The 55,397-nt window shown below is 72.8% G+C and carries 57 protein-coding genes and 1 other RNA gene; 20 read left to right on the plus strand and 38 right to left on the minus strand.

Annotated elements, in window-relative coordinates; all coding sequences use genetic code 11:
- On the plus strand, positions 1 to 1,013 hold a 1,013-nt coding region (locus MF605_RS06720), incomplete at its 5' end, for a DUF3418 domain-containing protein (protein ID WP_242821254.1).
- A gap of 24 nt (positions 1,014 to 1,037) precedes the next feature.
- On the opposite strand, the gene MF605_RS06725 is transcribed toward MF605_RS06720, so the two are convergent.
- Both MF605_RS06725 and MF605_RS06730 read right to left on the minus strand, forming a co-directional pair.
- Positions 1,038 to 1,466: an HIT family protein gene (locus MF605_RS06725; protein WP_036316605.1), complete on the minus strand. Its 429-nt coding sequence runs from the start codon at positions 1,464 to 1,466 to the stop codon at positions 1,038 to 1,040.
- A 44-nt stretch (positions 1,467 to 1,510) separates the two neighbouring features.
- Complete coding sequence (locus MF605_RS06730) at positions 1,511 to 2,638, minus strand: sulfurtransferase (RefSeq protein ID WP_036381724.1); 1,128 nt, start codon at positions 2,636 to 2,638, stop codon at positions 1,511 to 1,513.
- Between the two features lie 111 nt (positions 2,639 to 2,749).
- Here MF605_RS06730 and MF605_RS06735 point away from each other — a divergent pair, with 111 nt between their 5' ends.
- Complete coding sequence (locus MF605_RS06735; RefSeq protein WP_036381728.1) at positions 2,750 to 3,196, plus strand: Fur family transcriptional regulator; 447 nt, start codon at positions 2,750 to 2,752, stop codon at positions 3,194 to 3,196.
- 18 nt (positions 3,197 to 3,214) lie between these two features.
- On the opposite strand, the gene MF605_RS06740 is transcribed toward MF605_RS06735, so the two are convergent.
- From MF605_RS06740 to guaB1, 6 genes are all read right to left on the minus strand, one after another.
- The gene (locus MF605_RS06740) at positions 3,215 to 4,033 is read right to left on the minus strand and encodes a metal ABC transporter ATP-binding protein (protein ID WP_049147192.1); all 819 of its coding nucleotides are present in this window, start codon (positions 4,031 to 4,033) and stop codon (positions 3,215 to 3,217) included.
- Positions 4,030 to 4,929 (minus strand): metal ABC transporter permease, encoded by a 900-nt coding sequence (locus MF605_RS06745; protein ID WP_041104321.1) that lies wholly within the window; start codon positions 4,927 to 4,929, stop codon positions 4,030 to 4,032. Before MF605_RS06745 ends, MF605_RS06740 begins: the two co-directional genes overlap by 4 nt.
- A 2-nt stretch (positions 4,930 to 4,931) precedes the next feature.
- The gene (locus tag MF605_RS06750) at positions 4,932 to 5,939 is read right to left on the minus strand and encodes a metal ABC transporter substrate-binding protein (RefSeq protein ID WP_134416566.1); all 1,008 of its coding nucleotides are present in this window, start codon (positions 5,937 to 5,939) and stop codon (positions 4,932 to 4,934) included.
- Between the two features lie 75 nt (positions 5,940 to 6,014).
- Positions 6,015 to 7,073, minus strand: coding sequence for a hemolysin family protein (locus MF605_RS06755; protein ID WP_041104317.1), 1,059 nt, complete (start codon positions 7,071 to 7,073; stop codon positions 6,015 to 6,017).
- Positions 7,070 to 8,386, minus strand: a complete 1,317-nt coding sequence (locus MF605_RS06760) for a hemolysin family protein (RefSeq protein WP_134416564.1) — start codon at positions 8,384 to 8,386, stop codon at positions 7,070 to 7,072. The genes MF605_RS06755 and MF605_RS06760 overlap by 4 nt, the downstream gene beginning before the upstream one ends.
- Before the next feature lie 184 nt (positions 8,387 to 8,570).
- Positions 8,571 to 10,052, minus strand: a complete 1,482-nt coding sequence (guaB1, locus tag MF605_RS06765) for a GMP reductase (protein ID WP_078026006.1) — start codon at positions 10,050 to 10,052, stop codon at positions 8,571 to 8,573.
- A gap of 200 nt (positions 10,053 to 10,252) precedes the next feature.
- Between guaB1 and MF605_RS06770 the strand changes: the two genes are divergently transcribed.
- The 3 genes from MF605_RS06770 (at position 10,253) to MF605_RS12120 (ending at position 14,785) form a co-directional block, all read left to right on the plus strand.
- Positions 10,253 to 13,984 (plus strand): multifunctional oxoglutarate decarboxylase/oxoglutarate dehydrogenase thiamine pyrophosphate-binding subunit/dihydrolipoyllysine-residue succinyltransferase subunit, encoded by a 3,732-nt coding sequence (locus MF605_RS06770; RefSeq protein WP_078026005.1) that lies wholly within the window; start codon positions 10,253 to 10,255, stop codon positions 13,982 to 13,984.
- A gap of 76 nt (positions 13,985 to 14,060) precedes the next feature.
- The gene (locus MF605_RS06775; protein WP_004167659.1) at positions 14,061 to 14,666 is read left to right on the plus strand and encodes a GDSL-type esterase/lipase family protein; all 606 of its coding nucleotides are present in this window, start codon (positions 14,061 to 14,063) and stop codon (positions 14,664 to 14,666) included.
- Positions 14,667 to 14,710: 44 nt separating this feature from the next.
- Positions 14,711 to 14,785, plus strand: coding sequence for a 50S ribosomal protein bL37 (locus tag MF605_RS12120; protein ID WP_095346645.1), 75 nt, complete (start codon positions 14,711 to 14,713; stop codon positions 14,783 to 14,785).
- A gap of 138 nt (positions 14,786 to 14,923) precedes the next feature.
- On the opposite strand, the gene rsrA is transcribed toward MF605_RS12120, so the two are convergent.
- A complete protein-coding gene (gene rsrA, locus MF605_RS06780) occupies positions 14,924 to 15,202 on the minus strand; it encodes a mycothiol system anti-sigma-R factor (protein WP_060974333.1) in 279 nt (92 codons plus the stop codon).
- Positions 15,199 to 15,915, minus strand: coding sequence for a sigma-70 family RNA polymerase sigma factor (locus MF605_RS06785; RefSeq protein WP_036314006.1), 717 nt, complete (start codon positions 15,913 to 15,915; stop codon positions 15,199 to 15,201). The genes rsrA and MF605_RS06785 overlap by 4 nt, the downstream gene beginning before the upstream one ends.
- A gap of 200 nt (positions 15,916 to 16,115) precedes the next feature.
- Here MF605_RS06785 and aroA point away from each other — a divergent pair, with 200 nt between their 5' ends.
- The 5 genes from aroA (at position 16,116) to MF605_RS06810 (ending at position 20,521) form a co-directional block, all read left to right on the plus strand.
- Positions 16,116 to 17,546, plus strand: a complete 1,431-nt coding sequence (gene aroA / locus MF605_RS06790; protein WP_134416562.1) for a 3-phosphoshikimate 1-carboxyvinyltransferase — start codon at positions 16,116 to 16,118, stop codon at positions 17,544 to 17,546.
- Entirely contained in the window at positions 17,546 to 18,646 is a 1,101-nt protein-coding gene (rsgA, locus tag MF605_RS06795; protein WP_036313964.1) for a ribosome small subunit-dependent GTPase A, read from the plus strand. The genes aroA and rsgA overlap by 1 nt, the downstream gene beginning before the upstream one ends.
- A 29-nt stretch (positions 18,647 to 18,675) precedes the next feature.
- Positions 18,676 to 19,515, plus strand: a complete 840-nt coding sequence (hisN, locus tag MF605_RS06800; protein ID WP_101962825.1) for a histidinol-phosphatase — start codon at positions 18,676 to 18,678, stop codon at positions 19,513 to 19,515.
- Between the two features lie 77 nt (positions 19,516 to 19,592).
- Positions 19,593 to 20,078 carry a FluC/FEX family fluoride channel gene (locus MF605_RS06805; protein ID WP_061867906.1) on the plus strand — a complete coding sequence of 162 codons (486 nt, stop codon included), beginning with the start codon at positions 19,593 to 19,595 and terminating at the stop codon, positions 20,076 to 20,078.
- On the plus strand, positions 20,075 to 20,521 hold the full coding sequence (locus MF605_RS06810) for a CrcB family protein (protein ID WP_036381759.1): 447 nt from the start codon (positions 20,075 to 20,077) through the stop codon (positions 20,519 to 20,521). Before MF605_RS06805 ends, MF605_RS06810 begins: the two co-directional genes overlap by 4 nt.
- Before the next feature lie 80 nt (positions 20,522 to 20,601).
- Here MF605_RS06810 and ssrA read toward each other — a convergent pair.
- The 15 genes from ssrA to MF605_RS06885 form a co-directional block, all read right to left on the minus strand.
- Positions 20,602 to 20,973, minus strand: a transfer-messenger RNA (tmRNA) gene (gene ssrA / locus MF605_RS06815).
- A gap of 135 nt (positions 20,974 to 21,108) precedes the next feature.
- A complete protein-coding gene (gene smpB, locus MF605_RS06820) occupies positions 21,109 to 21,624 on the minus strand; it encodes an SsrA-binding protein SmpB (protein ID WP_044659238.1) in 516 nt (171 codons plus the stop codon).
- 129 nt (positions 21,625 to 21,753) lie between these two features.
- A complete protein-coding gene (locus MF605_RS06825; protein WP_036381762.1) occupies positions 21,754 to 22,419 on the minus strand; it encodes a CoA transferase subunit B in 666 nt (221 codons plus the stop codon).
- Positions 22,416 to 23,225: a CoA transferase subunit A gene (locus MF605_RS06830; protein ID WP_041104295.1), complete on the minus strand. Its 810-nt coding sequence runs from the start codon at positions 23,223 to 23,225 to the stop codon at positions 22,416 to 22,418. Before MF605_RS06830 ends, MF605_RS06825 begins: the two co-directional genes overlap by 4 nt.
- 31 nt (positions 23,226 to 23,256) lie before the next feature.
- Entirely contained in the window at positions 23,257 to 24,465 is a 1,209-nt protein-coding gene (locus MF605_RS06835) for an acetyl-CoA C-acetyltransferase (RefSeq protein WP_041104293.1), read from the minus strand.
- A 190-nt stretch (positions 24,466 to 24,655) separates the two neighbouring features.
- Complete coding sequence (locus MF605_RS06840) at positions 24,656 to 25,723, minus strand: 2,3-butanediol dehydrogenase (protein WP_041104337.1); 1,068 nt, start codon at positions 25,721 to 25,723, stop codon at positions 24,656 to 24,658.
- A 217-nt stretch (positions 25,724 to 25,940) separates the two neighbouring features.
- Entirely contained in the window at positions 25,941 to 27,062 is a 1,122-nt protein-coding gene (gene prfB / locus MF605_RS06845) for a peptide chain release factor 2 (protein ID WP_012750800.1), read from the minus strand.
- Positions 27,063 to 27,074: 12 nt separating this feature from the next.
- Positions 27,075 to 27,809 (minus strand): alpha/beta fold hydrolase, encoded by a 735-nt coding sequence (locus MF605_RS06850; RefSeq protein WP_049147203.1) that lies wholly within the window; start codon positions 27,807 to 27,809, stop codon positions 27,075 to 27,077.
- Positions 27,806 to 28,264 (minus strand): pilus assembly protein TadG-related protein, encoded by a 459-nt coding sequence (locus MF605_RS06855; protein ID WP_134416560.1) that lies wholly within the window; start codon positions 28,262 to 28,264, stop codon positions 27,806 to 27,808. Before MF605_RS06855 ends, MF605_RS06850 begins: the two co-directional genes overlap by 4 nt.
- Positions 28,264 to 28,692, minus strand: coding sequence for a hypothetical protein (locus MF605_RS06860; protein ID WP_036313982.1), 429 nt, complete (start codon positions 28,690 to 28,692; stop codon positions 28,264 to 28,266). The genes MF605_RS06855 and MF605_RS06860 overlap by 1 nt, the downstream gene beginning before the upstream one ends.
- The gene (locus tag MF605_RS06865) at positions 28,676 to 29,104 is read right to left on the minus strand and encodes a TadE/TadG family type IV pilus assembly protein (RefSeq protein ID WP_036381779.1); all 429 of its coding nucleotides are present in this window, start codon (positions 29,102 to 29,104) and stop codon (positions 28,676 to 28,678) included. Before MF605_RS06865 ends, MF605_RS06860 begins: the two co-directional genes overlap by 17 nt.
- Before the next feature lie 2 nt (positions 29,105 to 29,106).
- Entirely contained in the window at positions 29,107 to 29,313 is a 207-nt protein-coding gene (locus MF605_RS06870; RefSeq protein ID WP_010079078.1) for a hypothetical protein, read from the minus strand.
- Between the two features lie 87 nt (positions 29,314 to 29,400).
- Positions 29,401 to 30,342 (minus strand): type II secretion system F family protein, encoded by a 942-nt coding sequence (locus tag MF605_RS06875; RefSeq protein WP_041104286.1) that lies wholly within the window; start codon positions 30,340 to 30,342, stop codon positions 29,401 to 29,403.
- Positions 30,339 to 31,196 carry a type II secretion system F family protein gene (locus MF605_RS06880; RefSeq protein ID WP_010079080.1) on the minus strand — a complete coding sequence of 286 codons (858 nt, stop codon included), beginning with the start codon at positions 31,194 to 31,196 and terminating at the stop codon, positions 30,339 to 30,341. The genes MF605_RS06875 and MF605_RS06880 overlap by 4 nt, the downstream gene beginning before the upstream one ends.
- A complete protein-coding gene (locus MF605_RS06885) occupies positions 31,196 to 32,422 on the minus strand; it encodes a TadA family conjugal transfer-associated ATPase (RefSeq protein ID WP_010079081.1) in 1,227 nt (408 codons plus the stop codon). Before MF605_RS06885 ends, MF605_RS06880 begins: the two co-directional genes overlap by 1 nt.
- 237 nt (positions 32,423 to 32,659) lie before the next feature.
- On the opposite strand from MF605_RS06885, the gene MF605_RS06890 reads away from it, so the two are divergent.
- A complete protein-coding gene (locus MF605_RS06890) occupies positions 32,660 to 35,659 on the plus strand; it encodes an FtsK/SpoIIIE domain-containing protein (protein ID WP_134416558.1) in 3,000 nt (999 codons plus the stop codon).
- Between the two features lie 586 nt (positions 35,660 to 36,245).
- Complete coding sequence (locus MF605_RS06895) at positions 36,246 to 36,482, plus strand: dienelactone hydrolase family protein (protein ID WP_242821255.1); 237 nt, start codon at positions 36,246 to 36,248, stop codon at positions 36,480 to 36,482.
- A 62-nt stretch (positions 36,483 to 36,544) separates the two neighbouring features.
- Here the strand turns inward: MF605_RS06895 and MF605_RS12080 are convergent, their stop codons facing one another.
- Positions 36,545 to 36,679, minus strand: a complete 135-nt coding sequence (locus tag MF605_RS12080; RefSeq protein ID WP_166795258.1) for a phage major capsid protein — start codon at positions 36,677 to 36,679, stop codon at positions 36,545 to 36,547.
- 39 nt (positions 36,680 to 36,718) lie between these two features.
- Between MF605_RS12080 and MF605_RS06905 the strand changes: the two genes are divergently transcribed.
- The 4 genes from MF605_RS06905 (at position 36,719) to MF605_RS06920 (ending at position 39,597) form a co-directional block, all read left to right on the plus strand.
- A complete protein-coding gene (locus MF605_RS06905) occupies positions 36,719 to 37,003 on the plus strand; it encodes a hypothetical protein (protein ID WP_134416554.1) in 285 nt (94 codons plus the stop codon).
- A gap of 94 nt (positions 37,004 to 37,097) precedes the next feature.
- Positions 37,098 to 38,711, plus strand: a complete 1,614-nt coding sequence (locus MF605_RS06910; protein ID WP_134416552.1) for a hypothetical protein — start codon at positions 37,098 to 37,100, stop codon at positions 38,709 to 38,711.
- Between the two features lie 58 nt (positions 38,712 to 38,769).
- Positions 38,770 to 39,225 carry a hypothetical protein gene (locus MF605_RS06915; protein WP_134416550.1) on the plus strand — a complete coding sequence of 152 codons (456 nt, stop codon included), beginning with the start codon at positions 38,770 to 38,772 and terminating at the stop codon, positions 39,223 to 39,225.
- Between the two features lie 45 nt (positions 39,226 to 39,270).
- Complete coding sequence (locus MF605_RS06920; protein WP_242821256.1) at positions 39,271 to 39,597, plus strand: hypothetical protein; 327 nt, start codon at positions 39,271 to 39,273, stop codon at positions 39,595 to 39,597.
- A 19-nt stretch (positions 39,598 to 39,616) separates the two neighbouring features.
- Here the strand turns inward: MF605_RS06920 and MF605_RS06925 are convergent, their stop codons facing one another.
- Together MF605_RS06925 and MF605_RS06930 are read right to left on the minus strand one after the other, a co-directional pair.
- Positions 39,617 to 41,020, minus strand: coding sequence for an MFS transporter (locus tag MF605_RS06925; RefSeq protein ID WP_134416548.1), 1,404 nt, complete (start codon positions 41,018 to 41,020; stop codon positions 39,617 to 39,619).
- A gap of 71 nt (positions 41,021 to 41,091) precedes the next feature.
- Complete coding sequence (locus MF605_RS06930; RefSeq protein ID WP_020628143.1) at positions 41,092 to 41,673, minus strand: LURP-one-related/scramblase family protein; 582 nt, start codon at positions 41,671 to 41,673, stop codon at positions 41,092 to 41,094.
- Between the two features lie 141 nt (positions 41,674 to 41,814).
- On the opposite strand from MF605_RS06930, the gene MF605_RS06935 reads away from it, so the two are divergent.
- The 3 genes from MF605_RS06935 to MF605_RS06945 are packed head-to-tail and all read left to right on the plus strand — an operon-like array spanning position 41,815 to position 44,208.
- Positions 41,815 to 43,005 (plus strand): LLM class flavin-dependent oxidoreductase, encoded by a 1,191-nt coding sequence (locus MF605_RS06935; protein WP_134416546.1) that lies wholly within the window; start codon positions 41,815 to 41,817, stop codon positions 43,003 to 43,005.
- Positions 43,002 to 43,691, plus strand: coding sequence for an FMN reductase (locus MF605_RS06940; RefSeq protein ID WP_134416544.1), 690 nt, complete (start codon positions 43,002 to 43,004; stop codon positions 43,689 to 43,691). Before MF605_RS06935 ends, MF605_RS06940 begins: the two co-directional genes overlap by 4 nt.
- Positions 43,663 to 44,208, plus strand: coding sequence for a MarR family winged helix-turn-helix transcriptional regulator (locus MF605_RS06945; RefSeq protein WP_225348399.1), 546 nt, complete (start codon positions 43,663 to 43,665; stop codon positions 44,206 to 44,208). Before MF605_RS06940 ends, MF605_RS06945 begins: the two co-directional genes overlap by 29 nt.
- Positions 44,209 to 44,307: 99 nt before the next feature.
- Here the strand turns inward: MF605_RS06945 and MF605_RS06950 are convergent, their stop codons facing one another.
- The 8 genes from MF605_RS06950 to MF605_RS06985 all read right to left on the minus strand — a co-directional run bounded on the left by MF605_RS06950 (position 44,308) and on the right by MF605_RS06985 (position 50,574).
- Positions 44,308 to 45,516: a trypsin-like serine protease gene (locus MF605_RS06950; protein ID WP_242821257.1), complete on the minus strand. Its 1,209-nt coding sequence runs from the start codon at positions 45,514 to 45,516 to the stop codon at positions 44,308 to 44,310.
- Positions 45,517 to 45,638: 122 nt separating this feature from the next.
- A complete protein-coding gene (locus MF605_RS06955) occupies positions 45,639 to 46,640 on the minus strand; it encodes an SseB family protein (protein WP_020628148.1) in 1,002 nt (333 codons plus the stop codon).
- Complete coding sequence (gene priA, locus MF605_RS06960; RefSeq protein WP_020628149.1) at positions 46,637 to 47,422, minus strand: bifunctional 1-(5-phosphoribosyl)-5-((5-phosphoribosylamino)methylideneamino)imidazole-4-carboxamide isomerase/phosphoribosylanthranilate isomerase PriA; 786 nt, start codon at positions 47,420 to 47,422, stop codon at positions 46,637 to 46,639. The genes MF605_RS06955 and priA overlap by 4 nt, the downstream gene beginning before the upstream one ends.
- Before the next feature lie 32 nt (positions 47,423 to 47,454).
- A complete protein-coding gene (locus tag MF605_RS06965) occupies positions 47,455 to 47,613 on the minus strand; it encodes a CG2302 family histidine operon protein (protein WP_004167696.1) in 159 nt (52 codons plus the stop codon).
- A complete protein-coding gene (gene hisH / locus MF605_RS06970; protein ID WP_004167703.1) occupies positions 47,613 to 48,272 on the minus strand; it encodes an imidazole glycerol phosphate synthase subunit HisH in 660 nt (219 codons plus the stop codon). Before hisH ends, MF605_RS06965 begins: the two co-directional genes overlap by 1 nt.
- Positions 48,272 to 48,853, minus strand: coding sequence for an imidazoleglycerol-phosphate dehydratase HisB (gene hisB, locus MF605_RS06975; RefSeq protein WP_152743305.1), 582 nt, complete (start codon positions 48,851 to 48,853; stop codon positions 48,272 to 48,274). Before hisB ends, hisH begins: the two co-directional genes overlap by 1 nt.
- A 181-nt stretch (positions 48,854 to 49,034) precedes the next feature.
- Entirely contained in the window at positions 49,035 to 50,156 is a 1,122-nt protein-coding gene (locus tag MF605_RS06980) for a histidinol-phosphate transaminase (protein ID WP_134416542.1), read from the minus strand.
- A 43-nt stretch (positions 50,157 to 50,199) separates the two neighbouring features.
- Positions 50,200 to 50,574: a LysM peptidoglycan-binding domain-containing protein gene (locus MF605_RS06985; RefSeq protein WP_020628151.1), complete on the minus strand. Its 375-nt coding sequence runs from the start codon at positions 50,572 to 50,574 to the stop codon at positions 50,200 to 50,202.
- 293 nt (positions 50,575 to 50,867) lie between these two features.
- Between MF605_RS06985 and lexA the strand changes: the two genes are divergently transcribed.
- Positions 50,868 to 51,584: a transcriptional repressor LexA gene (gene lexA / locus MF605_RS06990; RefSeq protein WP_134416540.1), complete on the plus strand. Its 717-nt coding sequence runs from the start codon at positions 50,868 to 50,870 to the stop codon at positions 51,582 to 51,584.
- Between the two features lie 62 nt (positions 51,585 to 51,646).
- Here the strand turns inward: lexA and MF605_RS06995 are convergent, their stop codons facing one another.
- Positions 51,647 to 53,746: an ATP-dependent DNA helicase gene (locus MF605_RS06995; protein ID WP_044658587.1), complete on the minus strand. Its 2,100-nt coding sequence runs from the start codon at positions 53,744 to 53,746 to the stop codon at positions 51,647 to 51,649.
- On the minus strand, positions 53,743 to 55,383 hold the full coding sequence (gene hflX, locus MF605_RS07000) for a GTPase HflX (RefSeq protein ID WP_044658588.1): 1,641 nt from the start codon (positions 55,381 to 55,383) through the stop codon (positions 53,743 to 53,745). Before hflX ends, MF605_RS06995 begins: the two co-directional genes overlap by 4 nt.
- Positions 55,384 to 55,397 lie beyond the last annotated feature (14 nt).

A 55,397-nucleotide genomic window follows, 5' to 3' on the forward strand; every position in this document is an offset into this window, starting at 1 on the left:
GGCCGCGCGGCACGGGCCGCGGCGGCCGGGCCCAGGCCGACGGGCGGGCCGGGGCCGAGGGACGCCGTCGCCCGGAGGGCCCCGGGCGGTCCGGCGCGACGCCGGCCTTCGAGGAGCGGCACGGGCTGACCTCGTGGAGCATCGGCACGGTGCCGAAGACCGTCTCCACCGCGGCCGGGGCGCGCGGCCCCGCCATCACGGGCTACCCGAGCCTGGTGCCCGAGACCACGCCCGACGGCGGCCCCGCGGCCGGCCTGACCGTGGCCCGGTCCGCGGAGGACCAGGCGGCCTGGCACCGGGCCGGGGTGATCCGGCTGCTGCTGGCCACCCTGCCCAGCCCACAGCGCTACGTGCTGGACCACCTGGACAACAGGGAGAAGCTCACCTTCACCCAGAACCCGCACGGCTCGGTGGACTCCCTCGTCGCGGACTGCACCCAGGCCGCCGTGGACCGTCTCGTCGGGGACGAGCTGCCGTTCGACGAGGCCGCGTTCCGCGCCCTGTTCGACCGGGTGCGGGCCGACCTGATCGACACGGTCTTCGCCGTCACGTCCCTGGTGGAGCAGGTGCTCTCCCGGGCCGCGCAGGTGCGACGCCGGCTCAAGGACTCGGTCTCGCTCGCCCTCGCACCGGCGCTGTCGGACGTGAAGGCACACCTCGAGCAGCTCGTGTTCCCCGGCTTCGTGGCCGCCACGGGCTGGGAGCGGCTGCAGCACCTGCCGCGCTACCTGCAGGGCATGCTGACGCGCCTGGACCGGCTGGACGCCGGGGGCCACCTGCAGCGCGACGGGCAGCACATGGCGGTGGTGCAGGGGCTCGAGGACGAGTTCGACGCCGCCGTCGCGGCCCATCGCGCCCGGTTCGCGGGCACGCCCGTCCCCGCGGAGCTGGAGCGGGTGCGCTGGCTCATCGAGGAGCTGCGCGTCTCGTTCTTCGCCCAGGAGCTGGGCACGGCGGTCTCGGTCTCCGAGAAGCGGGTGCGTCAGGCGCTCGCCCGGGCCACGCGCGCCTGAGCCGGGCCCGGGCGGCGCGGGCCGTCAGTCCTGCGGGACGACCTCGCCGTGGCCCAGGTCCCGCAGGGCCGCGCGGAGGCGGGCGGCGGCGTCGTCCAGGTCCGCCGGATCGGGGGCGTTGTCCACGCGGGCCAGGTCGAAGTCGGCCAGCGAGGTGGAGGGCCACACGTGCACGTGCAGGTGCGGGATCTCATAGCCGGCGATCATGAGCCCGGCCCGGCGGGCGGAGAACGCCGCCACCTGCGCCTTGCCGATCTGCTGGGCGACCGTCGTCAGGTGCGTGACCAGCGCCGGGTCGACCTCCACCCATTCGTCCACCTCCGCACGGGGCACCACGAGCGCGTGCCCCGGCTGGAGCGGCGCGGCGGACAGGAACGCGACGCACGTCTGGTCCTGCCACACGAAGCGGGCGGGCAGCTCGCCGGCGATGATCCTGCTGAAGACGGTGGCCATGGAGGGTCCTCCTGGGGGTCGGCGGGGCGGGGCCCCGGGGCTCGTCAGTCCCGGCCGGACGCGCCGTCGGGCTCGGGGCCGACCGCGACGGCGTTGGACGGGTCCTGGACCCATGCTGACCACGAACCCGGGTAGAGCGCCACTCCGGGTCGCCCCGCGACGGCCAGGGTGAGCACGGCGTGCGCCGCGGTGATGCCCGAGCCGCAGTACACGGCCACGGGAGTGGCGTCGTCCACGCCGACGGCGTCGAACCGCTCCGCCAGCTCCGCGGCGGGCCGCAGGCGGCCGTCCTCGGCGATGCTCTCCGCCGTGGACACGTTCCGCGCCCCGGGGATGTGACCGGCCACGGGGTCGAAGGGCTCGACCTCCCCGCGGTACCGCTCGGCCGCCCGCGCGTCGAGGAGCAGACCGCCGGAGGCCATCGCCTCCGCGCCGGCCGTGTCCACGACGGGCATGCGGCCCCACGACGGCCGGGCGGTGCCGGGCACCGGGATGACCTCGCCGGGCTGCAGGGGCAGGCCCGCGGCGCGCCACGCCTCGAGGCCGCCGTCCAGGAGCATGGAGTCCCGCAGCCCCGCGTGGCGCAGCAGCCACCAGGCGCGCGCGGCGGACAGGCCGTGGTCGTCGTCGTAGACCACGATGGTGTCGCCCTCGTCGATCCCCCACATCCGCACGGTCTCCGCGAACTGGCGCGCGTCCGGCAGGGGGTGACGCCCCGCCGCCGGGCCGGCGTGGCCGGCGAGCTGGCTGGGCAGGGAGACGTAGACGGCGCCCGGCAGATGGCCCTGGAGATAGGCGGCGTGGTCGGGCCCGCCCGCCGTGGCCCGGAACCGGACGTCGAGCAGGATCACCCGGTTCGGGCGGCATCGTCCCGGCTGGGCGTAGGCCGGGCCCTCGGGCACCGGCGGCAGGTCCTCGACGGGGGCCAGGCCGAGCCAGCCGGCCAGCACGTCCACCGTCACCAGGGTGGGCGGCACGGCAGCCTCGGGATCGACGCCGTCGGCGTCCGCGTCGGGGTCGCCGCCGGCGTCATGGGGCGAGGACGGGGCCGCCGTGGGCGCCGGGACGACGCGGCCCTGCCCCTCGTCGACGACGATCAGCGGGTCGGGTCGATCGGGGGCGGCGCCGTCGCGGTCCGGGACAGGGGATGGGTCCGGGGTCTCGCTGTGCACCCGGACACCCTACTCCACGCCCCCTTCGGCGTCGCTGATAACCTGGAGGATGGCCCGCGCGGACCTGTTCCGGACCGCGCGGAGGAGGCGGCAGCCGCCGCAGAAGGAGTCGTGAGCACCGTGAGCGCCCCCGAGCCCAGCCCCCGTGCCGCCCGTCCCCGGGCGACCCGGCAGAAGGCCGCCGTCGACCGAGCCCTGGACCGCATCCCGGACTTCGTGAGCGCGCAGGAGCTCCATGCCCGCCTCCAGGACCAGGGCGAACGCGTCTCGCTGGCCACCGTGTACCGGACCCTGCAGCAGCAGCTCGACGACGGGCTCGTGGACATGCTCCGCCGCGACGACGGCGAGTCCGTGTACCGCCGGTGCGAGGACGAGGGCCACCATCACCACCTGGTGTGCCGGATCTGCTGGACCACCGTCGAGGTCACCGCCCCCCACGTCGAGGCATGGGCCACCGCCGTCGCCGCGGAGCACGGCTTCACGGACGCGGACCACACGGTGGAGATCACCGGTGTGTGTGCCCGCTGCCGGGCCGAGGGGCGCACCCGCGCGGCCTGACCCCGGGCCGGGCCCCGGTCAGTGGCGGATGCCGCCCGCGGGGTCGTCCAGGAACTCCGCCGCGTCCTCGACCGCCGTGGAGGGCCCGTGCAGGGCGCCCCGGCCGTACGCGATGTCCAGGTTCTCGACCGTGAGCACGTCCCGCGGCGGGCCGGAGGCCACGACGCGCCCGCTCATCAGGACCACGTGGTCCGCCTCCGCGGCCTCGTCGAGATCGTGGGTCGTGTAGACCACGGACACCCCGCGCGTCGGCTCCTCGTGGAGGAGGTCGTCGATCGTGCGGGCGGAGACGATGTCGAGGCCCGTCATCGGCTCGTCGAGCAGCAGCACGTCGTGGTCCTGGGCGAGGCCCTGGGCCACGTAGGCGCGCTGGCGCTGGCCTCCGGAGAGCTGGTCGAGGTGCCGCCGCGCCAGGTCCGCGACCTGCATGCGCTCCATGGCGGCCCCCACGATGTCCCGGTCCTCCCTCCGGAACCGACGGAACCATCCGAGCGTGGGGTATCGGCCCATCCCGACGACGTCGCGCACCGTCACCGGCACGCCCTGGGGCACGCCGATGGACTGCATCACGAAGGAGGTGCGCTGCGAGCGCCGCCGCGGGTCCTCACCGAGCACCTCCAGCGCACCGGAGGCCGGGTCGCTCAGGCCCGCCAGGGCGGTCAGCAGCGTGGACTTGCCGGAGCCGTTGGGCCCGATCACCGCGATCAGCCGCCGGGCCGGCAGGGTGAAGTCGGAGGGTCGGACGGCCACGTGCGAGCCGTGGCGCAGTTCGAGCGCCCGGGCGACCGCGAGGGGAGGCGGGGTCGCCGCGGCGCCCGCGGGGAAGGACGCGTTCATCGGGGGGCCTCCGCTCCGGGCAGGGCCACGACCGGCGCCTCCTGCTCACGCTGCGCGCGCGAGCGCACGTGCCGGCCCAGGAGCGCCAGCACGGCGGCGCGGACGGCGAGCACCACGAAGAACAGCAGGATCGGCATGAGCGCCATGGTGGCCGAACCCGCCGTGCCCAGCCGGTAGCTGAGGGTGAGCCCGGTGACGACGCACGCCGCGCCGATCACGACGGAGACGAGCATCATCTGGGGCACGCTGCGCGTCAGCAGCGCCGCCGTCGCGGGCGGTCCCACGAGGAGGCCGAACACGAGCACCGTGCCCACCGCCTGGAACGAACCGATCACGGCCGCGCCGATCATCACCAGCAGCAGCGTGTGCGTCAGCCCCGGTCGCATGCCCAGCGAGCGCGCCTTGACCTCGGAGAAGCTCAGTGCCAGCAGGGGCCGGTAGAGCAGCAGGGCCAGGGCGATCACCACGACGGCGATGACCGCCTGGGTCACGATGCCGTCCACGCTGACCCCCAGCACATCGCCGAACAGGATCGACGTGAGCGATCCCGTGTAGGAGTCCGACTTGGAGATGATCACCACGCCCAGGGCCATCATCCCCACGAAGAGCAGGCCGATGGCGGTGTCCTCCTTGAGGGTGGTGGCCCGGTGCACCAGCGAGATGCCCGCCATCATGACGACGGCGGCCACCGCCGCACCGAGGTGGGGGCTGCCACCGGTGACGACCGCCAGGGCGATGCCCGGCAGGACACCGTGCACGAACGCGTCCCCGAAGAAGCTCATCCCGCGCAGCACCAGCCACGTGCCCACGACCGAGCACATCACCACGGCGATGAGTCCGCCGACGAGGGCGCGCTGCTGGAATCCCATCTGGAAGGGCTCGAGCAGCCAGTCCATCCTCAGCCCTCCAGCGCGTCGGCGAGGGTGCGGGCGTTGAGGAGCATGGCCTCGGCGTAGTCCGCCTCCGGGGTGTCCTTCGGGCCGACGCCGCCCTCGTAGACCTCGATGACCGGCAGGTCGCCGGCCTCTTCGGCCACGGTGTCCACGAGGCTGTTGCGCGCGCCCACGGACGTGATCACGGCGTCTGCGCCGCCGTCGCGGATGGACCGGGCGAGCTCGGCGATCTCCTGGGAGGAGGGCTCGCCGTCGGTGGAGCCGCCCGGGACGACGACGCCGGACACGGTGAAGTCGTAGGCCTCGCTGAAGTAGCCGTAGGCGTCGTGGTCCGTGACCAGCGTGCGGCGGTCCTCCGGGACCCTGGCGAGGATCTCCCGGACCTGCGTGTCCGTCTGCTCGAGCTCCCCGCGCACGGTCGCGCCGCACTCGGCGAACCTCTCGTCACCCCGTTCCTGGGCGAGCGTGTCGCCCATCAGCTCGGCGGCCCTCGCCATGCGGGCGACGTCCATCCAGACATGCGGGTCCTCGGACCCGTGGTCATGGCCCTCGTGGCCCGCCCCCTCCTCGGCGTGGTCATGGCCGCCGAAGGGCAGCGGATCCAGCTGGGGCGCCACCTCGACGACGGTCGCGCCGTCCGCCTCGGCGTTGGCGAGGGCGGACTCCATGCCGCCCTCGAGGCCGAGGCCGTTGGAGAACACGAGGCCGGAGGAGACCATGTCCTTCACCTGCGCGGACGAGGCGGAGAAGTCGTGCGGATCATCCCCCGGGCCCATCACCGTGACGCTGCGGGCGTCGGCGCACGCGACCACGCGGTCGAGCACGGAGCCGAGCTGCGTCGTCGTGGCGACGGCCACGGGCGCGCCCGCGGCCGAGCCGGACCCGGCGGCAGCAGAGGCGCCCGCGGCCTGCTCGCCCGCGGAGTCGCCGCTGGTCCCGCCGCACGCGGCGAGGCTCAGGGTGAGCGCGGTGAGGGCCCCGGTCAGGGCGGGCAGACGACGGCGGCGGAGCATGGGGCGACCTCGTTCGTGTCGGGAGGATGTGTGAAATCGGTTCTCAACAGTAGCACCGCGCCGCCCGCGCGACGCTCACGCGGGCCGGAACCGACGTGGCGACTGCGTCACGTCGTTGATCTCCCCGACGAGCTCCTCGAGCACGTCCTCGAGGAAGAGGATGCCCGCGGTCTCGCCCTCGGGCGTGATGACCCGGGCGAGGTGGGAGCCCGTGCGCTGCATGAGCGCGAGTGCGTCCTCGACCTCGTCCTCGAGCCGCACGTTGGCCAGCGAGCGCACGCGCGTGAGCGGGATCGGCTCGTCGTGTCCCGACGGGCCCACGGTGAGGACGTCCTTCAGGTGCAGGTAGCCGGTGTAGCCGCCGTCGGGGTCCTCGACCACGAACCGGGAGAAGCCCACGCGGCCCACGGTCCACTCGAAGTCGTGCGGCGTGATCCCCTCGGGGACGGTGACGACCCGCTCGAGCGGCACCATCACGTCCCCGGCCCGGTGGTCCGAGAACTCGAGGGCCGAGTGCAGCACGCCGGACTCGTCCTCCAGGGTGCCCGAGCGGGTGGACTCGGCCACGATCGACTGCACCTCCTCGAGCGTGTAGGAGGAGGCCACCTCGTCCTTCGGCTCGATGCGCAGGGCGTGCAGCACGAGGTTGGCCGTCCAGTTCAGCGCGGCCACGACGGGATGCAGCAGCTTCGAGAGCCACACGAGCGGCTGGGCCAGCAGCATCACGGCGCGGTCCGCGAACGAGACGGCGGCGTTCTTGGGCACCATCTCGCCCAGGGTCACGTGCAGGAAGGTGACCACCAGCAGCGCGAGCACGAAGGCGGTCACGTCCGCCGCCGCGGACGGGACCCCGAGGGCGGCCATCGGGACGACGAGCAGGTGGTGCAGCGCCGGCTCGGACACGTTGAGGATGAGCAGGGAGCACACCGTGATGCCGAGCTGGCAGACGGCCAGCATCTGGGAGACGTGCTCCATCGCGTAGAGCGCCACCTGGGCCTGGCGGGAGCCGGCCTCGGCCCTCGGCTCGATCTGCGCCCGACGGGCGCCCATGACGGCGAACTCGCCCGCCACGAAGAAGGCGTTGGCGGCCAGCAGGACCACCAGCCACAGCAGTCCGACGACGTCCCCGTTCATGCGCGTGTCTCCTCGTCCTCAGCGGACGGGTCGAAGCGCACGCGCTCGATGCGGCGGCCGTCCATCCGCTCGACCGTCAGGGTGCCGCCGTCCACGTCCACCACGTCCCCGACCTCCGCCAGGCGCCCCAGTCGGGCCAGGATGTACCCGCCGACGGTCTCGTAGGCACCGTCCTCCGGCACCACGAGGGCCGGGATCTGGGTCCGCACCTCGTCGGGCCGCAGCTCCGCCGGGAAGTACCAGCGGCCGGAGGCCGTCTGCAGGACCCCCGGGGTGACGCGGTCGTGCTCGTCCGCGACCTCGCCGACGATCTCCTCCACCACGTCCTCGAGCGTGACCACCCCGGCGGTGCCCCCGTACTCGTCCACGACGACGGCCATCTGCAGGTTCGCGTCGCGCAGCTCGGCCAGCAGCTGGTCCAGGTGCACGGTCTCCGGCACGCGGATGACCTCCGTCATCAGTGCGCCGGCCTCGAGGTCGGCGCGGCGCTCCCGCGGCACGGCCACGACCTTCTTCACGTGCACCACGCCGCGGATGTCGTCCGAGGAGTCGCCGATCACGGGGAACCGGGAGTAGCCGGTGCTGCGGGCCAGGTCCAGGACCTCGGGCAGAGCCTGGTCCTCCCCCACCGTCTCCACGCGGATGCGCGGGGTCATCACGTCCGCGGCGGTGCGGTCCGCGAAGCGCAGCGTCCGGTCCAGGAACGTGGCGGTCTGCGCGTCGAGCGTTCCCATCTGCGCCGAGCGGCGGACCAGCGAGGAGAGCTCCTCGGGGCTGCGGGCGCCGGAGATCTCCTCCTTGGCCTCGATGCCCACGCGGGCCAGCACGCCGTTGGAGAACCCGTTCAGGACCAGGATCGCCGGCTTGAACACGGTGCTGAACACGAGCTGGGGCCGGGCGAGTGCGCGGCCGATCGCCATGGGCTCGGCGATGGACATGTTCTTGGGGATCAGCTCGCCGAGGAGCATCGAGAGCAGGGTCGCCACGACCATCGCGACGACGAGCGAGACGGTGCCCACCACGCCGGCCGGCAGCCCCACCTGGAGCAGCAGCGGGTCGATGAGCCGGCTGATCGCCGGGTCCATCACGTAGCCGGTGAGCAGTGTGGTCAGGGTGATGCCCAGCTGGCACGCGGAGAGCTGGGTCGAGAGTGACTTGAGACAGCGCAGCAGGGGCTCGGCGCCGCGGTCACCCGCGTCCACCATGCGCTGCACGGTGGGCACGTCGATCGCGATCATGGCGAACTCGACGGCCACGAAGAACCCGGTGCCCACGATCAGGACCAGGCCGAGGATCAGCAGGAGCCACTCCACCCGACCTCACCCCCTCGACGGCGGGCCGGGCGGCGGCGCGGGGCACCGGGACTGGAAGGCTCCGATCCGGCCGCGTCCGCGTGGGCGGACGAGCGGTCTGGCACACAGGTGTCAGGGTGATCCATAGTCCGCCCAGTATAGGGGCGTCAGGCCCCGGCGGAACGAGCAGGGGCATGCGGCCGCCTCACCACGACGAGGCGACCGGCCGGCCCTCCTCGTAGCCCGCCGCGGACTGCAGGCCGACGACGGCGCGCTCACGGAACTCCGCCAGGTCGTGGGCGCCGGCGTAGGTCAGCGACGAGCGCACACCGGACGTGATGGTGTCCAGCAGGTCCTCCACCGAGGGGCGGCGCGGGTCCACGTACATGCGCGAGGAGGAGATGCCCTCCTCGAACATCGCCTTGCGGGCCTTGGTGAAGGCGTCCTCGTGGCGGGTGCGGTGCTGGACCGCGCGGGCCGAGGCCATGCCGAAGCTCTCCTTGTACCGCCGACCGTCCGGACCGTGCACGAGGTCGCCCGGAGACTCGAGCGTCCCCGCGAACCACGAGCCGATCATCACCGAGCTGGCTCCGGCGGCCAGCGCGAGCGCCACGTCCCGCGGGTGCTTCACCCCGCCGTCCGCCCACACGCGTGCCCCGAGCTCGCGGGCCGCGGCGGCGCACTCCAGGACCGCCGAGAACTGCGGTCGGCCCACCGCGGTCTGCATGCGCGTGGTGCACATCGCGCCCGGGCCCACGCCCACCTTGACGATGTCCGCGCCCGCCGCGACCAGGTCCCGGACGCCGTCGCCGGAGACGACGTTGCCGGCCACCACGGGCACACCGGGGTCGAGGGCCCGCACGGCGGCGAGCGCATCCAGCATGGTCTGCTGATGACCGTGCGCGGTGTCCACGACGAGCACGTCGACGCCGGCCTCGACCAGGACGGCGGCCTTCTCCCCCACCGCCCCGTTGATGCCGACGGCGGCGCCGACGCGGAGCCGTCCGTCGTCGTCGAGACCGGGCGTGAACAAGGACGAGCGCAGCAGGCCCGCCGCGGTGACGACCCCGCGCAGCACGGGGGCGGCGGTGCCCACCGCCGGGTCCACGACGGGGGCCATCTCCTGGTGCGCGGCGTGCAGGCGCTCGAAGGCCGCCCGCAGCGCGTCCTTGTCCGGGGCGCCGTCCGTGCCGCCGAGCTCGGCGAGCGTGAGGGTGACCGCCGGCGGGTGCATGACGGAGGCGGCCGAGGTGAAGCGGTCCACGTCCTCGCAGTCCTGGGGGCGGACCACGCCGAGCAGCCCGCCGTGCGCGTCCACCACGCAGACGGCCCCGTGGTTGCGGCGGTCCACGAGGTGGAGCAGGTCCAGCACCGTGTCCTGCGGGCCGACGGTCAGGGCGGTGTCCGCCACGGGGTGGGCCGCCTTCACCCGACGCACGACGTCCCGGATCACGTCCGCCGGGATGTCCTGCGGCAGGATCCCGAGACCGCCGCGCCGGGCCATGGTCTCGACCATCCGGCGCCCGGTGACGGCGGTCATGTTGGCGGAGACCAGGGGGATGGTGGCGCCCGTGCCGTCATCCGGGGCGATGTCCACGTCCATGCGACTGGCGACGTCCGAGTGTGAGGGCACGAGGAAGACGTCGTTGTACGTCAGGTCGACGGCCGGGTCGGTGAGGAAGCGCATGGCGTCAGTCTCCCAGACGCGGCGGACGCCGTGAGGCCCCCGCGCGTCCGCCGGGAGCGGAGTCGAGCCGAGGCCGCGGCATTCCGACCGGGGGCGTCGAAGAACTATGATGTCTCGAGGCGTTCCCGGCCTCACGCGCGCCGCGCGGGTGGCCCGGCGCAGCACATCGCATCCCAAGGCTCAGGAAGAGGCGTTACACAGTGCCAGAACTCACGTCGGACCGGCTCGCACAGGAGTTCCCGGGGAACGAACGGCTGGTGGCCGAGATCTACCGGAAGTACCGCGAGGACTCCGGTTCCGTGGACCGGCAGTGGGCACAGATCTTCGCCCGTCTCGAGGCCAGCGCCCCCGCCGCCGAGGCCGAGCCGAAGGCCGCCGCCAAGACCGAGCCGAAGACCGCCGCCAAGGCCGAGCCGAAGGCCACCGCCAAGGTGACCGAGCCGAAGGCGGCGACCGCCCCGGCCCGGGGTGCGCAGCCCAAGGAGACCTCGGTCAGCACCGGCCCCAAGCCCAAGAAGACCCCGGCGGCCCAGGCGGTGCCCTCCGAGCCCGCCGACACCGCCACCACCACCGCGGACGAGAAGCAGGAGAAGGCCACCGTCCTCAAGGGCATGGCCAAGGCCGTGGCCACGAACATGGACGCCTCCCTATCCATGCCCACCGCCACCACCGTGCGCGACCTGCCGGCCAAGGTGCTGATCGACAACCGCGTGGTCATCAACAGCCACCTGGCCCGCACCCGCGGCGGCAAGGTCTCCTTCACCCACTTCATCGGCTACGCCGTGGTCCGCGCGCTCGCGGCCATGCCCTCGATGAACGTGACCTACGAGGAGCGCGACGGCAAGCCCACCATGGTGGAGCCGGCCCACGTGAACTTCGGCCTGGCCATCGACCTGCCCCGCCCGGACGGCACCCGCGCGCTCGTGGTCCCCAACGTCAAGGCCGCCGAGACCCTCGACTTCCGCGGCTTCTGGAAGGCGTACGACGACCTCGTCCAGCGCGCCCGCAAGAACAAGCTGACGATGGACGACTACGCCGGCACCACGGTCTCCCTGACCAACCCGGGCGGTATCGGCACCGTGCACTCGGTGCCCCGCCTGTCCCAGGGCCAGGCCGCCATCATCGGCGTCGGCGCGCTGACCTATCCGGCCGCCTTCCAGGGCGCCGCCGAGTCCACGCTGCACGACCTGGCGATCTCCAAGACGATCACGCTGACCTCCACGTACGACCACCGCGTGATCCAGGGCGCCGGCTCCGGCGAGTTCCTGAAGATCGTGCACGGCCTCCTGCTGGGCGAGGACGGCTTCTACGACGAGGTCTTCCACTCCCTGCGCATCCCCTACGAGCCCGTCCGCTGGGCCCAGGACGTGCAGGTGAACCCGGAGGAGCAGATCGGCAAGGTCGCCCGCATCCAGCAGCTCATCCACGCGTACCGGGACCGCGGCCACCTGCTGGCCAACGTGGACCCGCTCGAGTACTCGATGGCCTACCACCCGGACCTCGACATCCGCGAGCACGGGCTGACCCTGTGGGACCTGGACCGCAAGTGGCCCACCGGCGGCTTCGGCGGGGCGGGCAGCCTGACGCTGCGCAAGATCCTCGGCGTGCTGCGTGACGCGTACTGCCGCACCATCGGCGTCGAGTACATGCACATCCAGGACCCGGCCGAGCGCGCCTGGTTCCAGGAGAAGCTCGAGCAGCCGTACGCCAAGCCCACCCGCGAGGAGCAGCTGCGCATCCTGGGCCGACTCAACGCCGCGGAGGCGTTCGAGACGTTCCTGCAGACCAAGTACATCGGCCAGAAGCGCTTCTCCCTGGAGGGCGGCGAGTCCCTCATCCCGCTGCTGGACGGCATCCTCGGCGACGCCGCCGACGCCGGGCTGGACGAGGTCGCCATCGGCATGGCGCACCGCGGTCGCCTGAACGTGCTGACCAACATCGCCGGCAAGACCTACAGCCAGGTCTTCCGCGAGTTCGAGGGGGCCACCCCGGGCGGCGCCTCGGGCTCGGGCGACGTGAAGTACCACATGGGCACCGAGGGCACCTTCGTGTCCGACGCCGGCAACAGCACCCGCGTGTACCTCGCCGCCAACCCCTCGCACCTGGAGGCCGTGGACCCGGTCCTCGAGGGCGTCGTGCGTGCCAAGCAGGACCGCCTCGATCTGGGTGGCCAGCGCCCGGACTCCTTCTCCGTGCTGCCGATCCTCGTGCACGGCGACGCGGCCTTCGCGGGCCAGGGCGTCGTGACCGAGGTCCTGCAGCTCTCGCAGCTGCCCGGCTACCGCACCGGCGGCACGATCCACGTGGTCGTGAACAACCAGGTGGGCTTCACCACGCCGCCGACCCAGGCGCGCTCCGCGGTGTACTCCACCGACGTGGCCAAGACCATCCAGGCCCCGATCTTCCACGTCAACGGCGACGAGCCGGAGTCCGTGGTGCACGTGGCCCAGCTCGCCTTCGAGTACCGCCAGCGGTTCAACAAGGACGTCGTCATCGACCTCGTCTGCTACCGCCGCCGCGGCCACAACGAGGGCGACGACCCGTCGATGACGCAGCCGCGCATGTACAACCTCATCGAGCAGAAGCGCTCCACCCGCAAGCTGTACGTCGAGTCCCTCGTGGGCCGCGGCGACATCACGCAGGAGGAGGCGGACAGCGCCCTGAAGGACTACCAGCAGCAGCTGGAGCGGGTCTTCGCGGAGACCCACGAGGACGCGCCCGCCTCCGGCGGGGAGGGCCTCCGCCCGGCCGAGGACCGGGACGCGGCCCCGGAGGCGCCGGCGTCCACGGCCATCTCGGCCGAGACGCTGCGGGCCATCGGGCAGGCGCACATCGACGTGCCCGAGGGCTTTACGGTCCACCCCAAGCTCGCGGCCCTGCTCGAGCGCCGCGCCAAGATGGCCGTCGACGGCGGCATCGACTGGGGCTTCGCCGAGCTGGCGGCCTTCGGCTCGCTGCTCATGGAGCGCGTGCCGGTCCGCCTGGCGGGCCAGGACTCCCAGCGCGGCACCTTCACGCAGCGCCACTCGGTGTTCCACGACCGGATCACCGGCGACACGTGGGCGCCGCTGAGGCACCTCTCCGAGGACCAGGCGAAGTTCTGGGTCTACAACTCGCTGCTGTCCGAGTACGCCGCCCTCGGCTTCGAGTACGGCTACTCCGTGGAGCGCTCCGACGCCCTCGTGCTGTGGGAGGCCCAGTTCGGCGACTTCGTGAACGGCGCGCAGACGATCATCGACGAGTTCATCTCCTCGGCCGATCAGAAGTGGTCGCAGACCTCGTCCGTGGTCCTGCTCCTCCCCCACGGCTACGAGGGACAGGGGCCGGACCACTCCTCCGCCCGCATCGAGCGCTTCCTGCAGATGTGCGCCGAGGACAACATGCGCGTGGTCAACCCCTCCACGGGCGCGAACCACTTCCACCTGCTGCGCGAGCACGCCTACGCCCGCCCGCGTCGGCCCCTCATCGTGTTCACCCCGAAGCAGCTGCTGCGCCTCAAGGCCGCCGCGAACTCGGTGGAGGACTTCACCGAGGGCGGCTTCCAGCCGGTCATCCCGGACGCCGGGGTGGACGCCAAGGACGTCACGCGCGTGCTGCTGGTCTCCGGCCGGCTGTACTACGACCTGCTCGCCCGCCGCCAGAAGTCCGGTGACACCTCCACTGCGATCGTGCGGGTGGAGCAGCTCTACCCGCTGCCGCTCGACGAGATCCGCAAGGCGCTCCGCGCCTACCCGGTCGCCGACGTCACCTGGGTGCAGGACGAGCCCGCGAACCAGGGCCCGTGGCCGTTCATGGCACTGAACCTCGTGCCGCAGCTCGACGTCCCCGTGACCCTCGTGTCCCGCCCGGCCTCGGCCGCGACCTCCGCGGGCACCAAGGGCCGCCACGACCAGGAGCTCAGCACGCTGCTGGACGCCGCCTTCGGCCGCTGACCCGGACCGACCCTGCGCCGCCGCCGCACCCTCCGGTGCGGCGGCGGCGCCGGATCGGCCGACGAAAGGACACACTGTGCACAACCGCCGGATCCGGATCGCCGCCGTCGGCGACCAGCTGCTGGCCGGTGCGGGCGACGCCCGCGCCATCGGCTGGTGGGGCCGCGTGCTCGCCCGCACCCAGGCCCCCGACGTGGAGCTGGAGAACTACGTGCTGGCCGTGCCGCACGAGACCACCGAGGACCTCAACGAGCGCTGGTGGGGCGAGGCCTCGCGGCGCTTCTCCGAGGAGACGGAGAACCGCCTCGTCGTGGCCCTGTCCGACGCGGACCTGGACCTGGAGGCCACCTCGACCGCCCGCTCGCGGCTGAACCTGGCCAACGTCCTGGACACCGCCTCGCAGCGGAACATCCCGGTGCTCGTGGTGGGCCCCACGCCCACCCTGGACGAGCAGCGCAACGCCCGGCTCGCCGAGCTCAACGCCGCCTACCTGGATGTGGCCGACCGGCGCAACCACGTGTACGTGGACACGTTCACCCCGCTGGTGGGCCACGAGCAGTGGCGCTCGGACCTGGCCTCCGGCCAGGGCCGGCCGGGCCAGGCGGGCCACGGGCTCATCGCGTGGCTCGTGCTGCATCGGGGCTGGTACCAGTGGCTCGGTCTGCCCGAGCCCACGGCCTGATGTGACAGAATGGACCACCGACCGACTCGTTGAAGGGAGACGTCATGAGCAAGCGTGCACGCAAGCGTCGCGACCGCCGCAGGAACGGCGCCAACCACGGCAAGCGTCCCAACGCCTGATCCGCTGATCGGCGTCGCGGACCGGCCGGGTGCCACCCGGCGACCGCAGAGACCACGAAGGGCCGTCCCCTCAGGGGACGGCCCTTCGTCATCGTCGGGGCGCCCGATCGGGTGCCCACGGGTCCGCATGTCGCGGTGTCAGCCCCAGGTGACGGTCGTCGTCGAGATCTGGGTGATGCGGGTCATGATGGTGGCCCGCAGCTGCGCGGGCGCCTTCTCCTGACAGCACCGACGCACCGCCGAGCGGATGAGCTCCTCGAGCTCCTTCTGGTGCCGGCAGTCCGGACACTCCGCCACGTGGGCGCGCACCTGCTCGATGTCCTCGGGCGTCAGGGCGCCGTCCAGGTACTGGTACAGCCGCTCCAGGGAGGCGTCCTGGGCGACGCGGCACTCATGGCCGTGCTGGTCCGCGGTCATCGCGTGGCCTCCTTCGTGCTCGTCTCGGTCTGCTTCGTGCCGCCGCGCCCGGTCTTCTTCTTCGGCTGGGCCTTGATGCCGCGCGCGGCCGCGTAGTCCGCGAGGCGCTCGCGCAGCTGCTTGCGGCCGCGGTGCAGCCGCGACATGACGGTGCCGATCGGCACGTCGAGGATCTCGGCGATCTCCTTGTAGGCGAAGCCCTCCACGTCCGCGAAGTAGACGGCGAGCCGGAACTCCTCCGGGATCGCCTGCAGGGCGTCCTTCACCTGGGAGTCGGGCAGCCGGTCGAGGGCCTCCGTCTCGGCCGAGCGCAGGCCACCGGAGGTGTGCTCGGCGGCCCGGGCCATCTGCCAGTCCTCCACCTCAGGGTTGTCCGCCTCGAGGGGCTGGCGCTGCCGCTTGCGGTAGAGGTTGATGTACGTGTTCGTGAGGATCCGGTAGAGCCAGGCCTTGAGGTTGGTGCCGGGCCGGTACTGGTGGAACGAGGAGTAGGCCTTCGTGTACGCCTCCTGGACCAGGTCCTCGGCGTCCTGCGGGTTGCGCGTCATGCGCAGCGCAGCGGAGTACAACTGGTCCACGAACTCGAGGGCGTCACGCTCGAACCGGGCACGGCGCTGCTGTTCGGACTCGGCGGCGACGTCGATGTCGGCGCGGTCGTGCTCGGGGGCGTCCTCGGGCCGGGCGAATTCCGGCCGGCTGTTGTCAGTGCTCATCGCGGGCCAGTCTACGGTCCGGGAGGGATGCGTCAGCAGGGCGGCGCTCATGCGGGGCTCCTCTCCGGCTGCGGTCCGCGGCGAGCGGGACCGGTGCGCCGACACGGGTACGGGGTCGTCCAGTGGAGCGCCAGGAGCGTTCCAGGTATTCCCCCGCGACAGGCCGACCCCGGCCGACAGCCGCCGGATAGGCTGGTCCGGTGACCCGCCCCACGCGTGCCGCCGCGCACTCCCCCGCCCCCCGTCCCGACGCCGCCGAGACCTGGCCCGCGCCCGTGGCGCGCGGCCCGGTGCGCGGAGAGGTGCGGCTGCCGGGATCGAAGTCGCTGACGAACCGGCATCTCGTGCTCGCCGCGCTCGCCGACGGTCCGTGCGTCCTGCACGGCGTCCTCGAGTCGCGGGACACGGCATTGATGCGCACGGCGCTCACAGCGCTCGGGGCCCGGTTCGAGCCCCTGTCCGACGGCGGACTGCGGGTGCATCCGATGCCGGTCGGCGAGCCGCTGGCCGGGGATGTCGCCGTGGACTGCGGACTGGCGGGGACGGTCATGCGCTTCGTCCCGTTCGTCGCCGCGCTGCGGCCCGGCCGGGTCCGCTTCGACGGCGACGCCGGCGCGCGCCTGCGCCCGATGGCCCCGGTCCTGGACGCGCTGCGCCAGCTCGGGGTGGCCGTCAACGAGGAGGGCGAGCCCGGTCGCCTGCCCTTCACGATGACGACCCGCGCGGACGCGGCCATGGTGGCCCCCGACGGCGACGTGCCGGAGGTCGCGGTCGACGCCTCCGGCTCCTCCCAGTTCCTGTCCGCCGCGCTGCTGGCGGCCGCGGGGATGCCGCGCGGCCTCCGGCTGCGGCACACCGGGCAGACCGTGCCGAGTCCGGAGCACGTCGCGATGACCGTCGGGGTGCTGCGCGCGCTCGAGGTGGACGTCGCCGAGACGGGTCCCGGGGCGTGGACCGTGGCCCCGGGGCGCATCCCGGCACACGAGGCGACCGTCGAGCCGGACCTGTCCAACGCAGGCCCCTTCCTGGCCGCCGCCGTGGCCACGGGCGGCTCCGTGACGGTGCCGGACTGGCCCACCCGCACGACGCAGATCGGCGACCGCTGGCGGCGGATCCTGCCGCAGTTCGGGGCGAGCGTGGCCCTCACGGTCGACCGCACGGACCGCTCCCGCGGCCGGCTCACGGTGACGGGGGCGGTCCACGACGACGGCGCGCCCCGCATCACCGGCGCCGGTGAGATCGCGGACACGGCCGAGCTCGCCCCCACCGCGGCCGCGCTCGCCCTGCTGGCCTCCGGGCCCACCCGCCTGACGGGGATCGGCCATCTGCGGGGCCATGAGACGGACCGGCTCGCCGCGCTCACCGCCGAGGCCGCCCGCCTGGGGATCACCGTGGACGAGGACGAGACGTCGCTCGGCTTCCCGGGGACGGACGCGTCGGGGCCGCTGTCGCCCGCCGCCCTCGAGACCTACCACGACCACCGGATGGCGACCTTCGCCGCCGTCGTCGGCCTGCGCGTGCCGGGGACCGGCATCGTGGACGTGGCGACCACCGCGAAGACGATGCCGGACTTCCCCGCACTGTGGACCGCGCTCGTGGCACCCGGCGATGCGGCCGAGGAGGCCCGCTGATGGCCCGGCGCCTCGATCCCTCCGCGTGGGACGAGTCCGATGTCCGGGTGCGCCCGTCCAAACGCGGCACCCGCCCGCGCACCAAGGAGCGGCCCAAGCACGAGGATGCGCAGGTCGGCATGGTCACCACGGTGGACCGCGGCCGGTACGCCGTGGTGCTGCCGGATCGCCTGGACGAGCGGATCACGGCGATGCGCGCCCGCGAGCTGCGCCGCACGCCGATCGCCACGGGCGACCGGGTGGCCGTCGTCGGGGACCTCTCCGGGGACGAGGGCACGCTCGCGCGCATCATCCGTGTCGAGGAGCGCAGCACGGTCCTGCGCCGGTCGGCGGACGACTCGGACGAGGTCGAGCGGGTGGTGGTGGCCAACGCCGACCTGCTGGTGATCATGGTGGCGGCGGCCAATCCGGAGCCCCGGACCGGCTTCATCGACCGCGCCCTCGTCGCCTGCTACGACGCCGGCATCCACCCGGTGCTGCTCATCACGAAGACCGACCTGCGTGATCCGGACGCGCTGGTGGCGCACTACGAGGCGCTGGACCTGGAGGTGATGACCTCCGGTGCGGCGACCTTCGAGGCCGAGACCGGGGACACCGCCCTGGACGCCTCGCTCGTGGCCCGGGTGGCCGAGCGGCTGATCGGGCACACGAGCGCGTTCGTGGGGCCCTCCGGCGTCGGCAAGTCCACGCTGCTGAACGCGCTCACCGGCGCGGAACGGGCCACCGGCCACGTCAACGCCGTCACCGGCCGGGGCCGGCACACCTCCTCGTCCGCGCTCGCGCTGCCGCTGACGGGCGACGACGGCGCCCCCCTGCCGGACACCTGGGTGGTGGACACCCCCGGCATCCGGTCCTTCGGGCTGGGCTGGGTCGAGCCGGACCGCGTGGTGGAGGCCTTCGACGACCTCGCCGGCGGACTGGCGGACTGCCCGCGCGGCTGCACCCACACCGCCGACTCCCCCGGCTGCGGCCTGGACGCATGGGTGGCCGCGGGCCACGCCGGCCCCTCGGGAGCGGCACGCCTGGCCTCGCTGCGGCGTCTGCTCGGCAACCGGCTGGCCCCCTCGGGGGCGGAGGACGCGGCGTCGTCCGAGGACTGAGGCGGCCCGCGCGGTATAGCGTGGGCGGCATGGAGCGACCTGAGAACCCTGCGACCCGCGGCCGCGACCTCACGGAGGACCTGCGGCTGGCCCACATGCTGGCGGACAACGTGGACTCGATCACGATGTCCCGGTTCAAGGCCCAGGACCTCGAGGTCAGCACCAAGCCCGATCTCACCCCTGTCACGGATGCGGACCGCGCCGCCGAGGAGTCCATCCGCTCGACCCTGTCCCGTGCCCGGGCGCGCGACGGCGTCGTGGGTGAGGAGTTCGGCGGATCTCTGAGCCGCTCCGGCCGGCAGTGGGTGGTCGACCCCATCGACGGCACCAAGAACTTCGTGCGCGGCGTGCCCGTGTGGGCCACCCTCATCGCGCTGCTGATCGACGGCGAGCCCGTCGTCGGCGTCGTCTCCGCCCCCGCCCTGCACCGTCGCTGGTGGGCCGCGGCCGGCCAGGGCGCCTTCGCGGGCACCTCGCTCACGCGTGCTCAGCGGATCACCGTGTCCGGCGTGGACCGGGTCGAGGACGCGTCGCTGTCCTTCTCCTCGATCGAGGGCTGGCGCGAACGCGGCTCGATCCGCGCGTTCCTGCAGCTCACCTCGGACGTGTGGCGCGTGCGCGGCTTCGGCGACTTCTGGTCCTACATGCTCGTCGCCGAGGGCGCCGTGGACATCGCGGCCGAGCCCGAGCTCGAGCTGCATGACATGGCCGCTCTGGTGCCGATCGTGCGCGAGGCCGGCGGCCGCTTCACCTCGCTGGACGGCGAGGACGGCCCGTTCGGCGGGCACGCGCTGGCCACGAACGGCCTGCTCCACGACGACGTCCTCGCCCGCCTGCGCACGGGTGACGAAACCGAGGACGGCGCCTGATGGCCGCGCGGGGGGAGCCGGCGGCCGACCGGAGGGGCGGGCGCGGGACAGATCGCCGGCCCCGCACTGCGGGTGCGGTGGCCCTCGGCGGTGCCGCGGGCGTGCTGTGCGGTGTGGGGGTGATGAACGCGGTGACCGCGCTGGCCGGGGCGCCGAACTTCCGCGGCGCGTTCGGCGGCGCGTTCGGGGTGGTCGACGTCCTCGTCCAGGCCCTGCCGCTGTTCGTGGTGAACGTGCTCGGCTCGTTCCTGCTCGGCCTGCTGTGGGCGGCCTCGCGACGCCGCGGGCCGGACTGGCGTCCACGCCTGGTGGCGGGGCTGGGAACCGGCTTCCTCGGTGCGTTCACCACCATCTCCAGCGCCGTCGCCCTGGCGCTGTGGCCGGTGCGGCTGGGCGCCGCGGCGTCCGGGGCGGGTGTCGTCCTCGCCGCGGCGGCCTCGGTGCTGCTGGTGCTCGCGCTGATGGCTGCACTCTCGACGGCGGCGGCCGTGCTCGGCCTGCACGCCGGGGGCGCCCCGGGGTCGCGCGTGGTCGGGACGGATCGTTCGGAGGAGGACGCATGAGCGGCGCGGGATACGAGGTCTTCGCTCTCTTCCAGGGGGCCCTCCTGGCCTGCCTCGCGGCGGGCGGGGCGCTCGGCGCCCTGGCGCGCGGGCGCCTGACCGACCGGCTCGGCCCCCGGGGTCTGCTCACCGCCAACACGACGGCGGCCCTGCTCCTCGGCGTCACCGTCGGCCTGGCCGTGCCGGAGCTGGTGTACGCGTCCGGGGGCTGGGGCGACGGGCAGGCGCTCATGCTCGTCGCGGCGGTGTCCGCCGTGGTGTCCGGGTTCTGCCTCGCCCTGGGGACGTGGTCCACCGTGGCCGCTGAGGCCGCCGACGCCGTGCTCGCCCGTCGATGGGGCGCGGCCGCCCGCCTGTGGGCCGCGCATCTGGGGCTGGGGCTGGTGGCCGTCGTCGTCGGCTGGGGCGCCGGCCTGGGGCTGCACACCGTCCTGGCCGGCTGAGGGACGGGCCGCCGCACACCGGGCGCGGACACGACGAAGGCCCCGGAATCGTGACGATTCCGGGGCCTTCCCGTGGTGGTGAGTGGAGCCGGCGGGAATTGAACCCGCGTCCGATGAGGTGTTGCCAGGTCTTCTCCGGGCGCAGTCTGCTGTGGGTGTTGCTCGGTCCTGGCCGTCCCGCAGACGGGCGGCCAACCCGGACCCAGCCGGATTGATGTCGGCGTCACGACCCCCGGCGAGGGTGACGCCCAGTGGCTATCTAGCTGACGCCACGATCCGAGGCGACAGCGACCTCGGGGTGACGGACTCGATCACTGATCAGGCAGCGAGAGCGAAGTCAGTGCGCTTGGATTCGGCACTTATTGGTTTGCAGAGAGCGTTTGACGAGATGACTCTGCATCCTCGGCCCGCTTCTCCCGACGCGACACACACCGTCGAAACCGATCGGCCCCATGGGGGCGACTCCTCTATGAGGTTGTCAATCACCACTGCAGGCGGAGGGCGCGAGGCCCGCCGGTCCTGAAACCGGCCCTGCGAGAGATACAACGTAGCACGCCCCCGAGGCATTCCCAAGGGGTCCACCGCGCTCAGGCCACGCCGGCGCGCCGGTTGCGCATCCGCATGGCCCGCTGGGCCTCGCGGTTGTCCTGCTGCTCGCGCAGCTTGTGCCGCTTGTCGTATTCGCGGTTGCCGCGCGCGACGCCGATCTCCACCTTCACGCGCCCGTTCAGGAAGTACAGGGACAGCGGCACGATGGTCAGGCCCGGATCCTGGATCTGGCGGGAGATCTTCGTCAGCTCGGCGCGGTGCAGCAGCAGCTTGCGGCGGCGGCGGGCGGCGTGGTTGGTCCACGAGCCGTTGAGGTACTCCGGGATGTAGACCTGCTCGAGCCACAGCTCGTCCCGGTAGAAGACCGCGAAGCCGTCCACGAGCGAGGCCTTGCCCTCGCGCAGCGACTTCACCTCGGTGCCGGTGAGCACCATGCCGGCCTCGTACGTGTCGAGGATGGTGTAGTCGTGGCGCGCCTTCTTGTTGTTGGCGATCACCTGGCGTTCGCCGGGGGCCGGCTGCTTGGCGGCCTTGCCCTTGCTGTTCTTGCCCATGGCCTCACGTCCTTCCAGCGTCCACGGCGACGGCCGCGCCCCGATCAGGGCGCGGCCGTCCAGTCTATCCCGTGCCGGCCCGATGCCCGCCGAGGCGGTGCGCCGGGGCCGCGGGGCGGCGTCGTCGGCTCAGTCCAGCGGCGCGCCGGTGAGCGCGCGGACCTGCTCCTCGGTGATGCCGGGCGCGGTCTCCACGAGCGCCAGGCGGGGCTGTTCCGGGGTGCCGACGACGTCGATCACGGCCAGGTCCGTGATGATGCGGTCGACGACGGCGCGGCCGGTCAGCGGCAGGGTGCACTGGTCGACGATCTTGGGGGTGCCGTCCTTGGACACGTGGTCCATCATGACGATCACGCGGCCGGCGCCGTGGACGAGGTCCATCGCACCGCCCATGCCCTTGACCATCTTGCCGGGCACCATCCAGTTGGCCAGGTCGCCCGCGGCGGAGACCTCCATGCCGCCCAGGACGGCGACGTCGATCTTGCCGCCGCGGATCATGCCGAAGCTCAGCGCGGAGTCGAAGAAGGACGCCCCCGGGTTCACGGTGACGGTCTCCTTGCCCGCGTTGATCAGGTCCGGGTCCACGGCGTCCTCCGTGGGGTACGGGCCCGTGCCGAGGATGCCGTTCTCGGACTGCAGCACCACGGACCGCCCGGCGGGGATGTGGTTGGGGATCAGCGTGGGCATGCCGATGCCGAGGTTGACGTAGGCGCCGTCCGGCAGCTCCTGCGCGGCGCGGGCCGCCATCTGGTCGCGGCTCAGGCCCCGGGGGCGCCCGGTGGTCTGCTCGCTCATGCCCGCCCCTCCCCCGACGCGCGCACGGTGCGCTTCTCGATCCGCTTCTCGATGTCCGTGCCGACCTCCACGATCCGGTGCACGAAGACACCGGGCAGGTGCACGTCATCCGGGTCGATCTCGCCGGGCTCGACGAGCTCCTCCACCTGCGCGATGCACACGCGGCCGGCCATGGCCGCGGGCGGGCCGAACTGGCGGGTGGCCTTGCGGAACACGAGGTTGCCGTGGCGGTCGCCCTTCCACGCGTGCACGAGGGAGAAGTCGGTGACGATGGAGCGTTCGAGCACATAGGTCTCGGGCTCGTCCGGGGTCTGGCTGAGGTAGCCCTCGCCGAGCACGAACGTGTCCGTGGGCTTGGCCTGCGAGGACTTCACCACGGTGCCGTCCGCGTCGTAGCGCATGGGCAGGCCGCCTTCGGCCACCTGGGTGCCGACGCCGGAGCGGGTGTAGAACGCCGGGATGCCGGCGCCGCCGGCGCGGAGCTTCTCCGCGAGGGTGCCCTGCGGGACGAGCTCCACCTCGAGCTCGCCCTTGAGGTACTGGCGGGCGAACTCCTTGTTCTCCCCCACATAGGAGGAGGTCATCTTCCGCAGCCGGCGCGCGCCGAGCAGGATGCCCAGGCCCCAGCCGTCCACGCCGCAGTTGTTGGAGACGACGGACAGGTCCGTGGCGCCCTGCTCGAGCAGGGCCTCGATGAGCTGCACGGGGTTGCCGGAGAGCCCGAAGCCGCCGACGGCCAGGGACGCGCCGTCCGGCACGTCCGCCACCGCCTCGGCGGGCGTGGCCACGGTCTTGTCGAGAGCCATGTCCGGGGTCCTTTCTGTCAGGGGCGGTCTGTCAGCGGAAGAGGATCAGGGCCTCGCCCTGGCCGCCGCCGCCGCAGAGCGAGACGGCCGCGCGGCCGCCGTCGCGCCGGTCGAGCTCGAGGGCGGCGTGCAGGGCCAGCCGGGCGCCGGAGGCGCCGATCGGGTGGCCCAGGGCGATGGCGCCGCCGTGGATGTTGGTCTTCTCGTGCGGGTAGCCGAGGTCGCGCAGGGACTGCACGGCCACCGCGCCGAACGCCTCGTTGATCTCGATGAAGTCAAGGTCGGCCACGTCCCAGCCCTGCTTCCGCACCGCCGCGGCGATCGCGTCCGAAGGCTGCGAGTGCAGCTGCGAGCTGTCCGGGCCGGCGGTCTGGCCGGGTGCGCCCACCGTGGCGAGGATCGTCAGGCCCTTCTCCTCGGCGAAGGCCCGCGAGGTCACCACGAGGGCGGCGGCGCCGTCGGACAGGGGCGAGGAGTTGCCGGCCGTGATGGTGCCGTCCTTCGCGAACGCCGGGCGCAGGGCGCCCAGCGACTCGGCGGTCGTGTCCGGGCGGACCCCTTCGTCCTGGGAGACGACCAGCGGGTCGCCCTTGCGCTGCGGGATCTCCACCGGGGCGATCTCGCCCTCGAAGACGCCCTCGGACTGGGCCCGGGCGGCCCGCTGGTGCGAGGCCGCGGCGACCTCGTCCTGCTCGGCGCGGGCGATGTTCCGCTCGCCGTTGCCGGACTCGGTCAGCTCGCCCATGGCCTCGTGGCTCAGGGAGTCGGTGAGGCCGTCCCACGCGACGGCGTCGAGCATGGTGGCCGGGCCGTACTTGAAGCCCTTGCGCGCGCCGGGCAGCAGGTGCGGGGCGTTGGTCATGGACTCCTGACCGCCGGCCACCACCACGTCCGCCTCGCCGAGGCGGATGAGACGGGCGGCGTCGATCACGGCGGTGAGGCCGGACAGGCACACCTTGTTGATCGTCATGGCCGGGACGTTCAACGGGATGCCCGCGGCGAGCGCGGACTGGCGGGCCGGGTTCTGGCCCGCGCCGGCCTGCACGACCTGGCCCATGTAGACCATGTCCACGTCCTCGGGGGCCACGCCGGCGCGCTCGAGCGCGTGCGTGATCGCGTGGGCGCCCAGGTCCACGGCGCGCAGGTCGGCCTGCTGCGAGAGCAGCCGGGTGAAGGGCGTGCGGGCACCGCCCACGATCACGGCATCGGTGGGCTGAGGCTGGGGCAGCTCGGCGGTCATGCGGTCCTCCTGGGACGTTCAACTCGGTTCATCACGATTCACTCAAATGCAGTCTATGACCCCGGTCACAGGCGCGCCAGGGAGCGACGCGTCTGTGACGGCGCGCCGCGGCACAGGGACCACGACGGCCCGCACCCGCAGCGCGCGGGTGCGGGCCGTCGTCGGGACGTCCGGGGATCGGGCCGGAGCCTCAGAGGCCCTGGCCGGTGGGCGAGACGAGGATCTTCACGGCCGTCTCGTTGTGGTGGATGAGGGTCTCGAAGCCCTGGTCGACCAGGTCGTCGAGGCCGATCTTGCCGGTGATGAACGGCGCGAGGTCCACGGCGCCGTCCTCGACCATGCGGATGGTGTCCGCGTGGTCGTTCGCGTACGCGATGGTGCCGCGCAGGTCGATCTCCTTCATCACCAGCTTGTGCAGGGCCACGGCGGGCTCGTGGCCCCAGATGGACTCGTTGACGATCACCCCGCCGGGACGCACCGCGTCCAGCAGCATGTCCAGCACCACGTCCACCGAGGTGCACTCGAAGCCCACGTCCGCGCCCTGGCCGTCGTGCAGCTCGCGGATCTTCGCGGGCACGTCCACCTCGCGGGGGTCGAATGCCTCGTCTACCACGCCGGCCTCGAGCACCTTCTGGCGGCGCAGCTCCGAGAGCTCGGAGACGTACACCGTCAGGCCCTTGCCCTTGAGCACGGCCGCCGTGAGCGCGCCGATGGGGCCGGCGCCACCGATCACTGCCACGCCCGACGTCGGAGAGCCGGCCCGCACCCACGCGTGGTGGGCCACGGAGAGCGGCTCGATGAGCGCGGCCTGGTCGAGAGGCACGGAGTCGGCCACCGGGTGGACCCAGCGGCGCTGCACCGCGATCTGCTCGGCCAGTCCGCCGCCGTCGCCGCCCAGGCCGATGAAGTTCATGTCCGGCGCGAGGTTGTAGTCCGGTCGGTCCCGGTCCTCCTCGCGCACGATGTACGGCTCCACGACGACCTTCTGGCCGACCTCGAGGTCCGTGACGCCCTCGCCCAGGGCGGCGACGGTGCCGGACATCTCGTGGCCGAGCGTGACGGGGGCGGCGTCGCCGGAGATCGGGTGCGGGTGCCCGGCCGGCGGGATGAAGATCGGGCCCTCGAGGTACTCGTGCAGGTCCGTGCCGCAGATGCCGCACCACGCGACGTCCACGAGGACCTGCCCCGGGCCGGCCGTGGGCGAGTCGATCTCCTCGATGCGGATGTCCTTCTTGCCGTGCCAACGGGCGGCGCGCATGGTCATGCTGGTCGACCTCCTGGGTGGGAATGGAGTCTGGTGCCGGACCGGCGCGCGGGGGCGCCTGCCCGGTGCTTCGAGCATCCCACCGGGCCGGTCTCCCGGGCCAGGCCCGAGGCCCCTGCGGGGGCTTGAACGGCGACGCCGGCCGGCGCCTCACTGCGGAGGTGCGGGCCGGCGTCGTGGTGGCCCGGGCGACGGGGCCGTGCCGCGGGGCTCAGTCCTCCTGGGCGGCCTTGACCTGCTCGGCGCGCCAGCGGATCCCGGCGTCCACGAAATCGTCGATGTGGCCGTCGAACACGGAGGAGGGGTTGCCCTCCTCGTGGCCCGTGCGCAGGTCCTTGACCATCTGGTACGGGTTCAGCACGTAGGAGCGCATCTGGTCGCCCCAGGACGCCTTGACGTCGCCGGCCATCTCCTTCTTCTTCGCGTCCTCCTCGGCCTTGCGCAGCAGCAGCAGGCGAGACTGGAGCACGCGCAGGGCGGCGGCACGGTTCTGGATCTGCGACTTCTCGTTCTGCATGGACACGACGATGCCGGTGGGCAGGTGCGTCATGCGGACGGCGGAGTCCGTGGTGTTCACGGACTGGCCGCCGGGGCCCGAGGAGCGGAACACGTCCACCTTGATCTCGGACTCGGGGATCTCGATGGAGTCGTCCGACTCGATCAGCGGCACCACCTCGACCGCCGCGAAGGACGTCTGGCGGCGGCCCTGGTTGTCGAAGGGGCTGATGCGCACGAGGCGGTGCGTGCCGGCCTCCACGGAGAGGGTGCCGAACGCGAAGGGCGCGTTGACCTCGAAGGTGACGGACTTCAGGCCGGCCTCCTCCGCGTAGGAGGTGTCCATGACCTTGGTGGACCAGCCGCGCTGCTCAGCCCAGCGCAGGTACATGCGCATGAGGGTCTCGGCGAAGTCGGCCGCGTCCACGCCGCCGGCGCCCGCGCGGATGGTCACGACGGCGTCGCGCTGGTCGTACTCGCCGCTGAGCAGCGTGACGACCTCGAGTTCCTCCAGGGCCTTGCGGATGGAGGTCAGCTCCTGGTTCGCGTCGTCGAGGAGGGAGGGCTCGTCCTCCTCCGCGGCGAGCTCGACCATGGTCTCCAGGTCCTCGATGCGGCTCTCCAGGGAGGTGATGCGCTTGAGGTCCGTCTGACGGTGGGAGAGCTTGGAGGTGACCTTCTGGGCCTCCTCCGGGTCGTCCCAGAGGTCCGGTGCGGAGGCCTGCTGCTCCAGTTCGGCGATGTCCGCCTTGATGCGGTCGAGGTCCGAGACCTGCTCGATGGAGGCCAGGGTGTGGCGCAGGGAGTCGATCTCCGCGGAGAAGTCAGTGTCAGCCATGATTCGGCCAGCCTACCGCGTGGGGTGGACGCCGGTCGTGTGCCAGCGGCGGATCGCCGCCGCGACGGCCTCGGGCTCCGTGACGTGCGGCCAGTGGCCCGTGCTGACATCGACGACGGTGGCGTGCTGCGTGACCGCGTCCAGGTCCCGTTGGTGGACGTCCCGGGTGCTGCGCACGTATAGCGTCGGGACGGTGATGCCGGCCCAGAGGGCACGGGTGTCCGCGGCGAGGACGGCGGCCCAGAGCTCGCGCATCGGATGGTCCGGCGTGGCGTCCAGGTCGGTCAGGATCCGCTCGCGCCACGGCTCCGGGACGAGGAGGTCCCGCGCGAGCGAGGCGCGGAGCACGCTCCGCCAGTCCGGGCGGGCGGCGAGGCGGGCCTTGGCCGCCCGGGCGGCCAGGGCGGTGTCCGTCACCGGGACGTTCGAGTCGATGACCACGAGGGCGCGGGGCCGCACCAGCCCGTCGGCGACGGCGCGCAGCGCGATGACCCCGCCCGTGCTGTGGCCGATCAGCAGCCCCGGCACGGGGCCGGCCTGCGCCGCCCAGGTGCGGGCGGCGTCGAGGACGGGGTCCGCATCGGTCGCCGGCCGTGCGGCCCGGGGGCGGCCCTGACCGCCGGCGTCCGTGCCCGGGTGGCCGGGCAGGGCGGGCGAGGCGGCGAGGTCGGCCACGGCGCCGAGGGCGTCAGCAAGGGGCTCGAAGTGGGCGGGCCGGCCACCGATGCCGTGGAGGAAGCGGATCACCGGGCCAGGCTAGTGCGACTGCTGCCCGTCGCCTCGAGGGGGACCGACAGGGGCAGTGTCCCCGCGAACGGGCCGGTCATGGCGAACAGATCGGCCCGGGCGTCGAGGGTGACGACGACGGTGGTGCCGTCGTCGGCCACGCGGGCGTTCATCCCGCCGAGCCCGGGCACGGCCTCCTGGGCACCGACGGCCGCGAGGTGTGCGCTGGCGGAGGCGGCGACGTCGTCGTCGGAGAGCACGACGCCCGGGCCCTCCCCCAGCCGGAAGCCGAGCTCCTCTGCCCCGGCGATGGCGGCCGAGTCCGCGAGCGACTGCAGGCGGCGGTGCTGCAACTGCACGGTGGTGACCGCGAGCATGACCAGCATGAGGGCCACGAGCACGGCGCACAGGCCGACGGTGAGGACGGTGGTCTGCCCGTCGTCGTGACCCAGGCGAGCGGTGAGGCGGCGGCGCATCAGAACCTCGGCACAGTCTGCCGGGCGTCGGAACCCACCGTCACGGGGGTCAGCGACCACGCTGCCGGCGTGAGAGGGACGGGCACCCCCACGTCCACCCGCACGGCGACGACCTCGCCCGGTTCGAGCGTGCCACAGCCGCCCTGATCGCAGCCGACGGTCAGGTCGTACTGGCCGGCGCCCACGCCGTAGTCGGCCAGCGTGAGCTCGACGGTGGCGTGGGCGGCGCCTGCGCTGGGGTGATCAGCCTCGGCGACCACGGCCTTGACGGCCTGGTCAGCGGCGGCGACCGAGGCGAACGCCGCGGCCTGGACCTGGGAGACGTAGATCATCAGGTACACCACGGGGATCAACAGGACGAGGGTGAGGCCCAGGAATTCGACCGTGGCCGCTCCCCGCTCGTCGCGGACGTCATTGACGGAACGCATGACCGCTCACCTCCACGGGGATCGGGCCCGGCAGGAACCCCAGGCCGGGCAGCGAGCTCGAGACCGTGACGCGCAGGACCGGGACCCCGTCCTGGCTGGTGAGCTCCGCGGCGACGTCGGCCCCGGACTGGCCGGGCACGCCGGCCGAGAGCAGCTCCCGAGCCCGCTGGACGCCGTCCTCGGGGCTCCGGTCCGCGAGCGCCCCGTACCGGGCGCCGGCGGAGGCGGCGTCGATCATCACGTTGCGCGTGTGGATCACGACGCCGGCCTGGAGCAGCGCCGCGAAGAGCAGGACGACCAGGGTCATCACCATGGTGGACTCGGCCACCGCGGCGCCCCGGTCGTCCCGCCAGCGGACACCCGTGTGGCCGCCACGGGGCGCCTGCGCGCCGTGGGCAGCACCCCGGGGCATGCTCAGCCGCCCTGGGACACCTGGGAGATGGCCTGGTTGAACAGTCCCTGGAGCGCCGGCAGGGCGAGGGCCAGCAGGCCGGCCACGAGCACGGCGGACATGAGGGTGATCATCACCCAGCCGGGGACGTCGCCGCGCTCGTCGCGGACGTCGTCGTGGATGAGGGCGCGCAGGGCGGCCAGGACGGTGATGGCGTGGTGGTGGAGCATGGTCCCCTCCTCGGGTGGCCGGCCGCCCGTGCGGCCGGAGTGGATGGTGATCGTGGGTGGATGGATGGACTATTCAGTTGTGGGTCTTCAGAACCCCAGGCGCATCAGGGAGATGCCGGGGAAGACGGCGAAGATCACCGTGAGCGGGAGGATGCCGAACACGAGGGGCACCATCATCTGTATCTCCTTCCGGCCGGCGGCCTCCATGAGCTCGCGGCGACCCATCTCACGCACGTCCTGGGCCTGCGCGCGCAGGACGTCGGCGAGGGGCGTGCCGCGGTCGAGCGCGATGAGCACGCCCCCGATGAACCGTTCGACGGGGGCCAGCTGCACGCGCCGTCCCATGGCCTTGAGCGCCGCGGACAGCGACGCCCCGGCACGCATGTCGGCGAGCGTGGTGCGGAACTCGCCGGCCAGCTCCCCGCGCGCCGTCCCCGCGATGCGTTCGAGCGCTCCGGCGGCGCTCTCCCCCGCGCCCACCGAGAGCGCGAACAGCTCGGCCACGGACGGGAACTCGGAGAGGATGGCCTCGCGCCGCCGTCGCACCCGCAGGGAGAGCAGCTGCTCCCGGAGCAGGAACCCGGCCATGCCGCCGGCGATCACGAGGGCGACCCCCGTGATCACCGGCACGCGGCCCGTGACGGTGAGGCTGAGCGCGAGGACGGCCGCCACGGCGGCCCCCGCGGCTCCGCTCAGGACCTGCTGGGCACGGAAGTCCGTCGACGTGACCGCGAGCCCCGCGGCGGCCAGCTTGCGGTCGAGCGCCACCCCGCCCGGGGAGATGCGCTGGACCCAGCCGACTCCGGCCTGCACCACGGGATCGAGGATGCGTCCCCACGCTCCCCAGGGTGAGGCGCCCGCACGTTCCTCCTCGAGGAGGCGGGAGGCCGGGATGTGGTGGCGCAGCTGCGGTTCGACCCGTTGCTCGAGGCTGGGGCGCCAGCCCACCGGCTGGGTGACCAGGATGAGGAGCAGTCCCGCCCCGAGGGTGAGGCCCAGGAGCGCGGCCCAGATCAGCGCGGACGTCATGCGAACACCCGCTTCTCCCGGGGCAGCGCGCCGATGCGGAGCATGACGCGGTAGCAGACGACGGAGGCCACCATGCCGGCGAGGAGCACGGCCCCGCCGGCGGCGGACCGGTAGGCCGCGACCGCGGCGGGCTGGGTCCCCAGCAGCAGGAGCACGAGCCACGGGGCGCACACCGCCAACCGGGCCGCGTTCACGGTCCACGACTGCCGGGCCTCGAGCTCGGCGCGGATGCGGGCGTCCTGCCGGAGGAACTCGGAGAGGGTCTGCAGCAGACGGCCGATGTCGGCGCCGCCGACCTCGCGGGTCAGGCGCAGCGAGACCACCAGGCGGTCCGCGACGGGGTCGGCCATCCGGGCCTTGAGCCGGTCCAGTGCGTCCACGAAGCGGGCTCCGGCCCGGTAGTCCCGGGCGAACTGCTGGAACGGCTCGCGCAGCCCCTCCGGCCCGGTCTCCCCGAGCTGGATGAGCGCCTCCGGGAGAGTCAGGCCCGCGCGGATGGCCGACCGGGCGTGGTCGATCGCGTCCGGCCACAGCTCGCGCAGTGCCGTGGACCGCCGGCGGGCCTGCCAGGACAACAGCAGCCAGGGCACGGCCGCGCCGAAGACGGCGAAGCACGCGGCGATGGTCCACGTACTGGTCAGCGACAGGACGAGCAGCCCGACCACGAGACCGCCGACGGCCATGGCGGACACGACGCCGGCCGGGCTGAGACGCTGGATGCCGGACTGGGCGATCAGCACACGCAGGCGCGAGTCGGGGCGGGCGGCCCCGGGTTTCTCCGTGGGAGGGGACCAGAGGGACCACCACAGCAGGAACAGGCCGCAGCCGAGCGCGAGCCCCAGCAGCGCGGCCATCAGCGCAGCCCCACCAGCTCGTGGACGTCCACGCCGCGACGGGCGAGCGCCTCGAACTCCAGGTTCGCACCCTCGTTGAGGCGCAGGTCGCCCTCGGCGTCACGCTGGAAGAGCGCCGACGTCTCGATGACCCCGCCCTCCACCCGTGAGCCGACGGTGAGGATCTCCCGCACCCGCCGGCGGCCCTGACGGTCGCGCTCGCAGTGCACGACGACGTCGATGCACGTGGCGACCGTCGGGACGACGAAGTCCCGGGAGATGTTCTCCCCGGCCAGCAGCGGCAGCGTGCAGAGCTTCGTGAGCGCGTCCGCGGCCGAGTTCGCGTGGATCGTGCACATGCCGGCCAGGCCGGAGTTCAGAGCGACGAGCATGTCCAGCGCCTCGGCCTCGCGCACCTCGCCGACGATCAGGCGGTCCGGGCGCATCCGCAGCGCCTCCTTGACGAGGCGACGCAGCGGGATCTCGCCGTGGCCCTCCAGGTTCGGCTGGCGGCACTGCAGCCCGACGACGTCGCGCACCGGGATCTGCAGCTCGAAGATCTCCTCCACGGTGATCACCCGCTCCCGCGGGCCGATGGCCGAAGCCAGGCAGTTGAGCAGGGTGGTCTTGCCCGCCTGGGTGGCCCCGCTGACGAGGATGTTCATGCCCGCGTCCACGGCCGCGTCCAGGAAGCGGGCCGCCGTCGGAGTGAGGGAACCGCCCCGGACGAGGTCGTCCAGCCGGCGCGCCCGGGCGATGAACTTCCGGATGTTCACGGCCCAGTGCCGCCGCGTGATGTCGGGGATGGCCACGTGCAGGCGCGAACCGTCTGGCAGGGCCGCGTCGACGAACGGCATCGACAGGTCCAGCCGCCGGCCCGAGGACTTCAACATGACTTCGACGAGGTCCTGCACCTCCTCCTCGGTCAGGACGATGCCCGTCAGCTCGGAGCGGCCGGACCGCGCGCAGTAGACGGCGTCCGGCGCGTTCAGCCAGATCTCCTCCACGGAGGGATCGTCCATGAGCCGCTGGAGCGGCCCGAGGCCCGCGATGCGGTCGAACAGGTCCTGCCGCGCCGCCACGGGATCCTCCAGGTCCGGCAGCGAGCTGACCATCGCGCGGGACTCGTAGTCCGCGGCCGCGTCCTGGATGAGCGTCAGGACCCGGGCGTGCTCACGCTGCGGGTCGATGCCCTGCCGCCGGACGATCTCCCGGATCTCGTCCTCGAGAATGCGCACCGCATCCATGTGTCCCTCCTGTGCCCGATTCGGCGCCATCCCCAGCGCCGCACATGTCTCGATCAGGAAGATACCCCGTTCCGTCGATGCGTGTGGTCCAGGACACCATGACTGTGGACAACGTGGCGGCGGTCCCGTTCGACGGGGAGTTGTCCACAGGCCGCCCGAACCGCCATCAGGCCGTGGCAGGGTCGTCCCCAGGCGGCCGGACGGGCCGGTCGCCGGTCTCAGGAGGGAGGGGCGGGGATGGCCTGGAGCGTGCGGATCCTGGGCGGGGCCGCTCCCGAGACATGGCGGGTGGAGCACTTCCCCGCCGACGCGGACGAGCAGGACCGGGCGGTGCGGGAACGTTTTCCCGCCCGGTCGCTGCACCGGTGCGCTGCCGGGCCGCGCAGCGTGACGTACGCGGAACGGGTCGGGAGTGCACCGGCCCGGGGGCCGGAGCTCGCGGTGGTCACCGAGCACGGACCCGACGCCGGCCGCCTCGTCCCTCTGGGGGAGGGCGGGTTGAGCACGGGACGCGGTGGGGCGCGGCTGCTGCTGGACGACCCCTCTGCCCCGTCGCGGCCGATGCGTCTGCGGCTCGCGCCCACCGGGCTGCACGTCCACGACGGTCCTCGGGACACCGGACGCCTGTGGGACGGCCGCAGCCCGCTCCCTGTGGGCCGGACCGCCCTGGGCCTGGTCCGCGGGCCCGGGGCCGCCCTGCCGCGGCCGGTCACGCCGGAGCCGCCCGCCGTCGACCTCGGATCCCCACCGGCCCGGCAGTCCGTCGTGATCCCGCTGGTGGCGGCCCTGGGCCCGCTGGTGCTCGGGGTCGCCCTGGTCCTGATGATGGGCAACCCGGTGTTCCTGCTGTTCGGTGTGCTGTCCGTGACGGTGGCGCTGGTCATGCTGGCGATGCAGCGCCGTACCCGGCTGCGGCATGCGCGGCTGCTCGCCGCCCGCGCGGACGCGGTCGTGCGCCGGCGGGCTCAGGCGGCACTGAGCCCCGGTGCGGTGGCCCGCGCCGTCCGCTCCGGCACGACGGACCGCTTCGGGCTGACGTCGGGGGCCGACGAGGCCGTGGCGGTCTCGTGGGGTTCCGGCGTCGGGGCGCTGTCCCTGTCGCGGGACGACCCGGACGAGGCCTGGGTGGAGGCCGTCACGTCGCGGCGCACCGTGATGACGACGTCACCGCCGGCGTCGCGCGTCGTCGTGGTCGGGCCGCCGCGCGATGTGGCCGGGGCCTGCCGGTGGGCGGTGTTCCAGCTCCTGCGGCACGCGGTGGCCGCCGACGGCGCGTTCGTCGTGGAGGCCGGCGGAGTCCGCCGCATCTGGTGGTCGGGCGGGTCCGGCCCGCGCGTGCTGGTGACGGCCCCTGAGGACGCGGCACTGGATCCGGCGTGGCGAGCGTGGCGGGCCGCCATCGGCGACGACGCGGGGACGACGCCCACGGCCCGGGCGGATCTGCCCTGGACGCGGTACGACTTCACCGGGCCGCCGCCTGCGCCGGGGGACGCCGTCGTCGACCTGCGCGGGCGCACCGTCACGGTCCCCGCCGAACAGCAGCGCTTCGAGGACGTGGCCGCCGACGGCCTCGCCGACGGCATCCTGGTCGCCTGGTTGACCGAGCTGGCCGACGACGTCGTGGACCTCGGCCTGCTGCCCACCGACGACGGGGACGGCACGCTCACACCACCGGGGCAGGTGGGCGGCCGCGATGCCGTCGACCGGCTCACCGTGACCCTCGCCCGGAGCGGCGACGAGACGGGCGTCCTCGAGATGGACCTGGCCGCCGACGGTCCGCACCTGCTCATCGCGGGCACCACGGGATCCGGGAAGTCGGATCTCCTGCTGTCCCTCCTGCTGGGGGCTGCAGCGCACCACCCGCCGGCCGAGGTTGCGTTCCTGCTGCTGGACTTCAAGGGCGGCGCGTCGTTCGGTCCGCTGGGCGCGCTCCCCCACACGATGAGCCTGGAGACCAACCACGTGGGGGCGGCCTCGTTGCGGGCGCTGAGCGCCATCCGTGCGGAGCTGCATCGCCGCGAGGCCCTCTTCGCGGAGGCCGGGGTCAGCGACTATCCCGGCTTCCGCCGCCGCCATCCAAACGCGGCGCTGCCTCGGCTCATCGTGGCGATCGACGAACTGCGCGTGCTCGTGGACGACCACCCGGACGCGGCCGCCGTCCTGCAGCGTCTGGCCGCCACGGGCCGTTCCCTCGGCTTCCACCTCATCCTCGCCACGCAGCGGGCCACGGGTGCGGTGGGCTCGGACCTGCGCTCGAACCTGGGCAGCACGATCGCCCTGCGCACCGCGACGGAGCAGGAGTCGTGGGATCTCGTGGGCACGGCCGCCGCGGCCCGGCTCGACCCGCGCCGCCCCGGCTCCGCGATCCTCTCGACGGCGGGGCGCCCGACGGTCTCGTTCCGCGCGTCCCAGTGGACGGTCGACGGCGGTACGCCCGTGTGGCGGCGGCTGGGCGAGACCGCGGCCGCCCCGGCCGTCGCCCCCTGGGAGGCCGTCGTCTCGGTCCTGGTGGAGAACTACGCGGCGGGTGACTGGCCGACACCTCCGCCCGCGGTCACCCCCGCCCTGCCGGAGCGCTGGGTGCCGGACCGCAGTCGCCGGGCCGAGGCCACGGCCCTGGCCCTGCTCGACGACGCGGCCCACGGCCGGCACCGTCCGTGGCGGTGGCCGACCGGCGCGGAGGGACGCACCGCGTGGATCATCGAGGCCGCGGGAGGTCGCGCGGAGACGCTGGCCGCCGTCGTCGAGGTGGCGATGCGAAGCGGCCGGCCGGCGGCCGTGCTGGACGGCACCGGGGAGGCCACGGCGGCCGCGCGGTCCGGGCTGCCGGTGCTGACCCCGGACGCTGAGGGAGCCGGGGAGGCCGTCCTGGCCCGCCTGCGCGAACTCGCGGCCGCCGGCGGCACGGCCGTGATCACGGGCTGGAACGCGTGGTCCGGCCTGCGCGTCGGGGACACCTACCGCACGGTCGAGGAGGACGTGCACGACTGGCTCGGCCGTCCGGCGGCCGCCGGGCTGCGTTTGGCGGTGTTCGGCGGCCGCGAGCTGGCGACGGGCCGGCTGCTGCTGCACCTGCCCCACCGCTTCTTCGTGCCGGCCGGGACGAACGCCGAGCACCGGCTCGTCTGGCCCCGGCTGACCGAGGTCGAGCCCCTGCCGGGCCGGGCCGTGCACATCAGTCCCGCCGTCCCCGAGCCCGGGATGCCCTGCCAGCTCGCGTCTCCCGCCCCGGCGTGACCGCGCTGTCGGCGATGCTCTTGTGACCGCAGCGGGCGAGTGGGCCGGGAGCAGTCGGACATAGCGCCCCTTCGTCGCCGTGCGCCCGAAGGGGGATGCCGCATCGGCTCATGCCGTCGTCGCAGTCGACCGGATGGCTCCCGGGACCACAGACAGCACACCACCGGAGGTGCAGATCCGTGAGCCCGCACCAGCCAGCGTCAGGACGGCGACCTCTCGGCCGCGGCATCGTCCGACGATGATGTCCTGGAGGACGCAGGACGGATGAAGCGAGGGGGCCGCTGCCCGCTCATGCCTCGAGCGGCCCCGTCATCGTTCGCACGGGTGGCTCGGCACTCATGCAGAAGATTCCTCGCCACTCGCTCGCGCAGTCTCCGACCGCGCGACGTGAAGACTGAGACGGTGCTGCCCTGGGGTCACCGCGACGAGAACCCAGGGCACCAGCCGGGGAAGCACCGCGCTTGCACTCCACGCAATGAGCGCCAACTCGCCCGCGGCTGAAGACGCGAGCCACCTCACTTCTTCGCCCCCCGATCACCCACCCGCACTCTGGGGCAGCCGCTCACCGCGGTCTACGCTCTGACCCATGGCGCAGATCATCCTCTTCCACCACGCCCTCGGTCTCACGGACGGCGTGCGCGCGCTCGCCGAACAGATCACCGCCGGCGGCCACACGGTCCACACCCCGGACCTCTACGACGGCCGCACCTTCGCCACCGTGGACGAGGGTGTCGCGCACGCCCAGCAGATCGGCTTCGAGGAGATCGGTCGGCGCGGCATGCGGGCGTGTGCCGAGCACCAGGAGGCCTCCGTCGTCGCGTAGACGCATGAGGCCCCGCGTCGCCTCTTGGACGTCCGCGGGGCCCTCGTGCCCGTGTTGCAAGGTCAGGCGGCGATGGGCTCACCGTCTAGCGCGATCACCGCCAGCCGGGCCGAGGCCGGGAACCCGAACCCAACCCGCATGGTCGCGCGCACGGCGACGCGATCCGAGCTGAAGTAGGCGTCGCTCGAGACAGCCACGGTGCCCCCCCCCCCCCGCAGCACGGTGAGCACCTGGGCGTGGCCGACCACCCATGCGCGGCCAACGGGGGCGGCCGCGGACTGGATCACGGGCAGCCCCTCCACGGTCTGGGCGGCCCCGTCGTCACCTCCCCCGGCCTCCCCACCGGTCGCGCGATGGCGGCCGACTGGACGCAGGCCGAGCTTCTGCTCGTCGGCGACAACGAGCTCGTCTTTGACGGGAAGAACCGCACCGCGAACAACACATTCCGCCTCATGTACGAAGGCCGTTATGGCTTCCGAGTCAAGAGGCCATTCGACTTCGTCACGTCGCACCTGGCATGAATCGGTGAATCGTCCCGTCCGTCACCCAGGCGTGACGGACGGGATGGCTATCTGACCTCGCGGGTTTCTCATGCGTCCGGATAAGGTGGCGTTCATGGGAACACAGCAGCCACCGGCGGGGGTCAACGGCAGGTCGATGGAGGAAGGACGAACTTCAACGAACGAGCAACAACCGGAAGTGGCCGCTACACAAGAGTCCGCCTCCGCACCAGCTGGTCAAGTCGCCGCAGCGCCCCAGGAAGAACTCATCATCTCGACCGAGCCGGCCGCTCACGCCGCAGACGAAAACGGGGCATCGCCCGATGAGATCCCGACCGCCGGAACCTCGGATGAAGAGGCCGCACCGCCTCCGGCAGAAGAGCAGGCCGAGGCGCGAGAGCTGTCCCCAGGAGAGGCCTTCATAGGACGCCTCATCTTGCTGATCTCAACGTTCTCCAACCGTCAGTCCGAAGTGCTGCGGATGTCGGAACACTTCGACGAACGAGATGCAGAATTGAACGACGCGAAGCTCCGCGCCAAGAGATTGCTCACTCGCGAGCTGGCTGAAGTCGATGAGAGCGTGCTGGACCGGTATCTGCGGGTGTTCCAGTCGATTGACGAGGCGACGGGAACTGAAGCCGGTGAGCGGGAGGCGGCTCTGACCGAGGCACTCGCCGAAGTTTCAGCAGACCTACCCGAGGGCATCGAGCACACGTACATGAGCGCAGTGCTGCGTTCCCTCCGGCCCTCACTCGGTGCCCGGTTCCTGCACTCTTCTTTGCTGACGATCCTCGTATCAGAGCTCGAGATGTTCATCAATCAACTGGCGCGCGCTTGTTTCGAAGTCCATCCCGGGGCACTCGGCAAAGAAAGGACCCTCAAATGGTCAGAGATTAGCGCATTCGACTCGATCGATGAAGTCAGAGACCACCTCGTCGACGAAAGCGTGGTCGACCTCCTCCACGGCTCGATGCTCGATTGGATTGAGTTCTTCGAGGGCACCTTCAAGATCTCGCAGATCACGGCCGCGCGTACGTTCGTAGCCAGCGAGGCTGTGCAACGTAGGCACTGCATCGCGCACAATGCAGGAAGCGCATCTAGGCAATACGTTGAAAGGCTTTCAGCGTTCAAGACCGACGTGAAGGTAGGGCAGTCTCTTGATGTTGACTCCGCCTACATTGCGCGCGCGGCCGATGCGCTGATGCTCGTCGCCTACAGCCTTGTTTGGGCTCTCGGCGTGAAGCTGACTCCGGATAAGCAATGTGTACCTACGCTGCTCAGCCATCTCTCAAACCGGACGATGTTTATGCTCCAGGAACAGCGATACGACCTAGTCCGCCAGATCGTGAGCGATGCGCCACTCGCATCCATGTCCAACGTCAACGCCTACTCAGCGCTCGTGATGCAGGTCAACGGCTGGATCGCCGCGAAAGAGGTGGGCAGGTTCGCTGATGTAAGGGCTGACGTCGAACGTTTCGACGTCGCAACACGCAACAACACCTTCAAGTTGGCGAAATTCGCTCTCCTAGACCAGAACGAGGAGGGCTTGGAGCTCGCCGTGCGGATGCTTCGGGACCGTGAGATCAAGCTCTCGCACCTGCTAACCTGGCCACTACTGCGCGGCATCCGTCAGCTGTATCGTACGAAGGAACAGAACGCAGCCGAGGGCAGTTCCACTACGGTGGAAGTAACTGGAGAGGAACCGATCGTGAGCACCCCCGACCTTTGAACCACTGATCCGCTGATGGGGGCCACGCTTGGCTGCGTGGTCCCCATTTTTTCGTACTGTGCTGGAGCCCAGGCCTGGTGGTGAAGCCAATATTTTGTCGAAGCGGTTGGTCTATGTCTGGTGGGTGTCCAACTCGTCGAATCTCAAGGACCCTTCCGAGCTCCGTAACGCCCGGCCTATCTGGCTGTGGATGGCGATGGTGCTCCCGATGCTCGCGGTAGGAATCACGATCGCAGCCGCATCGTCCTGGACGTTTGAAGGCATAGTCGCTCTCAGAGAAGCCGACCCAAAGACAGCGGACATCGAAGAGCTGCGCAGCGAAGCAATCACCGCCTTCCTGACGCGCGTCACAGCGATAACAGGTATCTACGCAGCCCTCGCAGGCTTCTTTAGCATCCTCAGCCACTTCAACCTCTACGACAACAAGCCGCTAGACCTCGTGTCGAAGTCGCTGGCATTTGGCGCCGCCGCCTACCTCGCCGTGTACTCACTGATGGCGGCTCCGGGGTCTTAGTAGGGAAGCCGAATCCGGAGGTTGCTCGGCATCAGCATGGGCGTGATGCCCGCCTGGCGTGCCGCCCAGGTGGTCCCCGGCTTCCGCCCGTGCATCGCCATGGCCGGTGCCCTGGACCTCGACGCCTACGCCCCGCTCTGGCAGCCCCACACCGCCCTGCAGATCCACCTCGGCACCCGCGACCCCTGGGCCCTCGAGGGCGACCTCGAGACCGCCCGCTCCTACGCGGCCACCGACGAGCACCCGGACCGCCCCGCCGACCTCTTCGAGTACGACACGGACCGGCACCTGTTCATGGACTCCTCCACCGCCGACTTCGACGCGGACCTCACCGCCGTGCTGATGCGCCGCATCCACGAGCTCCTGGCCTGAGCCGCGGAGCGGGCCCGGCTCAGGCGGGGCGCCGCCCGCGCGCCACCGTCGCCAGGGCGGCCAGCAGCACGAGCACGAAGCCCGCGGCCGCCGCGAACACGTAGCCCGCGGACGGGGCGACGCCGTCGATGAACACGCCGGCCAGCGGGGCGCCCATCGCGGCGCCCGCGGTCATGGCCGAGCCGTAGAAGCCCATCGCCTCGCCGCGCCGCTCCTCCACCACGAGGTGCGAGAGCCGGGACGAGGCCGAGGCCAGGGTCGGCGCCGTCAGCAGGCCCGAGGGGATCGAGGCCAGGGCGAGCGCCCACACCCCGTCCACGAGCGCGAGCGGCACCGTCGCCACGGCGAACAGCGCCATCAGCAGGTACGGGTGCACCTGGCGGCCCCACGCCCCGTAGAACAGCCCGCCCACGGCGGAGGCGCCGCACCAGAACGCATACACCAGACCCACCGACGCCGCGGCGCCCTGGGACTCCAGCTCGGCCACCATCGAGACCTCGGTGCCGACCATGACGATCCCGGCCGCCATCGACACCACGAGCACGCCGAGCACCTCCGACCCGACCCAGGAGAAGTGGGTCCGCCGCCACTGCCGCAGCCGCTCGGCCCGGGCCTGGCGCGGCGCCGTCGTCGGCCCGGAGCCGTCCGCCGCGATCACCGGCAGCGCCCCGGTGACGATCGGGATGGCCTCCGTGATCGCCGGCAGCGCGCCGGTGGCCAGACTGGGGGCCGCCATCTCCACGTGCATGGGCGCGGCGGTCACCGCCTGGGCGACCGCCTCCTGACGGTCCTGCTCCTCGGTGTACGGGTCCTCCGTCGCCGGCCCGACGACGGCCAGCTGACTCGACCGCGTGGGCGGGTTGAACCACATCAGCAGGATGCCACCCAGCGCGCTGGAGAGGCCGACGATGGTCAGGCCGAGGGCACTCGACCACGTGGCCGCGACGACGGCGCCCAGCGCCGGGCCCATCATGAAGATCGTCTCCGTGACGATGGAATCCAGGGCGAAGGCCGTCTGCCGGTCCTTGCCGTGGGTGAGCACGCCGAGTCCCTGCCGGACGACGGAGAAGATCGGCAGCGAGAACACGCCGCCCAGGAACACGGCCAGGAGCATCGGCCAGAACGGCAGCCACGGGACGATCGGCCAGATCACCGCCTCCGCGATCACGGAGGGCAGCAGTGCACGGCGCAGCCCCTTCGCGTCCACGACGCGGCCCCGCCACGGCGAGCCCACTGCGATGCCCAGCGTCATCGCCGCCCCGGCCAGGCCGGCCTGGCCGTAGCCCAGGCCCAATGTGAGAGCCACGTGGAGGGTGAGGATCACCCCGGCCGCGGTGTGCGGGAAGCGGGCGATGAACCCCACCGCCAGCAGATGGCGGATCCGAGGGTCCTGCAACAGCCGTCCGTACGCTCCGAAGTCCACCGTCGAATCCTATGGGAGGCGTCAAGGCACGCCCCGGAGGCGCCGCCGAGACGGCCGCGCGCTCGGCGGACTCAGCCGTTGCTGCGCCGGTCCTTGGCCCGGATCAGGTCGAGGGCGATGGCCGTGCCGAGCACGGCGCAGCGCACCACGGGCGGCATGCCGGGGTCCAGGCGCATCTCGTACCGCGAGCGCCCGGCCAGGGCGTTCATGACACCTCCGAATTGCGCGGTCACGCGGGCGATCGGCCGCTGCCCCACGGTCATGGTGTAGTCGTGGTCCCACAGGTCGCCGGTCACCGCGAAGCACGTGCCGTCCACGACCTCGACGCTCACGGACGTCCGCAGGAACGCGATCTGGCGGACGAGGTTGGCGAAGGGCAGCCCGTCGGCGTCCAGGATCGCGAAGCGGTCGCGGCCGAACGTGGCCGGGTCGGCGAGGCGGAAGAGCACGCGGCCGTCGTCACCGTCGACCACGTCGAAGCTGCGGTTCCCCATCAGCATTCGGCCCAGTCCGCCGCCCGTGGTGACCACCGAGACGACGGTGCGCCCGTCCGGGTCCGTCACCTGGATGTCGTTGGACAGCAAGCTCGACACCTGCTGCAGGGTGAGGACGTCCGTGTGGGCGAGGCGACCGGCGTCGAAGGCGGGGCTCATGGGACCAGTCTGCCGTGTCGGGCCCTGCGGAATATTCAGGACGGGGCGGCTCGTTGTGCGGTATAGTTCATTTTTGAAGAACACGGCGACGGCGCGGCCGGCACCGTGAGACCCGCCCCCGGGCACACTGAGGAGCACACCATGCAGTTCGGCGTCTTCACGATCGGCGACATCACCGCCGATCCGACGAACGGGACCGCCCCCACCGAGCATCAGCGGATCAAGGACACCGTCAAGATCGCCCGCCACGCCGAGCAGGCGGGCTTCGAGGTGTTCGCGACCGGCCAGCACCACAACCCGCCCTTCGTGGCCCCGGGCAACCCGCCCACGCTGCTGGCCTACCTGGCCGCGCAGACCGAGACCCTCCAGCTCTCCACGGCGACGACCCTGATCACCACCATGGACCCGGTGCGTCTGGCCGAGGACTACGCGTACCTGCAGCACCTCGCCGACGGTCGCGTGGACCTGACGATGGGCCGCGGCAACACCGGCCCCGTGTACCCGTGGTTCGGCAAGGACATCCGCCAGGGCATCCAACTCGCCGTGGAGAACTACAACCTCCTCTACCGCCTGTGGCACGAGGAGACCGTGGACTGGAGCGGCAACCACCGCACCCCGCTGCAGGACTTCACCCTCACCCCGCAGCCCCTGGACGGCGTCGCCCCCTTCGTGTGGCACGGCTCCATCCGCTCCCCCGAGATCGCCGAGCAGGCCGCCTACTACGGCGACGGCTACTTCCACAACAACATCTTCTGGAACAAGGAGCACGTCATCCAGATGGTGCGCCTGTACCGCCAGCGCTACGAGTACTACGGCCACGGCAAGGCCCATCAGGCGTACGTGGCCCTGGGCGGCCAGGCCTACATGGCGAAGAAGTCACAGGACGCCGTGGCGGAGTTCCGCCCCTACTTCGACAACGCGCCGGTCTACGGCCACGGCCCCTCCCTCGAGGACTTCTCGAGGATGACGCCCCTGACGGTCGGCTCGCCGCAGCAGGTCATCGAGCGCACGCTCACGTTCCGCGACTGGGTGGGCGACTACCAGCGCCAGATGTTCCTCATCGACCACGCCGGCCTGCCCACGGACACCGTCCTCCGGCAGATCGACCTCTTCGGCGAGGAGGTCCTGCCCGTGCTGCGCAAGGAATTCGACGCCCTGAAGCCGGACGACGTCCCGGCGGCCCCGACCCACGAGTTCCTCGTGGCACGCGCCCGCCGCGGCGAGGCCCCCGTGCCCGGCGGCAAGGAGGGATCGCCGGCCCAGCTCGACCGCGCTGCGGCCGCCGAGCAGCGCGCCACCGCCGATGTCGCGAAGGGCGGTGCCGCGAAGTGACCACCCCCGGCGCCGTCGATGCCTCCGACCCGTTCACGCCGCAGGCCCGGCACCTCGCCGTGGTCTCCGGCGGGTCCGGGGACCCGTCCCAGACCCGCATGCTCGCCGAACGCATGGCCGAGTCCGCCTCGGCCGCGCTCTCCGAGCACGGCGTGGTCCCGCAGATCCACCTGATCACGCTGCGGGAGCTCGCCACGGACATCGCGCAGGCCCTGGTGACCTTCGCGATCTCCCCGGCCCTGCGCGCCGCCCTGGACGAGGTCGCCCAGGCCGACGCCGTCATCGCGGTCTCGCCCACGTACAAGGCCTCCTACTCGGGCCTGTTCAAGTCCTTCTGGGACCTCGCGGAGCCCACGTCCGTCGTCGGGGTGCCCGTGCTCCTCGGCGCCACCGGCGGCACCGCCCGCCACTCGCTCATGATCGACACCGCCATGCGGCCGCTGTTCGCCTACCTCAAGGCCCGCATCGTGCCGACCGCCGTCTTCGCGGCCTCGGACGACTGGGGCGAGGCGGCCGGCGTGCAGGCCTCGATGCGGACCGACCCGCTGCAGTCCCGCATCCGGGCCGCCGGACGCGACCTGGCCGAGATCACCCTGAGCCGCCCCCCGCGGGCACGCGCCGCCGCGCCCGCGGACCTCGACCTGGAGGTGACCCCCTTTGAGCAGCTCCTCAACCCCGGCCCCTGAGCCCGCCCCGCAGGACGCGGCGCCGGCGGAGCCCGACGGCGGCTGGTTCGGCTCCGCATCGGAGGCGCACCGCCCGGTGGACCCGCCCAAGCGCGCCTGGCGCGCCTACTTCGAAGCCACCCAGATGCTCACGGAGGTGCTGGAGCGCCGCCTGAAACAGGACTGCGGCATGTCGCTGGCCGACTACAACCTGCTGCTGCTCCTCTACGAGTCCCCCGAGGGCCGGCTCCGGCTGGGAGAGCTGGCGTCCCGGATGGTCTTCTCCCCGTCGCGCATCACCTACCAGGTGAAGACGCTCGTGGCCCGCGGCCTGATCGACCGCCGCCCGGTGGCCTGTGACCGGCGGGGCTTCGAGGCCGTCCTCACCGACGAGGGCCGGTCCGCCTTCCGACGCGCCGCGATCGAGCACGCCCAGCAGGTGGACGAGCTCTTCCTCGGCGACCTCGCGCCGGGCGAGGCGGAGTCCCTCACCCGGATCTTCTCCCGCCTGGGGCGGCGGCTCGAGGGGCTGTGCTGACCGCGTCCCCACCTGGCCGGGGCCGCCCCGGGACGTGACGAGGCCCGGTGATCCGTGCGGGATCACCGGGCCTCGTCGTGCCGTTCGGGGCGGAATCGATCAGCCGACCAGCTGACCGCCCAGGGTCACGGTGGCGTCCGTGGCGGCGCCGGCGGCGTCGACCACGGTGACCACCACGGAACCGCCCGCGGGCACCTCGGCCGGCACGGGCAGCCAGGCGCGGTACTCGCCGGTGAGGTCCAGGCCGTCCTGGCCCAGGACGGTGCCGTCCGCGTCATAGGCCGTGACGGTGACGGAGGCGAAGCCGCCCTGTTCGGTCTGCGCGACCACCTGGGTGCCGTAGGTGACACCCTCGGCGGGCGCGGCCACGACGTCGGTCACCCCCGGCGCGGCGGCCTCGGCGGCCGGGGCCTCAGCAGCGGGGGCCGCCTCGGCGGCCTCCTCCTCCGCGGCGGCCTCGGCGCGAGCCTTGAGCTCGGCCGCGATGGCCTCCTCCTCGGCCGGCGTGAACTCGGTCAGCTCGGACTCGTCCACGGCAGGCTCGCCGCCGGTGGGCAGGTCCTCGTCGGCCACGGGGCCCGCGACGTCGGCGATCGCCGGGGCGGTCTCGGCGGCCGGAGCGGTCTCGGCGGCGGGCGCCGCGGAGGCGTCCAGCGCGTCGAGGGACTCGACCGGGACCATGATCGAGGACATCGCCTGGGCGTCGCAGCCCACCACGTTGCCCTCGGCGTCGAAGGTCACCGGGGCGATGCCCGAGATGACCCCGACCACCCGCTGCTGGGCGTCATAGACGGCCCCGCCCGAGTCGCCGGCGTAGGTCGAGGCGGTGTCGAGGGCAACCTGATCCGCGTACGCGTCGTCGCAGACCGTGGCGGCCTCGAAGGTCTGCGTGTGGGACACGGTGTTCGGCGCGCCCAGCGGCACGGACGAGCCGTGGGTGTAGACGGTCTCGCCCACACCGATGGACGAGGCCGGCCGCGTGGACCAGTCGCCCACGACGTCGACGTCGTCGGCCAGGGCCACGCGGACCGCGTCCACGCCCGAATCGCCGGGCAGTGCCGAGACGGTGCCGATCGCGGTGCCGTCGACGTCGCGGACGGTCGAGCCGATCTGCCATTGGCCCGCACCACAGTGGGCCGCGGTGTAGGCGGTGGCGTCGTCGACGATGGTCAGGCTGCACGCCCCGGCCGGCGCGGTGATCGCCGAGCCCTGGGTGAGCGTGGTCTGCGCGAGGGCGGGGCCGGCACCGGCCACCACCACCGCGCCCAGCGCCGCGGTGGCGACGCCGGTCAAGGTTCTGGTTCTCATGGGTACTCCTCGGAGGATGGGAGGCATGGGGCCGGCGCGCGGCGCACGGCCTCCAGGATGGGGTGGGGCCACCACGGGCCCTCCCCTCCCCCTCAACGGTACCGGACAGGCCGGGCGACCGATCAGGGTCGGCGGACCGTGATCTCCACGGAGTCGGCCCGCTCGGCCAGCAGCGGCAGGTCTGCCAGGAGGGTCTTGAGCGTGGCCGTCATCAGGCGCACCCCGGCCGCGTCGGCGTCCCGGGTGGGCATCGCGACGATCTGCAGCTCGGGCCCGGCCCCGCCTCCGTTCATCACCGCGCCGGAGCCCGTGTGCGTGGCCACCCCCGACCCGGGTGCGAGGCCCAGGTTGAGCAGGTTCGGGACCAGGTCGGCGACCTCGGCGATCTCGTCCGCGATCTCCTGGTCCCGATAGGCGGGGGTCCACTCCCTCTGCTGGGCGAGCGACCACACGGCCGGGCGTCGCACCACGTACGTGTGCTCGGCGCCGGCGTCGATGACGACGAGCTCACAGCCCTCGTCCACGGCGGACAGGCAGGCACGCGGCAGCCACACGGCCACGGGTCGGGCGACCGGGTTCCATGCCGTCAGCGCGGGCACGTTCGTGAACACCGGCAGCGCCTGCCGGCCGTCCGGCGCGCGCATGGTCACGAGGGCCACGTCCGCGGCCTTGTCCCCGTGCGCCGCGACGTCGTGCTCGTGACCGGTGTGGTCGGCGTGGTCGTGGACGTCGTCCTCGTCCACGGCAAGGGTGGGCACGACGGCGGCGAACACGCGGATGCGCGCGAGCACCTCCGTCACCTCCCGCTCACCGGCGGAGCCGTCCGTCAGGGCCGACATGACGGCGGTCCACTCGGCCGGGCTGGTGCCGTCGTCCTCGTCGAACACGTGCAACGGGTTCGCGGAGCCGTCCACGCCGGGGCCGGAGAGGTCACGGCCCTGCCACGGGACGCCCGCGGTGTCCGCGGTGTTCTCGCCCGCGGTCTTCTCCCGCATGCGGTCGAGTGCGGCCCGGATGTGCCCCGGCAGCTCCCGGGCCGCCGGATGCGGCACCGCGACCGTCTCGTCGATCGGACCGAGCCCGTCGTCGCGGGCCAGGCCGCCGTCGTCGTGCGAGCCCGTCACGGGGCGACCGGGCCGGGCTGCTCGGAGCGCGCCTGCTCCACCGTGGCGCCGCCGGCGACGGCCAGCGCCTGCTCCAGGCTGAAGCGGCCGGCGTACAGCGCCTTGCCCATGATCGCGCCCTCGACGCCCTGGCCGGTCATGGCCGCGAGCGCGGCAACGTCCTCGAGGGAGGAGATGCCGCCCGAGGCGACGACCGGCTTCGCGGTCTTCGCGCAGACCTGGGCGAGCAGCTCCGTGTTCGGCCCCTTGAGCGTGCCGTCCTTCGTGACGTCGGTGACCACGTAGCGGGCGCAGCCGGCATCCTCGAGGCGGGCGAGCACCTCCCAGAGGTCGCCGCCCTCCTTGGTCCAGCCGCGGGCGGCGAGCGTGGTGCCGCGCACGTCGAGGCCCACGGCCACCCGGTCGCCGAAGCGCTCGATGACGCGCGCGGTCCAGTCCGGGTCCTCGAGGGCGGCGGTGCCCAGGTTCACGCGCGCCGCACCCATCTCGAGGGCGTTCTCGAGCGAGGCGTCGTCGCGGATGCCGCCGGACAGCTCGATCTTCACGCCGATCTCCTCCACCACACGGCGCATGACCTCGCGGTTGTCACCGCGACCGAAGGCCGCGTCCAGGTCCACGAGGTGGATCCACTCCGCGCCGGCGCGCTGCCAGTCCAGGGCGGCGGTGACCGGGTCGCCGTACGAGGTGGCGCTGCCGGCCTCGCCCTGGACGAGGCGGACGGCCTGGCCGTCCTGGACGTCGACGGCGGGCAGCAGCTCGAGGGCGGGGGCGTTCGGGGTCATGGGGTTCCTCTCGGGTGGGGCGGCCGGCGCGGTCAGGCGCCGACGGTCAGGAAGGAGGCGGCGATGGCCATGCCGGCCAGCACGAGGACGATCACGATGGCCCACAGCGGCGCCTTCTGCGTGCGCATGGACCAGGCGGCGCCGAGCAGCAGCCCGCCGAGGGCGAGGTAGAGGACGGACCAGTAGGGCATCAGAGGGTCTCCAGCCAGTTGCGCAGCAGCTGCAGCCCGGCGTCCCCGGACTTCTCGGGGTGGAACTGCGTGGCCGACAGGGGGCCGTTCTCCACGGCGGCGATGAAGTCCGCGCCGTGGTGCGCCCAGGTGACCTGGGGCGGACGCATGGCGGAGATCGTCTGGTCGAACTCCCATTCGAGCACGCCGTAGGAGTGGACGAAGTAGAACCGCTCGTCCTCGATGCCCGCGAAGAGGGCGCTGCCCTCGGGCGGCCGGACGGTGTTCCAGCCCATGTGGGGCAGGACCTCGGCGGGCAGCTCGGCGACGACACCCGGCCACTCCCCCATGCCTGCGGTGCGCTCGCCGTGCTCGACGCCGGCGTCGAAGAGGATCTGGTGGCCCACGCAGATGCCGAGGACGGGTCGGCCCCCGGCCACGCGGCGGCCGATCCAGCGGGTGCCGCCGACCTCGGTCAGTGCCCGCATCACGGACGCGTACGCCCCGACGCCGGGCACGAGCAGCCCGTCGGCCTCCTGCACGGCCTGCGGATCGCGCGTGAGCTCGACCTCCGCGCCGGCCCGCTCCACGGCACGCAGCGCCGAGTGCACGTTGCCCGAGCCGTAGTCCAGGACGGCGACGCGCGGCCGCACGCCGGGGACGGTGGTGGGGCGGGCCATCAGAGGGCGCCCTTGGTGGAGGGCACGCCGGTCATGCGGGGGTCGTCCTCGACGGCGGCGCGCAGGGCGCGGGCGAAGGCCTTGAACTGCGCCTCGACGATGTGGTGCGGATCCCGGCCTCGCACGACGTCCATGTGGAGGCAGATCGCCGCGTGGTACGTGATCGACTCGAACACATGGCGGGTCATGGAACCGGTGAAGTGCCCGCCGATGAGGTGGTACTGCTGGCCCTCGGGCTCGCCCTCGTGCACGAGGTACGGCCGGCCGGAGACGTCGACGACGGCGCGCGCCAGCGCCTCGTCCAGCGGCACGGACGCCTCGCCGAAGCGGCGGATGCCGGACTTGTCCCCGAGCGCGGTCTTGAGCACCTCACCCAGGGTGATGGCGACGTCCTCGACCGTGTGGTGCACGTCGATGTGCGTGTCCCCGGTGGCGCGGACCGTCAGGTCGATCTGGGAGTGCCGGGACAGCGCGGTGAGCATGTGGTCGTAGAACGGCACGGTGGTGGAGATCTCAGCACGGCCGGTGCCGTCCAGATCCATCTCGACGTACACGTCCGACTCGCTCGTGGTGCGCGTCATGCGCGCACGGCGTCCGGAGATCAGCTCGGCTGCCACGGGTCCTCCTCGGGCTGGGTCCGCACCGGTCCGGGACGGGTGCGGGGGGATGCGGGTGCGCGCGGCCGGTGCCGGCGGGCCGGGGCGCCGCGCGCGCTGACCCCATCCTAGGGAGCCGGGCGGACGCCCAGACTCCGGTGACGCCTCAGGACCGGTGCCCGGTCTCGCCGAGGACCTCCTCGAGAGCGGTCAGGAACGCCGTCGTCTCCGGCTCGGTGCCGGCGGTGACGCGCAGGTGGTGCGGGATGCCGACGTCCCGCACGAGCACGCCGCGGTCGAGCAGGCGGCGCCACACGTCGGAGGCGTCCTCGAGGTGACCGAAGAAGACGAAGTTCGAGTCGGACACCGAGGGCCTCAGTCCCAGGCCGCGCAGGGTGGAGACGATGCGGTCGCGCTGGGCCTTGATGTCCTCCACGGTGCGCAGCAGCGCGTCCACGTGGTCGAGGGCGGCCTCCGCCGTGGCCTGCGTGACCGCGGAGAGGTGGTACGGCAGGCGCACCAGGCGCAGGGCGTCGGTGACGGCGGGGTCCGCGGCCAGGTAGCCCAGGCGCGCGCCGGCCAGGGCGAACGCCTTGGACATGGTGCGCGTGACGATCAGCCGCTCCCGGCCGGGCAGGAGGGTGAGGGCGGAGCGGGTGCCGGCGAGGGCGAACTCCGCGTAGGCCTCGTCCACGACGACCATCGCGCCGGGCCCGCCGGCGGCCTCGTTCTGCGCCTGCGCGGCGTACACGGCCTCGATGGTCGCCAGGTCCAGGGCGGTGCCCGTCGGGTTGTTGGGCGAGGCCAGGAAGACGACGTGCGGACGGTGCTCCCGCACCATGGCCGCCGCATGCTCGGCGCTGAGGGTGTGGTCCGCGGCGCGGCCACCGTCCACGAACACGGTGTCCGTGCCGCCGGCCAGCAGCGGGTACATGGAGTACGAGGGCAGGAAGCTCAGCAGTGTCCGCCCGGGGCCGCCGAAGGCCTGGAGGATCTGCTGCAGGATCTCGTTGGAGCCGTTGCCGGCCCACACGTGGTCCGCCGTGAGGCCGTGGCCGAGGTAGCTGGCGAGTGCGCGTCGCAGCCCCGTGAACTCGCGGTCCGGGTAGCGGTTCAGCCCCCCGGCGACGGCCGCGACCCGCTCGGCGATGGCGGTGGCGACCTCCTCCGGCACCGGGTGCGTGTTCTCGTTGGTGTTCAGCATGTACGGCACGTCCAACTGGGGGGCGCCGTAGGGGCTCAGGCCGCGGAGGTTCTCGCGCAGGGGCAGAGAGCTGAGGTCGGTCATGGCCGCCAGTCTAGGAACCCTGGAGGGCGAGGCCCGCCGTGCGTCACCGCGTGGCCGGGACGAACAGCTCCTCGCCCGGGGCGGGGGCCCGGCCCTCGAGCCCGTTGAGCTCGTCGATCGTGGCGATCACCTCGTAGACGTCCGCCTCCGGCGCCACCGTGGTGGCGATGGTCCACAGGCTGTCCCCGGGCATGACCGTGACGGACTGGGTGGCGGGTCCCGCGGTGTCCGCGGACACCGCGGCGGGCGACAGCAGCACACCCAGGAAGAAGGCGGCCGCCAGCGTGGCGGCCACGGCCGCGGCGATCACGGGGATCCCCCGCAGGACGAGGCGGCCGCGGCGGGTCAGACGGATGGTGGCCGGACGCGGCCGCGCCGTCGCGGGCGAACCGGCGAACTGGGCGGTGGTGAGCGTCATGGTGTCCTCCTCCGGGGCGGATGCCCTCCAGGCGATCGAACATCTGTTCGAATCCGTTCGAATCCCTTTCTAGCACAGGTGTTCGAGACACGCCACGAACAAATCGAACATATCTTTGAAGGAGAGGCGGCTCTCCTCTAGGCTCGAGGCGATGCACGGACGCCCCGGAACGCCCCCGGGGATCGCCAGGACACAGGCAACCAGCGGGGGCGGACACGGTAAGCGCCGGACGGCAGCCGGACGCCGGAACACGAGGCCGGCCACCATCACCCCCGGGAGAACGGACGGCAGCCATGAGCACCACCGACGATCAGCCGGCGGCGCGCGCGCCGCTCACCGACCGCCAGCGGCGGATCGTGCAGACCATCCGGGACGCGATCGCCGACCACGGCTACCCGCCCTCCATGCGCGAGATCGGCGACGCCGCGGGCCTGGCCTCCCTCTCCTCCGTCACGCACCAGCTCGGCCGTCTCGAGCGACACGGCTACATCCGGCGCGACCCCGGTCGCCCGCGTGCCCTCGAGGTGCTGCTCGACGTGGACGGCACCCCGCTGGGTGAGGCCGCCTCCCCCGCCGCTGCGCCGTCGTCGCAGGTCTCCGCGATCCCCGCGTGGCACACCGGCGCGGACGAGGCGGACAGCGTGCCGGTCCCCTGGGTCGGCCGCATCGCGGCGGGCGGCCCCGTCCTGGCGGAGCAGCAGGTCGAGGACGTCATGGCGATCCCGCGACGCCTCACGGGCGAGGGCGAGCTGTTCATGCTGCGCGTCACGGGCGACTCTATGGTGGACGCCGCGATCTGCGACGGCGACTGGGTGGTGGTGCGCCGGCAGGAGATGGCGGAGAACGGCGACATCGTCGCGGCCCTGCTCGACGACGAGGCCACCGTGAAGACCTTCCGCCGCCGTGACGGGCACACGTGGCTCCTGCCCCAGAACACGGCCTACGAGCCCATCCTCGGCGATCACGCCACCGTGATGGGGCGCGTCGTCACGGTCCTGCGCTCGCTCTGACCCGCTCGCTCTGACCCGCTCCCTCCGACCGGGCCGGGCCGACGGCCAGAGGCCGGGCGAGGTCAATCGCCCGAGGCGAGCCGTGCCAGCACCCCGCGGACGACGTCGCCGTCCGTGGTGCGCCAGAAGTCCGGCAGGGCGCTCGTGATGTAGCCGCCGTACCGCTCGGTGGCCAGGCGGGGGTCCAGCACGGCCACCACGCCGCGGTCCGTCACGGAGCGCACGAGGCGCCCGGCGCCCTGGGCCATGCGCACGGCCGCGTGCGTGGCGGAGATCCGCATGAACCCGTTGCCGCCGTGCCGGGCGACGTCCCGGGTGCGGGCCTGGGAGAGCGGGTCGTCCGGCCGCGGGAACGGGATGCGGTCGATCACCACCAGCCGCAGCGAGTTCCCCGGCACGTCCACGCCCTGCCACAGGCTCATGGTGCCGAACAGGGACGTGTCCGGCTCCTCGGCGAACTGGCGCACGAGGGCGGAGAGGGTCGCGTCCCCCTGGCACAGGATCGTGGTCTTCGGCCCGAGCCGACGGCGCATCTCGGCGGCGGCGTCCTCGGCCGCCCGGCGCGAGGAGAACAGGCCGAGGGCCCCGCCCCGCGACGCCCTCAGGAGCGCCTCGAGCTCATCCAGGGACTCCGGCGAGGCCGTCCTGCCGGGCCGGGGCAGGTGCCGGGCCACGTAGAGCACCCCCTGACGCGGGTAGTCGAAGGGGCTGCCGACGTCGAGGGCCTCGAACTTCGGGGCGTCCGGACCGGCCAGGCCCACGTCGCCGGCCACCGAGTCGAACCGGCGCTCCCCCGAGCCCACGGTGAGCGTGGCGGAGGTGAGCACCGTCGTCGCCTTGCCGAACAGGCCCTCCCGCAGCTTGCCGGCCACCGAGAGCGGGGCCACGTAGAGCTGGGGCGGGTCGGTCTCGTCCCCCGGCTGCCAGCCCACGCCGGGCTCGAAGTGGCCGGGGCGGGTGGCCCACAGCACCTCGGGGAAGTCGGCCTCGGGCCTGGCGGCGAGCATGCGCTCCACCACCTCGAGGACCTCGAGGATCCGCGAGCGCGCCATCTGCCGTCCGCCGTCGGCGTCGGCCTCCTTGTCCTTGTCCTGGCCGAGGTCGGACAGGCACTGGCGCGCGGCCGTGAGGACGCCGGTGAGGGCCTGCTCCTGCACCTCGTCCGGGCCGGCGGCGATCAGGCCGGACGGGGTGTCCGTGAACGCGCGGTCCAGGGCCGCCCCGGCTTCGATCAGGTCCTCCACGGCCACGGTGGTGTGACGGCGCAGCGAGGTGGCGGCGCCGTGCACGATCGACCCGGACAGCTGCCCGGTGACCGCACCGGTCACCCGGTCCTGCAGCTCGTGGGCCTCGTCCACGACGACGGCCGAGTACGCCGGCAGCACCGCGAGCCCCTCGAAGGCGCTGATGGCGAGCATCGCGTGGTTGGTGACCACGACGTCCGCGTCCGCCGCGTCCGCGCGGGCCCGCTCGGAGAAGCACTCCTCGGCCTGGGGGCAGCGGGACGCGCCGAGGCAGTCGACCGCGGAGACGGAGACCTGCCGCCACGCGCGGTCGGTGACGGGGACCTCGAGGTCGTCGCGGTCCCCGGTCTCGGTCTGGTCCGCCCACGCCCGCAGGTACATCACCTCCTTGCCCAACAGGGAGGAGGGCCCGGCGGCGCCGTCCGTGGCGGAGCCGATCACCCCGCCGTCGTCGGCGACCGTGAAGAGGGCCTCCTCGCCCTCGTCCCCGGGGTAGCCGCCGTCCACCTTGTGCCGGCACAGGTAGTTGGAGCGGCCCTTGACCAGGGCGACGACGGGCTCGCGAGGCAGCTCGTCCTTGAGCGCCTCGACCAGCCGAGGGGCGTCCCGCTTCATGATCTGGGCCTGCAGCGCGAGCGTGGCCGTGGCGACGACGACGGGGTCCTCCTGCGTCATCGCGTGCTGGATCGCGGGGATGAGGTAGGCGAGGGACTTGCCGGTGCCGGTGCCGGCCTGCACGAGCAGGTGGCGGCGCGACTCGAGGGCGCGCGCCACCTGCAGCACCATCTCCCGCTGGCCCGCGCGATGCTGGCCGCCGGTGGCCTGCACCGCGGCGTCCAGCAGGCGCAGCGCCTCGCGCTCGCGCTCCGTGCGGGGCTGCGCGCCGCCCGCCCCGACTTCCTCCGCCCCGCCGCTCACAACGCGTCCGCCTCCACGACGAACTCGGCGAAGTCCAACGCGATGTCCTCACGGACCAGCACGGACAGGCGGGTGCCGCCCTCCTCGTAGCCCTCGGCCAGGATCTCCGCGTCCGCCGAGTGGAGGCGGGAGACCAGCTCACCCCGGGTGAACGGGATCAGCAGTTCGAGCCGCACGTCAGGCCGCGGGATGGTGGCCGCGATGGCGCGCTCGAGCTCGTCGATGCCCTCGCCGGTGCGCGCGGAGACCACCACGGCGTGGGGCTCCTTGGACCGGATCCGGGCGACGACGGCCGGGTCCGCCGCGTCCGCCTTGTTCAGCACGATGATCTCGGGGATCCGGTGCGCGTCCACCTCCGCGAACACGGAGCGCACCGCGGCGATCTGGCCCTCGGGGTCCGGGTGCGAGCCGTCCACGACGTGCAGGATGACGTCCGCGTCCGCGACCTCCTCGAGGGTGGAGCGGAACGCCTCGACCAGCTGCGTGGGCAGGTTCCGCACGAAGCCGACCGTGTCCGAGAGGGTGTAGCCGATGCCGTCCGGCGTCATGGCCTTGCGCACGGTGGGGTCCAGGGTGGCGAACAGGGCGTTCTCCACGAGCACCCCGGCGTGGGTGAGGCGGTTGAGCAGGGACGACTTGCCGGCGTTGGTGTAGCCGGCGATCGCCACGGACGGCACCCGGTTGCGACGACGGTTGGCGCGCTTGGCCTCGCGTGCCGGCTTCATCCCGGCGATGTCCCGGCGCAGCTTCGCCATGCGGGTGCGGATGCGGCGGCGGTCCAGCTCGATCTTGGTCTCGCCGGGGCCGCGGGAGCCGATGCCCTCGCCGGCGGCGGCACGGCCGCCGGCCTGCCGGGACATGGAATCGCCCCAGCCGCGCAGGCGCGGCAGCAGGTACTCGAGCTGCGCGAGCTCGACCTGGGCGCGGCCCTCACGCGAGCTCGCGTGCTGGGCGAAGATGTCCAGGATCAGCGCGGTCCGGTCGATCACCTTCACCCGCACCACGTCCTCCAGCGCACGGCGCTGGGACGGGGCGAGCTCGGAGTCCACCACCACGGTGTCCGCGCCGGAGAGCGCCACGATCTCGGCGAGCTCCTGCGCCTTGCCCTTGCCGAGGAACGTGGCCGGGTCCGGGGTGGCACGGCGCTGGATGACGCCGTCGAGCACCTCCGAGCCCGCGGTCTCGGCGAGCGCGGCGAGCTCCCTCAGGGAGTTCTCCGCGTCCTCCGCGGAGCCCTCGGTCCAGACGCCCGCCAGCACCACGCGCTCCAGGCGCAGCTGGCGGTACTCGACCTCGGTCATGTCCTCGAGCTCGGTGGACAGGCCCTGCACGCGCTTGAGCGAGTGACGCGCGGCGAGCTCGTCCTGGTCGCCGTCGGCGTCCGTGTGGCCGTCCTCGCCCTCGTTCAGGGCGAGTGCGCGGCCCGCGAGCGCGCCGGAACGGTCCGGGGTGCCGGCGTCGGGGGCGCCCTCGTCGTCCGCGGCCACGCTGACCGCGGAGCCGCGCCCGGTCGCCTCGCGCTCGGAGGCACGGCGAGCGTCATCGGCGGCCAGGATGCGCTCGATCACGGCCTGGATCTCGTCCTCGGAGCCGTGGGTGCCCTGGGGGCCGGGGGTGTGCTGGTTCTTCTCAGTCATGGTCTCCTCTGGGC

The sequence above is a fragment of the Micrococcus luteus genome (assembly GCF_022664405.1).
GTDB classification, from domain to species: Bacteria; Actinomycetota; Actinomycetes; order Actinomycetales; family Micrococcaceae; genus Micrococcus; species Micrococcus luteus.

What these genes read in the sequence shown, in the direction of transcription:
- MF605_RS06725 (WP_036316605.1), bottom strand. Translation starts at nt 1,466, where the DNA reads ATGGCCACCGTCTTCAGCAGGATCATCGCCGGCGAGCTGCCCGCCCGC.
- MF605_RS06740 (WP_049147192.1), bottom strand. Translation starts at nt 4,033, where the DNA reads ATGAACGCGTCCTTCCCCGCGGGCGCCGCGGCGACCCCGCCTCCCCTC.
- MF605_RS06745 (WP_041104321.1), bottom strand. Translation starts at nt 4,929, where the DNA reads ATGGACTGGCTGCTCGAGCCCTTCCAGATGGGATTCCAGCAGCGCGCC.
- MF605_RS06750 (WP_134416566.1), bottom strand. Translation starts at nt 5,939, where the DNA reads ATGCTCCGCCGCCGTCGTCTGCCCGCCCTGACCGGGGCCCTCACCGCG.
- MF605_RS06755 (WP_041104317.1), bottom strand. Translation starts at nt 7,073, where the DNA reads ATGAACGGGGACGTCGTCGGACTGCTGTGGCTGGTGGTCCTGCTGGCC.
- guaB1 (WP_078026006.1), bottom strand. Translation starts at nt 10,052, where the DNA reads ATGCGCTTCCTCACCGACCCGGCCGTCGACCTGACGTACAACGACGTC.
- rsrA (WP_060974333.1), bottom strand. Translation starts at nt 15,202, where the DNA reads ATGACCGCGGACCAGCACGGCCATGAGTGCCGCGTCGCCCAGGACGCC.
- MF605_RS06785 (WP_036314006.1), bottom strand. Translation starts at nt 15,915, where the DNA reads ATGAGCACTGACAACAGCCGGCCGGAATTCGCCCGGCCCGAGGACGCC.
- rsgA (WP_036313964.1), top strand. Translation starts at nt 17,546, where the DNA reads ATGGCCCGGCGCCTCGATCCCTCCGCGTGGGACGAGTCCGATGTCCGG.
- hisN (WP_101962825.1), top strand. Translation starts at nt 18,676, where the DNA reads ATGGAGCGACCTGAGAACCCTGCGACCCGCGGCCGCGACCTCACGGAG.
- MF605_RS06810 (WP_036381759.1), top strand. Translation starts at nt 20,075, where the DNA reads ATGAGCGGCGCGGGATACGAGGTCTTCGCTCTCTTCCAGGGGGCCCTC.
- smpB (WP_044659238.1), bottom strand. Translation starts at nt 21,624, where the DNA reads ATGGGCAAGAACAGCAAGGGCAAGGCCGCCAAGCAGCCGGCCCCCGGC.
- MF605_RS06825 (WP_036381762.1), bottom strand. Translation starts at nt 22,419, where the DNA reads ATGAGCGAGCAGACCACCGGGCGCCCCCGGGGCCTGAGCCGCGACCAG.
- MF605_RS06830 (WP_041104295.1), bottom strand. Translation starts at nt 23,225, where the DNA reads ATGGCTCTCGACAAGACCGTGGCCACGCCCGCCGAGGCGGTGGCGGAC.
- MF605_RS06835 (WP_041104293.1), bottom strand. Translation starts at nt 24,465, where the DNA reads ATGACCGCCGAGCTGCCCCAGCCTCAGCCCACCGATGCCGTGATCGTG.
- MF605_RS06840 (WP_041104337.1), bottom strand. Translation starts at nt 25,723, where the DNA reads ATGCGCGCCGCCCGTTGGCACGGCAAGAAGGACATCCGCATCGAGGAG.
- prfB (WP_012750800.1), bottom strand. Translation starts at nt 27,062, where the DNA reads ATGGCTGACACTGACTTCTCCGCGGAGATCGACTCCCTGCGCCACACC.
- MF605_RS06855 (WP_134416560.1), bottom strand. Translation starts at nt 28,264, where the DNA reads ATGCGCCGCCGCCTCACCGCTCGCCTGGGTCACGACGACGGGCAGACC.
- MF605_RS06860 (WP_036313982.1), bottom strand. Translation starts at nt 28,692, where the DNA reads ATGCGTTCCGTCAATGACGTCCGCGACGAGCGGGGAGCGGCCACGGTC.
- MF605_RS06865 (WP_036381779.1), bottom strand. Translation starts at nt 29,104, where the DNA reads ATGCCCCGGGGTGCTGCCCACGGCGCGCAGGCGCCCCGTGGCGGCCAC.
- MF605_RS06870 (WP_010079078.1), bottom strand. Translation starts at nt 29,313, where the DNA reads ATGCTCCACCACCACGCCATCACCGTCCTGGCCGCCCTGCGCGCCCTC.
- MF605_RS06875 (WP_041104286.1), bottom strand. Translation starts at nt 30,342, where the DNA reads ATGACGTCCGCGCTGATCTGGGCCGCGCTCCTGGGCCTCACCCTCGGG.
- MF605_RS06880 (WP_010079080.1), bottom strand. Translation starts at nt 31,196, where the DNA reads ATGGCCGCGCTGCTGGGGCTCGCGCTCGGCTGCGGCCTGTTCCTGCTG.
- MF605_RS06885 (WP_010079081.1), bottom strand. Translation starts at nt 32,422, where the DNA reads ATGGATGCGGTGCGCATTCTCGAGGACGAGATCCGGGAGATCGTCCGG.
- MF605_RS06890 (WP_134416558.1), top strand. Translation starts at nt 32,660, where the DNA reads ATGGCCTGGAGCGTGCGGATCCTGGGCGGGGCCGCTCCCGAGACATGG.
- MF605_RS06895 (WP_242821255.1), top strand. Translation starts at nt 36,246, where the DNA reads ATGGCGCAGATCATCCTCTTCCACCACGCCCTCGGTCTCACGGACGGC.
- MF605_RS06910 (WP_134416552.1), top strand. Translation starts at nt 37,098, where the DNA reads ATGGGAACACAGCAGCCACCGGCGGGGGTCAACGGCAGGTCGATGGAG.
- MF605_RS06920 (WP_242821256.1), top strand. Translation starts at nt 39,271, where the DNA reads ATGCCCGCCTGGCGTGCCGCCCAGGTGGTCCCCGGCTTCCGCCCGTGC.
- MF605_RS06930 (WP_020628143.1), bottom strand. Translation starts at nt 41,673, where the DNA reads ATGAGCCCCGCCTTCGACGCCGGTCGCCTCGCCCACACGGACGTCCTC.
- MF605_RS06935 (WP_134416546.1), top strand. Translation starts at nt 41,815, where the DNA reads ATGCAGTTCGGCGTCTTCACGATCGGCGACATCACCGCCGATCCGACG.
- MF605_RS06950 (WP_242821257.1), bottom strand. Translation starts at nt 45,516, where the DNA reads ATGAGAACCAGAACCTTGACCGGCGTCGCCACCGCGGCGCTGGGCGCG.
- priA (WP_020628149.1), bottom strand. Translation starts at nt 47,422, where the DNA reads ATGACCCCGAACGCCCCCGCCCTCGAGCTGCTGCCCGCCGTCGACGTC.
- MF605_RS06965 (WP_004167696.1), bottom strand. Translation starts at nt 47,613, where the DNA reads ATGCCCTACTGGTCCGTCCTCTACCTCGCCCTCGGCGGGCTGCTGCTC.
- hisH (WP_004167703.1), bottom strand. Translation starts at nt 48,272, where the DNA reads ATGGCCCGCCCCACCACCGTCCCCGGCGTGCGGCCGCGCGTCGCCGTC.
- hisB (WP_152743305.1), bottom strand. Translation starts at nt 48,853, where the DNA reads ATGACGCGCACCACGAGCGAGTCGGACGTGTACGTCGAGATGGATCTG.
- MF605_RS06980 (WP_134416542.1), bottom strand. Translation starts at nt 50,156, where the DNA reads ATGACCGACCTCAGCTCTCTGCCCCTGCGCGAGAACCTCCGCGGCCTG.
- MF605_RS06985 (WP_020628151.1), bottom strand. Translation starts at nt 50,574, where the DNA reads ATGACGCTCACCACCGCCCAGTTCGCCGGTTCGCCCGCGACGGCGCGG.
- lexA (WP_134416540.1), top strand. Translation starts at nt 50,868, where the DNA reads ATGAGCACCACCGACGATCAGCCGGCGGCGCGCGCGCCGCTCACCGAC.
- hflX (WP_044658588.1), bottom strand. Translation starts at nt 55,383, where the DNA reads ATGACTGAGAAGAACCAGCACACCCCCGGCCCCCAGGGCACCCACGGC.